50 protein-coding genes (1 of these 50 running past the window's edge) are annotated in these 57,671 nt (G+C 72.5%); 20 read left to right on the top strand and 30 right to left on the bottom strand.

The window, feature by feature from the left end; genetic code table 11:
- On the bottom strand, positions 1–676 hold the 5' portion of the coding sequence (locus ACFYYN_RS06555; protein ID WP_500544907.1) for an ABC transporter ATP-binding protein. 140 nt of this gene lie to the left of the window's left edge; 676 of the gene's 816 nt are visible here — the first part of the coding sequence; the start codon lies at positions 674–676; its stop codon lies off the left edge, out of view.
- Between the two features lie 231 nt (positions 677–907).
- Here ACFYYN_RS06555 and ACFYYN_RS06550 point away from each other — a divergent pair, with 231 nt between their 5' ends.
- Positions 908–2,536, top strand: a complete 1,629-nt coding sequence (locus ACFYYN_RS06550; RefSeq protein ID WP_500544906.1) for a sensor histidine kinase — start codon at positions 908–910, stop codon at positions 2,534–2,536.
- Entirely contained in the window at positions 2,533–3,225 is a 693-nt protein-coding gene (locus ACFYYN_RS06545; RefSeq protein ID WP_500357438.1) for a response regulator, read from the top strand. Before ACFYYN_RS06550 ends, ACFYYN_RS06545 begins: the two co-directional genes overlap by 4 nt.
- Before the next feature lie 29 nt (positions 3,226–3,254).
- Here the strand turns inward: ACFYYN_RS06545 and ACFYYN_RS06540 are convergent, their stop codons facing one another.
- From ACFYYN_RS06540 to ACFYYN_RS06510, 7 genes are all read right to left on the bottom strand, one after another.
- Entirely contained in the window at positions 3,255–3,857 is a 603-nt protein-coding gene (locus ACFYYN_RS06540) for an IclR family transcriptional regulator (protein WP_500544905.1), read from the bottom strand.
- A gap of 17 nt (positions 3,858–3,874) precedes the next feature.
- Entirely contained in the window at positions 3,875–5,512 is a 1,638-nt protein-coding gene (locus ACFYYN_RS06535; RefSeq protein WP_500544904.1) for a thiamine pyrophosphate-binding protein, read from the bottom strand.
- A 14-nt stretch (positions 5,513–5,526) separates the two neighbouring features.
- A complete protein-coding gene (locus ACFYYN_RS06530; protein ID WP_500544903.1) occupies positions 5,527–5,799 on the bottom strand; it encodes an SDR family NAD(P)-dependent oxidoreductase in 273 nt (90 codons plus the stop codon).
- Entirely contained in the window at positions 5,780–6,265 is a 486-nt protein-coding gene (locus ACFYYN_RS06525) for an ABC transporter permease subunit (RefSeq protein WP_500544902.1), read from the bottom strand. Before ACFYYN_RS06525 ends, ACFYYN_RS06530 begins: the two co-directional genes overlap by 20 nt.
- A 66-nt stretch (positions 6,266–6,331) precedes the next feature.
- Positions 6,332–7,939, bottom strand: a complete 1,608-nt coding sequence (locus tag ACFYYN_RS06520) for a monocarboxylic acid transporter (RefSeq protein ID WP_500544901.1) — start codon at positions 7,937–7,939, stop codon at positions 6,332–6,334.
- Complete coding sequence (locus ACFYYN_RS06515) at positions 7,936–8,385, bottom strand: DUF485 domain-containing protein (protein ID WP_500544900.1); 450 nt, start codon at positions 8,383–8,385, stop codon at positions 7,936–7,938. The genes ACFYYN_RS06520 and ACFYYN_RS06515 overlap by 4 nt, the downstream gene beginning before the upstream one ends.
- A 189-nt stretch (positions 8,386–8,574) precedes the next feature.
- Positions 8,575–10,704 (bottom strand): DNA gyrase/topoisomerase IV subunit B, encoded by a 2,130-nt coding sequence (locus ACFYYN_RS06510; protein ID WP_500544899.1) that lies wholly within the window; start codon positions 10,702–10,704, stop codon positions 8,575–8,577.
- Between the two features lie 423 nt (positions 10,705–11,127).
- Between ACFYYN_RS06510 and ACFYYN_RS06505 the strand changes: the two genes are divergently transcribed.
- A complete protein-coding gene (locus ACFYYN_RS06505; protein WP_499514468.1) occupies positions 11,128–11,358 on the top strand; it encodes a DUF7455 domain-containing protein in 231 nt (76 codons plus the stop codon).
- 78 nt (positions 11,359–11,436) lie between these two features.
- Here the strand turns inward: ACFYYN_RS06505 and ACFYYN_RS06500 are convergent, their stop codons facing one another.
- The 6 genes from ACFYYN_RS06500 to ACFYYN_RS06475 form a co-directional block, all read right to left on the bottom strand.
- Positions 11,437–12,297 carry a S1 family serine peptidase gene (locus ACFYYN_RS06500; protein WP_500544898.1) on the bottom strand — a complete coding sequence of 287 codons (861 nt, stop codon included), beginning with the start codon at positions 12,295–12,297 and terminating at the stop codon, positions 11,437–11,439.
- A 142-nt stretch (positions 12,298–12,439) separates the two neighbouring features.
- Complete coding sequence (locus ACFYYN_RS06495) at positions 12,440–14,005, bottom strand: RNA polymerase sigma factor (RefSeq protein ID WP_499514466.1); 1,566 nt, start codon at positions 14,003–14,005, stop codon at positions 12,440–12,442.
- Between the two features lie 322 nt (positions 14,006–14,327).
- Positions 14,328–15,236, bottom strand: coding sequence for a FadR/GntR family transcriptional regulator (locus ACFYYN_RS06490; RefSeq protein ID WP_499514465.1), 909 nt, complete (start codon positions 15,234–15,236; stop codon positions 14,328–14,330).
- A 92-nt stretch (positions 15,237–15,328) separates the two neighbouring features.
- On the bottom strand, positions 15,329–16,963 hold the full coding sequence (locus ACFYYN_RS06485) for an ATP-binding cassette domain-containing protein (protein ID WP_500544897.1): 1,635 nt from the start codon (positions 16,961–16,963) through the stop codon (positions 15,329–15,331).
- Positions 16,964–16,992: 29 nt separating this feature from the next.
- Positions 16,993–17,709 (bottom strand): NUDIX hydrolase, encoded by a 717-nt coding sequence (locus tag ACFYYN_RS06480; protein ID WP_500544896.1) that lies wholly within the window; start codon positions 17,707–17,709, stop codon positions 16,993–16,995.
- A gap of 120 nt (positions 17,710–17,829) precedes the next feature.
- A complete protein-coding gene (locus ACFYYN_RS06475) occupies positions 17,830–19,809 on the bottom strand; it encodes a glycogen debranching N-terminal domain-containing protein (RefSeq protein ID WP_500544895.1) in 1,980 nt (659 codons plus the stop codon).
- Between the two features lie 132 nt (positions 19,810–19,941).
- On the opposite strand from ACFYYN_RS06475, the gene ACFYYN_RS06470 reads away from it, so the two are divergent.
- Positions 19,942–21,252, top strand: coding sequence for an alpha/beta fold hydrolase (locus tag ACFYYN_RS06470; protein WP_500544894.1), 1,311 nt, complete (start codon positions 19,942–19,944; stop codon positions 21,250–21,252).
- Here the strand turns inward: ACFYYN_RS06470 and ACFYYN_RS06465 are convergent.
- Positions 21,164–22,405: a DUF4192 domain-containing protein gene (locus tag ACFYYN_RS06465; protein WP_500544893.1), complete on the bottom strand. Its 1,242-nt coding sequence runs from the start codon at positions 22,403–22,405 to the stop codon at positions 21,164–21,166. The two genes, ACFYYN_RS06470 and ACFYYN_RS06465, sit on opposite strands and share 89 nt — an antisense overlap.
- 154 nt (positions 22,406–22,559) lie before the next feature.
- Here ACFYYN_RS06465 and ACFYYN_RS06460 point away from each other — a divergent pair, with 154 nt between their 5' ends.
- Both ACFYYN_RS06460 and ACFYYN_RS06455 read left to right on the top strand, forming a co-directional pair.
- Complete coding sequence (locus tag ACFYYN_RS06460; protein ID WP_500321970.1) at positions 22,560–24,719, top strand: RecQ family ATP-dependent DNA helicase; 2,160 nt, start codon at positions 22,560–22,562, stop codon at positions 24,717–24,719.
- A gap of 197 nt (positions 24,720–24,916) precedes the next feature.
- Positions 24,917–25,513, top strand: a complete 597-nt coding sequence (locus ACFYYN_RS06455) for a hypothetical protein (protein ID WP_500544892.1) — start codon at positions 24,917–24,919, stop codon at positions 25,511–25,513.
- Here the strand turns inward: ACFYYN_RS06455 and ACFYYN_RS06450 are convergent, their stop codons facing one another.
- From ACFYYN_RS06450 to ACFYYN_RS06440, 3 genes are all read right to left on the bottom strand, one after another.
- The gene (locus ACFYYN_RS06450) at positions 25,514–26,152 is read right to left on the bottom strand and encodes a hypothetical protein (protein WP_500544891.1); all 639 of its coding nucleotides are present in this window, start codon (positions 26,150–26,152) and stop codon (positions 25,514–25,516) included.
- Between the two features lie 59 nt (positions 26,153–26,211).
- Positions 26,212–26,907, bottom strand: coding sequence for a ribonuclease HII (rnhB, locus tag ACFYYN_RS06445; protein ID WP_499514456.1), 696 nt, complete (start codon positions 26,905–26,907; stop codon positions 26,212–26,214).
- Between the two features lie 94 nt (positions 26,908–27,001).
- The gene (locus tag ACFYYN_RS06440; RefSeq protein WP_499514455.1) at positions 27,002–27,595 is read right to left on the bottom strand and encodes a TetR/AcrR family transcriptional regulator; all 594 of its coding nucleotides are present in this window, start codon (positions 27,593–27,595) and stop codon (positions 27,002–27,004) included.
- Positions 27,596–27,705: 110 nt separating this feature from the next.
- Here ACFYYN_RS06440 and ACFYYN_RS06435 point away from each other — a divergent pair, with 110 nt between their 5' ends.
- Positions 27,706–29,253 carry an MFS transporter gene (locus ACFYYN_RS06435; protein ID WP_500544890.1) on the top strand — a complete coding sequence of 516 codons (1,548 nt, stop codon included), beginning with the start codon at positions 27,706–27,708 and terminating at the stop codon, positions 29,251–29,253.
- Positions 29,254–29,312: 59 nt separating this feature from the next.
- On the opposite strand, the gene ACFYYN_RS06430 is transcribed toward ACFYYN_RS06435, so the two are convergent.
- The 3 genes from ACFYYN_RS06430 to ACFYYN_RS06420 all read right to left on the bottom strand — a co-directional run bounded on the left by ACFYYN_RS06430 (position 29,313) and on the right by ACFYYN_RS06420 (position 32,813).
- Entirely contained in the window at positions 29,313–30,974 is a 1,662-nt protein-coding gene (locus tag ACFYYN_RS06430; protein ID WP_500544889.1) for a DUF4153 domain-containing protein, read from the bottom strand.
- Positions 30,975–31,189: 215 nt separating this feature from the next.
- Positions 31,190–32,092: an ADP-ribosylglycohydrolase family protein gene (locus ACFYYN_RS06425; protein WP_500544888.1), complete on the bottom strand. Its 903-nt coding sequence runs from the start codon at positions 32,090–32,092 to the stop codon at positions 31,190–31,192.
- Between the two features lie 55 nt (positions 32,093–32,147).
- The gene (locus tag ACFYYN_RS06420) at positions 32,148–32,813 is read right to left on the bottom strand and encodes a phosphoglycerate mutase family protein (RefSeq protein WP_499514451.1); all 666 of its coding nucleotides are present in this window, start codon (positions 32,811–32,813) and stop codon (positions 32,148–32,150) included.
- Positions 32,814–33,022: 209 nt separating this feature from the next.
- On the opposite strand from ACFYYN_RS06420, the gene ACFYYN_RS06415 reads away from it, so the two are divergent.
- Positions 33,023–33,814 (top strand): VOC family protein, encoded by a 792-nt coding sequence (locus tag ACFYYN_RS06415; RefSeq protein ID WP_500321978.1) that lies wholly within the window; start codon positions 33,023–33,025, stop codon positions 33,812–33,814.
- A 39-nt stretch (positions 33,815–33,853) separates the two neighbouring features.
- On the opposite strand, the gene ACFYYN_RS06410 is transcribed toward ACFYYN_RS06415, so the two are convergent.
- Positions 33,854–34,462: a YdbC family protein gene (locus ACFYYN_RS06410; RefSeq protein ID WP_500321980.1), complete on the bottom strand. Its 609-nt coding sequence runs from the start codon at positions 34,460–34,462 to the stop codon at positions 33,854–33,856.
- Between the two features lie 84 nt (positions 34,463–34,546).
- Here ACFYYN_RS06410 and ACFYYN_RS06405 point away from each other — a divergent pair, with 84 nt between their 5' ends.
- Together ACFYYN_RS06405 and ACFYYN_RS06400 are read left to right on the top strand one after the other, a co-directional pair.
- Positions 34,547–34,951, top strand: coding sequence for a VOC family protein (locus ACFYYN_RS06405; protein WP_500544887.1), 405 nt, complete (start codon positions 34,547–34,549; stop codon positions 34,949–34,951).
- A gap of 90 nt (positions 34,952–35,041) precedes the next feature.
- Complete coding sequence (locus ACFYYN_RS06400) at positions 35,042–36,508, top strand: MFS transporter (protein ID WP_500544886.1); 1,467 nt, start codon at positions 35,042–35,044, stop codon at positions 36,506–36,508.
- Between the two features lie 114 nt (positions 36,509–36,622).
- Here ACFYYN_RS06400 and mctP read toward each other — a convergent pair whose 3' ends face one another.
- The 4 genes from mctP to ACFYYN_RS06380 all read right to left on the bottom strand — a co-directional run bounded on the left by mctP (position 36,623) and on the right by ACFYYN_RS06380 (position 39,922).
- Positions 36,623–38,242 (bottom strand): monocarboxylate uptake permease MctP, encoded by a 1,620-nt coding sequence (mctP, locus tag ACFYYN_RS06395; protein ID WP_500544885.1) that lies wholly within the window; start codon positions 38,240–38,242, stop codon positions 36,623–36,625.
- Positions 38,239–38,499, bottom strand: a complete 261-nt coding sequence (locus tag ACFYYN_RS06390; protein WP_500544884.1) for a DUF3311 domain-containing protein — start codon at positions 38,497–38,499, stop codon at positions 38,239–38,241. The genes mctP and ACFYYN_RS06390 overlap by 4 nt, the downstream gene beginning before the upstream one ends.
- Before the next feature lie 307 nt (positions 38,500–38,806).
- Positions 38,807–39,628, bottom strand: a complete 822-nt coding sequence (locus ACFYYN_RS06385; RefSeq protein WP_500544883.1) for a ricin-type beta-trefoil lectin domain protein — start codon at positions 39,626–39,628, stop codon at positions 38,807–38,809.
- A gap of 108 nt (positions 39,629–39,736) precedes the next feature.
- Positions 39,737–39,922, bottom strand: coding sequence for a hypothetical protein (locus tag ACFYYN_RS06380; protein WP_500544882.1), 186 nt, complete (start codon positions 39,920–39,922; stop codon positions 39,737–39,739).
- A gap of 447 nt (positions 39,923–40,369) precedes the next feature.
- Between ACFYYN_RS06380 and ACFYYN_RS06375 the strand changes: the two genes are divergently transcribed.
- From ACFYYN_RS06375 to ACFYYN_RS06335, 9 genes are all read left to right on the top strand, one after another.
- Positions 40,370–40,960 carry a helix-turn-helix domain-containing protein gene (locus ACFYYN_RS06375; protein WP_500329017.1) on the top strand — a complete coding sequence of 197 codons (591 nt, stop codon included), beginning with the start codon at positions 40,370–40,372 and terminating at the stop codon, positions 40,958–40,960.
- A gap of 25 nt (positions 40,961–40,985) precedes the next feature.
- On the top strand, positions 40,986–42,992 hold the full coding sequence (locus tag ACFYYN_RS06370) for a hydantoinase/oxoprolinase family protein (RefSeq protein ID WP_500359775.1): 2,007 nt from the start codon (positions 40,986–40,988) through the stop codon (positions 42,990–42,992).
- A 2-nt stretch (positions 42,993–42,994) separates the two neighbouring features.
- Positions 42,995–44,581: a hydantoinase B/oxoprolinase family protein gene (locus tag ACFYYN_RS06365; RefSeq protein WP_500544881.1), complete on the top strand. Its 1,587-nt coding sequence runs from the start codon at positions 42,995–42,997 to the stop codon at positions 44,579–44,581.
- A gap of 28 nt (positions 44,582–44,609) precedes the next feature.
- Positions 44,610–45,929 (top strand): MFS transporter, encoded by a 1,320-nt coding sequence (locus tag ACFYYN_RS06360; RefSeq protein WP_500544880.1) that lies wholly within the window; start codon positions 44,610–44,612, stop codon positions 45,927–45,929.
- A gap of 168 nt (positions 45,930–46,097) precedes the next feature.
- Positions 46,098–46,487 (top strand): putative quinol monooxygenase, encoded by a 390-nt coding sequence (locus tag ACFYYN_RS06355; protein WP_500544879.1) that lies wholly within the window; start codon positions 46,098–46,100, stop codon positions 46,485–46,487.
- Positions 46,488–46,720: 233 nt separating this feature from the next.
- Entirely contained in the window at positions 46,721–47,569 is an 849-nt protein-coding gene (locus tag ACFYYN_RS06350; protein WP_500544877.1) for a GNAT family N-acetyltransferase, read from the top strand.
- An 80-nt stretch (positions 47,570–47,649) separates the two neighbouring features.
- Positions 47,650–50,592, top strand: coding sequence for an AfsR/SARP family transcriptional regulator (locus tag ACFYYN_RS06345; RefSeq protein WP_500544876.1), 2,943 nt, complete (start codon positions 47,650–47,652; stop codon positions 50,590–50,592).
- A 137-nt stretch (positions 50,593–50,729) separates the two neighbouring features.
- Positions 50,730–51,320 (top strand): hypothetical protein, encoded by a 591-nt coding sequence (locus ACFYYN_RS06340; protein ID WP_500544875.1) that lies wholly within the window; start codon positions 50,730–50,732, stop codon positions 51,318–51,320.
- A gap of 210 nt (positions 51,321–51,530) precedes the next feature.
- Entirely contained in the window at positions 51,531–52,115 is a 585-nt protein-coding gene (locus ACFYYN_RS06335) for a Pvc16 family protein (RefSeq protein WP_500544874.1), read from the top strand.
- Positions 52,116–52,188: 73 nt separating this feature from the next.
- Here ACFYYN_RS06335 and ACFYYN_RS06330 read toward each other — a convergent pair whose 3' ends face one another.
- From ACFYYN_RS06330 to ACFYYN_RS06320, 3 genes are all read right to left on the bottom strand, one after another.
- Positions 52,189–52,965 carry a GNAT family N-acetyltransferase gene (locus ACFYYN_RS06330; protein WP_500544873.1) on the bottom strand — a complete coding sequence of 259 codons (777 nt, stop codon included), beginning with the start codon at positions 52,963–52,965 and terminating at the stop codon, positions 52,189–52,191.
- Complete coding sequence (locus ACFYYN_RS06325; protein WP_500544872.1) at positions 52,962–53,912, bottom strand: helix-turn-helix domain-containing protein; 951 nt, start codon at positions 53,910–53,912, stop codon at positions 52,962–52,964. Before ACFYYN_RS06325 ends, ACFYYN_RS06330 begins: the two co-directional genes overlap by 4 nt.
- A gap of 608 nt (positions 53,913–54,520) precedes the next feature.
- A complete protein-coding gene (locus ACFYYN_RS06320; RefSeq protein ID WP_500544871.1) occupies positions 54,521–55,174 on the bottom strand; it encodes a DUF4232 domain-containing protein in 654 nt (217 codons plus the stop codon).
- A gap of 649 nt (positions 55,175–55,823) precedes the next feature.
- Here ACFYYN_RS06320 and ACFYYN_RS06315 point away from each other — a divergent pair.
- Positions 55,824–56,804, top strand: a complete 981-nt coding sequence (locus ACFYYN_RS06315; protein WP_500544870.1) for a hypothetical protein — start codon at positions 55,824–55,826, stop codon at positions 56,802–56,804.
- On the opposite strand, the gene ACFYYN_RS06310 is transcribed toward ACFYYN_RS06315, so the two are convergent.
- Positions 56,801–57,671: serine/threonine kinase C-terminal domain-containing protein (locus ACFYYN_RS06310; protein WP_500544869.1), on the bottom strand; the 871-nt coding region annotated here is incomplete at its 5' end. The genes ACFYYN_RS06315 and ACFYYN_RS06310 overlap by 4 nt on opposite strands.

Genomic DNA, 57,671 nt, shown 5'->3' with positions numbered 1-57,671 from the left:
CGAAGACCTCCTTGACCGTGGCCGGCCCGGCGGTCATGACGACGACCTTGTCGGCGAGCGCGATGGACTCCTCCAGGTCGTGGGTGACGAAGACGACCGAGGCGCCCGTGCCGGACCACAGCTCCAGCAGCTCGTCGGACATCAGCGCGCGGGTCTGCACGTCGAGCGCGGAGAAGGGCTCGTCCATGAGCAGGATCTCGGGGTCGTTGACGAAGGTGGCGGCGAGCGCGACGCGCTTGCGCTGGCCGCCGGACAGCTGGTGCGGGTAGCGGTCCTCGAAGGCGGACAGGCCGACGCGGGCGAGCCACTCACGGGCCCGCTCCCTGGCCTCGGCCTTGGGCACGCCGCGGAAGCGGGGGCCGGCCATGACGTTGGACAGCACGGTCCGCCAGGGGAAGACGGCGTCCTGCTGGAAGACGTAGCCGACCTTGTCGCCGATGCCGCGCACCGGCTCGCCGGCGACCAGCACCTCGCCCTCGGTGGGCTCCTCCAGCCCGCTGACCAGGGTCAGGGTCGTGGACTTGCCGCAGCCGGTCGGGCCCACGACGGCCACGAACTCCCCGCGGCCGATGATCAGGTCCAGGTCGCGGACGGCGGTGTGGAGGGCCCCGGACGGGGTCCGGAACGCTTTGCTCGCTCCCCGCAGTTCGATGGCGGGGCCGGTCTGTGTGCTCATGCGCCGGGACGGTAGGCGTGGTCCCGGCCACGGCGGCACCCTTGCGGTCACAACTGCGCCTTGTGCCCACAACCCCCTGTTCTGCTCGTTTTGCTCGCGCTACAACAACGAAAGGGCCACGGGGGCTGGGCAGCGGACCCCGGCCGCGTTTACGTTGCGTTCACAGCCGGGCGAACGGACGGGCGAATTCCGCAAGGGCGCGGAAGACCGGGAAGGACAGGGGTGACGTAGATGCGCATCCGCTGGCCCCGCCGCGTCTTCGCCCAGGTGCTGCTCGTCCAGGTGGTCCTCACCACCGGCGTCATCACCTTGGCCACCGGGCTGTTCCTCGCCCCGCTCAGCTCCCAGCTGGACCAGCAGGCGATGCGGCAGGCGCTGTCGATCGCCCAGACCACCGCCGCGACCCCGGGTCTCGCCCACGACCTGGTCACCACGCGCCCGAGCGTCACCGGTCCGGTGCAGGAGGAGGCCGAGCGGATCCGCCGTGCCACCGGTGCCCTGTACATCGTCGTCATGGACACCCGCGGTGTGCGCTGGTCGCACACGGACGTCGCCCAGATCGGCCGGCACGTCTCCACCGACCCCAGCGTGGCCCTGTCGGGGCGCGAGATCATGCAGATCGACCGGGGCACCCTCGGGCGTTCCGCGCGCGCCAAGGTGCCGCTGCACGGGGCCGGCGGGAGGATCGTGGGCGCCGTGTCGGTGGGCATCGGGTACGACAGCGTGCGGGAGCGGCTGCTGGCCACGGTGCCGGTGCTGCTGCTGTACGCGGGAGCGGCGCTCGCGGTCGGCGTACTCGCGGCGCTGCTGGTGTCGCGGCGGCTGCAGCGCAGGACGCACGGGCTCGCCTTCGCCGACATCTCCGCGCTGCTCGACGAGCGCGAGGCGATGCTGCACGGCATCCGTGAGGGCGTCATCGCCCTGGACGCCCGTGGGCGGGTGCGGCTGCTCAACGACGAGGCGCAACGGCTTCTCGGCCTCGGTCCGGACGCCGCCGGCCGCGCCCTGGACGAGGTGCTGCCCGCCGGGCGGACGACCGACGTGCTGGCCGGCCGGGTCGCGGGCACCGACCTGCTCACCGTCAGCGGGGCGCGGGTGCTGGTCGCCAACCGGATGCCGACCGGGGACGGCGGTGCGGTGGCCACCCTGCGGGACCGCACCGAACTGGAGCGGCTGGGGCGGGAGCTGGACAGCACGCACGGCCTGCTGGACGCGCTGCGCGCCCAGGACCACGAGCACGCCAACCGCCTGCACACCCTGCTCGGGCTGCTCGAACTCGGCCTGTACGACGAGGCGGTGGACTTCGTCGGCGAGGTCGCCGACGCCCAGCGGGCCTCCGCGGAGCAGGTCGCTGAACGGGTCAGGGACCCGCTGGTGTCCGCCCTGCTGGTCGGCAAGTCGGCGATCGCCGCGGAGCGGGGCGTGGCCCTGTCGGTCTCCCCCGTCACCCTGCTCCCGGACCGGGTCGTGGACCCGCGGGACCTCGTCACCGTGCTCGGCAACCTCATCGACAACGCCCTGGACGCGGCGGGTTCGCGGGTCGAGGTGGAGCTGCGCGCCGAGGGCACGACGGTCGTGCTGAGGGTGTCCGACGACGGCCCCGGCGTACCGCCCGAGGCCCGTGAGCAGATCTTCGCCGAGGGCTGGACGACGAAGCGGTCCCCGGCCCACCGCGGCCGCGGGCTCGGCCTCGCGCTCGTGCGGCGGCTCGCCGAACGGTACGGCGGCATGGCCCGGGTGACCGCCCGCGCGGGCGGCGGCGCGGTCTTCACCGTCGTCCTGCCGGAGGCGCTGGCCGGCGCGGAACTCACCTCGGCCGCGTCCGCGGCCTCCGGGGCGTCCGCGAGGGGAGCACGATGATCGACGTCATGGTCGTGGACGACGACTTCCGCGTCGCCGAGATCAACGCGGCCTACGTCGCCAGGGTCCCCGGTTTCCGGGTGACCGCCCGCGCCCACACCGCTGCCCAGGCGCTGGCGACGCTGGAGCGCATGCACGTCGACCTCGTCCTGCTCGACCACTACCTGCCGGACGAGACCGGCCTCACCCTGGTGCGGCGCATGCGGCAGCTCGGCCACAGCGCGGACGTGATCATGGTGACGGCCGCCCGCGACGTGGCGACCGTGCAGGCGGCGATGCGCTTCGGCGCGCTGCAGTACCTGGTCAAGCCGTTCAGCTTCGCCGGGCTGCGGGCCAAGCTGGACGCCTACGCGGCGCTGCGCCGCACGCTCGACGGCGTCGGCGGGCGCGGCGAGGCCGGCCAGGAGCAGGTGGACCGCATCTTCGGCGCGCTGCGCACGGCCGGTGCGGCACCGGCGGACCTGCCCAAGGGGCACTCGGCACCCACCGCCGACCTGGTGCGCAAGGTCCTCACCGAGGCCGCGCAGCCGCTGTCCGCCCACGAGGTCGCGGCACGCGCGGGCATCAGCCGCTCCACCGCGCAGCGCTACCTGAAGTTCCTGGAGCGCGAGGGCCGGATCAGCCTCACCCTCAAGTACGGCGACACCGGCCGCCCCGAGCACCGGTACGCGTGGGCGCGCACCGGCTGACCCGGTTCACCGGCGGGCGAGTTCACGGCTCAGCGCCCGCGCCGCCGCGCACACCACGGGCGCGACGCGGTCCGGCCGCAGCCCCCGCGTGGCGCCGGTGACGGAGACGGCGGCGACGGGGAAGGGACGCGGGCCCAGCCGCGGCCCGTGGACGGGGGCGGCGACGGCGGAGACGCCGACCTCGGCCTCCTCCCAGGCACGGCGTAGCCGCGGGCCCGGGTGCGGACGAGGTCCTGCTGGAGCAGCCGCGGCACGACGATGGTCCGCGGGGTGCGACGGCGCGGCCCGCCGCCGAGCACCGCGGCCAGGCCGGGCGGGGTCCCGTAGGCGAGCAGCGCCTTGCCGGTGGCGGTGCAGTAGGCGGGGAGGCGGCCGCCGACCCGGGAGATGATCCGCAGGGAGCGGCGGCCGGTGAGCTTCTCCAGGAAGACGGTGTCGGCGCCGTCGACGACGGCGAGGTGCACGTTCTCGTGGGTGGCCTCGTACAGCTCCTCCATGAACGGCCGCGCCGCCTCGCGCAGCCGCCGGTGCGGCACCCACTGGCCCAGTTCGAGCGCGATCCCGTCCTCCCCCGCGGCGAAGGCGCCGAGCAGCGCGGCCCTGCGGGCCAGCATCGACCGGCTCTCCGTCACGGTCGCATCCTCGGCGCTCATGAGTGCCCCCGCAAGGGCACCTCGACCAGCAGCGGGCCGTCGAGGCCGCCCACCGCCGCGACCGTCCGCGCCAGTTCCTCCGTCCCGTCCGCACGGACCGCGGGGATGCCGAAGAAGCGTGCGGCCAGCCGCCAGTCGAGCTCGCCCAGGTCGAGGCCGGGGTGCGGGACGGAGGGGTTGCCACCACGGGTGTCGAGGGTGTCCTTCAGGGTGCGGTACTCGCCGTTGGCCATCACGACGAACAGGACCGGCACCCGGTGGTGCGCCGCGCTCCACAGCCCCTGCAGCCCGAACATCGCGCAGCCGTCCCCCAGCACGGCCACCACCGGGCGTCCGGGCGCGCCGAGTCGGTGGCCGACGGCCGCGCCGATGCCCCAGCCGAGGCCCCCGCCGACCGTGTGGACGAAGCCGCCCGGCCGGTCCCGGCGCAGCACACCGCGCAGGTGCACCCCGACGGTGATCGACTCCTCGACGAGCACCGCCTCCTCCGGCAGTGCGGTGGCCAGGGCGTGCGCGGCGGCGAGCGGGTCGACCGGGGCACGGCGCCCCGCGGACCGGGCCCGCAGGTCGAGCCGGTCCCGCGCCTCGGCGTGGCGGGCGCCCGCCTCCCGTATCCGCTCGCGGGCGGTGTCCTCGGGGACCAGCCGGGCCAGGTGGCCGGCGAGCGCGGCCAGTGAGGAGTCCAGCGGCCCGGTGAGGCCGAGGGCGACGGGGAAGTTGCGGCCCGGTTCGGCGGGGTCGGCGTCGATCTGCACGACCGTCAGGTGCGCGGGGACGGGCGGGCCGGGACTGTAGTGGTGCGGGGTGAAGGCCCGGCAGCCGGCGATGAGCAGCGCGTCGTGGCCCTTCAACCGCTCGTGGATGCGGGCGTTGACGGGCGGCAGCGGTCCGGCGTAGAGCGGGTGGGAGCCGGGGAAGTCCAGGTGGTCGTTCATCGGCTGGTGGTAGGTGACCGCGCCGAGCGCCTCGGCGACCCGTACCAGCGCCCCGACCGCCCCGTCCCGGCCGACCCCGTCACCGGCGACGACCGCGGGCCGTCCGGCGGCGGCCAGCAGGGCCGCCGCCCGGTCGAGCCCGCCGGCCGGGCCGGGCGGCGCGAGGGGGGAGCGTCCGGGGACCTCCACGGGTGCGGCGTCCTCGAGGACGTCCATCGGCACGGAGACGAACACCGGGCCCTGAGGCGGCTGCCGGGCCAGCGCGAAGGCGCGGCGCAGCACGAGCGGCAGGTCCTCGGGGCGGTGCACCTCCTCGGCCCGTTTGGCCGCTCCGGAGGCGAGGGCGACCAGGTCCCCGGCGAGCATGGGGTCCTGGAGCAGGTGGCGCCGGTCCTGCTGGCCCGCCATGACGACCAGCGGGGTGCGGGAGCGCCGGGCGTTGAGCATCCCGATCAGGCCGTTGGCGGTGCCGGCGGCGATGTGCAGGCTGGCGAAGGCGGGACGGCGGGTGGCCCGGGCGTAGCCGTCGGCCATGGCGACGACCGAGCCCTCCTGGACGCCGAGGACGTACTCGGGCGAAGGGCCGGGCCCGGACAGCGCCTCGAGGAAGGGGAGTTCGGTGGTGCCCGGGTTGCCGAAGATCCGGTCCACCCCCTCGTCGGCCAGGATCTCCAGCAGGGCCCGCAGGGCGGTCGTCATGGCGGGTACGCCTCTCATACGCTCATGCCGCCGTCGACCGCGACGGTGGCTCCGGTGGTGAAGCTCGCGTCGTCGCCCGCGAGGTGGAGCACGGTGCGGGCGATCTCCTCGGGTGCCGCGTGCCGGCCGAGGGGGACCATCGCGTCGAACGCCCTGGCCGCGTGCTCGGAAGGCTGCCCGGTGGCGGCGGTCTCGATGCGCCGCATGAACGGGGTGTCGGTGGGGCCCGGGTGGATGGTGTTGACGCGGACGCCGCGGGCGGCGCACTCACGTGCCGCGACGCGCATCAGCCCGGCTTGGGCGTGCTTGGCCGCCGTAACCGCTGATGCCGGGGTCGGCGGTGAGTCCGGCGACGCTGGAGTTGATCACCACGGAGGCGAGGGTGACGATGAACGTCGGCAGCCCCACGTACGTCGCCACGAGCGCGTTGCCCGCCCCGGGCAGCGCCGACAGCACCAGCACCGCTGCGGCCGCCGCCCAGGGGGACCAGCCGTCGCGGATGTGGACCGTGCCGACGGTCACGCCGAGCGCGTACACCCCGCCGGCCGGCAGGTCGACCTCGCGCAGGGCGAGGGCGAAGACCATCCCCGCCGCCATCAGCCCCACGTAGCAGGCGTTGTGGGCGGTCCCGGCCAGGTTGGACCGCGTCAGGAAGTCGGGCTCGGCGATGCCCGCGACGAGCACCAGCAGGACCAGTACCGCTGCCACGCCCGTCTCGTCGCGCAGCAGCCGACGCACACGGCTCGATGGCATGGCCGCACAGCGTGGAGGCGCCGCGGGCCTGCGGCAATCAGAGCGTTCCGCCAGGCGGAACGGATATCAAACCGCTCCGGCCCCGGTGAGCGAACGGACCTCGACCTCGGCGAACTTGTCCTCGTCGGCGCGCTCGCGGGACAGGACCGTGCCCAGCCAACCCGCCGCGAAGCCCAGCGGGATGGACACCAGGCCCGGGTTCTCCAGCGGGAAGTACTGGAAGTCCACGCCGGGGAAGAGCGACTGCGGGCTGCCCGACACCACCGGGGACAGCAGCACCAGCACGACCGCCGGGAGGAGGCCCCCGTAGATCGCCCACACCGTGCCGCGGGTCGTGAACCTCCGCCAGAACAGCGTGTACATCAGCGCGGGCAGGTTGGCGGACGCGGCCACCGCGAACGCGAGCCCCACCAGGAAGGCCACGTTCTGGCCCTGCGCGAACAGGCTCAGCGCGATGGCCACCCCGCCGATGCAGACGGCGGCCACCCGGGCCACCCGCACGTCCTGGTTCTCCCTCCGCCTGCCGCCCGGTGCGGTCCTTCGACGGCGCAGCGTCGCGTGGAGGTCGTGGGCGACCGAGGCGGACGAGGCGAGCGTGATACCGGCGACGACGGCCAGGATCGTGGCGAAGGCGACCGCCCCGACGACCGCGAAGAGGACCGTTCCACCGGTGGAGCCCGCTCCCCCGCCCAGGTCGAGGGCGAGCAGCGGCACCGCCGTGTTCCCTGCGGCGTTGGACGCGCGCACGGTGTTCGAGCCGACGAGCGCCGCCGCGCCGAAGCCCAGCACGATCGTCATCAGGTAGAAGCCGCCGATGAGGCCGATCGCCCAGACCACCGAACGCCGCGCCGAGCGTGCCGTGGGCACGGTGTAGAAGCGCGACAGGATGTGCGGCAGCCCGGCGGTGCCCAGCACGAGGGCGAGGCCGAGGCTGATGAAGTCCAGCCGGTCGGTCCGGCTCTGCCCGTACAGCCTGCCGGGGGCCAGGAACTCCCGGCCCTGGCCGCTGCCGTCGGCGGCCGAGCGCAGCAGCGCTCCGAGGTCGCCGTGGAAGCGCACGAGGACCAGGACGGTGAGGGTGATCGTGCCGCCCATGAGGAGCACGGTCTTGACGATCTGGATCCAGGTCGTGGCGCGCATGCCGCCGAAGGCGACGTAGAAGACCATCAGCGCGCCGACGCCGATGACGGTCCAGGTGCGGGCGGCCGATCCCTGACCGCCGAGCAGGAGGGAGACCAGGCTCCCGGCGCCGACCATCTGCGCGACCAGGTAGAGCACGGAGACGGTGACCGCGGAGGTGCCCGCGGCGATCCGGACCGGGCGCTGGCGCATACGGGCGGTGAGGACGTCGGCGAGGGTGTAGCGGCCGCAGTTGCGGACCAGTTCGGCGACGAGCAGCAGCACGAACAGCCAGGCGACGAGGAAGCCGACGGAGTAGAGCATGCCGTCGTAGCCGAAGAGCGCGATGAGCCCCGAGATGCCGAGGAAGGAGGCGGCGGACATGTAGTCGCCGGCGATGGCGAATCCGTTCTCCAGCGGGGAGAAGAGACGGCCTCCGGCGAAGAACTCCACGGACGAGCTGCGCCGTCGGCCGGCCCAGGCGGTGATCGCCAGGGTGACGGAGACGAAGACGGTGAAGAGGACCAGCGCCAGGCCCTGGTGGTTGCCGGTCACCGCATCCGCTCCTGGGTGTCCCAGCGCAGGTCGAGGGCGGCCCGGTCCCGGCGCAGCCGGGCGTGCCGGGCGTAGGCCCAGGTCAGGAGGAAGGTCGTGGCGAACTGGGCGAGGCCCAGGACCATGGCCACGTTGAACTCGCCGATCAGCGGCCGGGCCATCAGCCGCGGCGCGGTCGTCGCCAGGACGAGGTAGAGCAGGTACCAGGCGAGGAAGGCGGCGGCCGCCGGGAAGACGAACCGCCGATACCGGGAACGCACCTCCTGGAAGGGGCCGCTGGCCTGCACCTCGCGGTACACCCGGGCGTGCGCGTCGGCCGGGCGGGCCTGCGTCGGGAGGGAGACCGGCGGTGGCTCGGGGCCCTCCCACTCCCCCGCGGCCAGGACGTCGTACCAGGGGTCGTCCACCCACAGCCCTCCGGTTTCCGCCCGGTCGTGCTCTTTCACGAACTCTCCTCGCCTCACGGGCCGATCGGCCGTGCGCCCAAGCATGGACATTGCGGGAAGATCCGGGAGCCTCCAAGCAGAAACCTTCACCTCATCGGGTGATGGTCCCCCACTCCTGGGGGTGGGCAGGCTCCGGCGCCCTCCACGGGTGGGTGACCGTGGAGGGCGCCGGCACGGGGAACCGGTCCGTCAGGCGTCGATCCGCGAACGGTCGAGCGTGGCGGCGGAGTTGGCGATGAACTCGCGGCGCGGCGCGACCTCGTTGCCCATCAGCAGGTCGAAGGCGAGCTCCGCGCCCTCCAGGTCGCTGATGTTGATCCGGCGCAGGGTGCGGTGGCGCGGGTCCATCGTGGTCTCGGCCAGCTGGTCGGCGTCCATCTCGCCGAGACCCTTGTAGCGCTGGATGGAGTCCTTGTAGCGGATGCCCTTGCGCTCGAACTCCAGCAGCGTCTCGCGCAGCTCCCGGTCGGAGTACGTGTAGACGTACTTGTCCTGCCCCTTGCGGGGGTTGGTCAGCTCGACCCGGTGCAGGGGCGGCACGGCGGCGAAGACCCGGCCGGCCTCGACCATCGGCCGCATGTAGCGCTGGAAGAGCGTCAGCAGCAGACAGCGGATGTGACTGCCGTCGACGTCGGCGTCCGTCATCATGATGATCTTGCCGTAGCGGGCCTGGTCGATGTCGAAGGTGCGGCCCGAGCCTGCTCCTATGACCTGGATGATGGCGCCGCACTCGGCGTTCTTCAGCATGTCCGTGACCGAGGACTTCTGGACGTTGAGGATCTTGCCCCGGATCGGGAGCAGCGCCTGGAACTCGGAGTTGCGCGCGAGCTTGGCCGTGCCCAGGGCCGAGTCACCCTCGACGATGAAGAGTTCGCTGCGGTCCACGTCGTCGCTGCGGCAGTCGGCCAGCTTGGCCGGCAGCGACGAGGACTCCAGCGCGGTCTTCCGGCGCTGCGCGTCCTTGTGCTGCCGGGCGGCGATCCGGGTGCGGGCCGCGGCGACGGCCTTCTCCAGGACGGCGCGGGCCTGCTGCTTGTCGTCCCGCTTGGTGGAGGTGAGGAACGCCTTGAGCTCGCGGGACACGACGTTGGCCACGATGCGGTTGGCCGCCGAGGTGCCCAGCACCTCCTTGGTCTGGCCCTCGAACTGCGGCTCGGCGAGCCGGACCGTGACGACCGCCGTCATGCCCTCCAGGGCGTCGTCCTTGACGATGTCGTCCTCGGCGACGCGCAGCAGCTTGGTGGCGCGCAGGACCTCGTTGAACGTCCTGGTGACGGCGCCCTCGAAGCCGCGCACATGGGTGCCGCCCTTGGGCGTGGCGATGATGTTCACGAAGGAGCGCAGCGTGCTGTCGTAGCCGGTGCCCCAGCGCAGGGCGACGTCGACGCCGAGCTCGCGGGTGACCTCGGTCGGGGTCATGTGGCCGAGCTCGTCGAGGACCGGGACGGTCTCCTTGAAGGTGCCGCTGCCGGTCAGCCGCAGCACGTCGCAGATCGGCTTGTCCGGGGTGAGGTACTCGGCGAACTCGCTGATGCCGCCGTCGAAGTGGAAGGTGTCCTCGACCGGCTTCCCGTCCTCCGAGCCGTTGTCGGGGCGCTCGTCGCGGACGACGATCGTGAGCCCGGGGACCAGGAACGCGGTCTGACGGGCGCGCTGGTGGAGCGTGTCCAGGGAGAGCTTGGCGTCCTTGAGGAAGATCTGACGGTCCGCCCAGTAGCGGACGCGGGTGCCGGTGCGGGCCCGCGGCACCTTCTTGACCTTGTCCAGCCCGTTGCCCGGCTCGAAGGCTGCCTCGGGGCCGACCTTGGCGAAGCTGCCGGGGACGCCGCGGCGGAAGCTGATCGCGTGCGTGTGGCCGCCGCGGTCGACCTCGACGTCCAGCCGGGCGGAGAGCGCGTTGACGACGGAGGCGCCGACACCGTGCAGACCGCCGGAGGCCGCGTAGGAGCCGCCGCCGAACTTGCCGCCGGCGTGCAGCTTGGTCATGACGACCTCGACGCCGGACAGACCGGTCTTGGGCTCGACGTCGACGGGGATGCCGCGGCCGTTGTCCCGTACCTCGACGGAGGCGTCGCCGTGGAGGACGACCTCGATGTGGTCGCAGTGGCCGCCCAGGGCCTCGTCCACCGAGTTGTCGATGATCTCCCACAGGCAGTGCATGAGGCCGCGGCTGTCGGTGGAACCGATGTACATGCCGGGGCGCTTGCGGACCGCTTCGAGGCCCTCGAGCACGAGCAGGTGTCGCGCGGTGTAGTTGGAGCCGTCACGATCTGCACCGGTCAGCAACGCGGTGGACGGCACGGATGTTTCGGCGGTCACGCGAACGTCTCCTCATGAAGTTCTTCAGCCGTATCGGTGAGAGGGTACCGAGGTCACGCACGGCCGTTTCGCCGCGACCCGGTACGGGCATCATGCTAGCCCCTTTTCGAAGGCATGTTCGATCCCTCGTTCGAGTGATACACATGTCACGTTCCCCTGGAGGCATGAACCATTTAGGCTCGGGGCACGTCCTCCTCAACAACCGGCTTCCGGGCCGGGGGGACACAACCGAACAATCTGACCAGTTCTGCCAGAACGACCCGAAGCCGACAGATAAGACGCCAGAGGATCTTTCGCCGCCAATCGGTAGCATCCGGCCGCTACAACGACCGTTTCCAAGGAAAAGACCTGAGCGGGAACACTTTGGGCCTGGTTGGATGTTGACCCTGGTACGACAGCTCGTCGAGCTAGAGAAGAGGCGACGTGACTACAGTTCTGACCCCCGCGAGCCCGCTGACGGCGGCGGACCGCTGCGACCGTTGCGGCGCCCAGGCCTACCTGCGCGTCGTACTCATCAGTGGCGGCGAGCTGCTCTTCTGCGCGCACCACGGGCGTAAGTTCGAGCCCGAATTGAAGAAGATCGCTACGGAGATACAGGACGAGACCGGTCGGCTCACCGCCACCCCGGCCGTCGCGGCCGAAGACGAACGCTGACGCGTAGCACTGCGACGAGCTCTCACGACGGGCGGCCCCCCCTTCCGGGAGGCCGCCCGTCGGCTTGTCCGCCGCACGTCACGAAGAGTGCTGGCCGACCAGTCCCGCCACCGCCGAGACCCGGGTGTACACACCGGGATGCCCCGCCTGGGCGCATCCCGCGCCCCAGGACACCAGCCCTATCAGCCGCCCCTCCGCCACCAGCGGGCCGCCGCTGTCCCCCTGGCACGAGTCGTGCCCGCCGGCCAGGTCGCCGGCGCAGACCATGTCGCTCCTCTGGTACTTGCCTTCCGTACTGCCCGGATACGCCTGCTCACAGACCGAGTCGGCGAGCACCGAGACGTTCGCCGCCATCAGGACGTTCGAGTAGGTCCCCAGGCCCGCCGTGTCCCCCCAGCCGAAGACCTGTGCCTGCGTGCCCGCCTCGTAGGAGTTCACGTCCCCCGGTGCCGCCATGCGTATCGCGCTTCCCGCGGGGAACGGCTCCGCGGTCGTGACGACCGCCACGTCGCCGCTGTTGGTCGTGGGGTCGTACGCGGGGTTGACCCAGACGTTGCGGACCGCCACCTCCCGGCCGTCGGAACCGGCGAGGTCCGTCCGCCCCGCGATGATGCGCAGGTCGGGCACCTGGTCCCAGTCCCCGCCCAGTGCGGTCGGACTGAAGCAGTGCGCCGCGCTGACCACGGTGTTCGGCCCGACGAGCGCTCCGCCGCAGAACTGCCCCGAGCGACCCGTCCCGTAGCGGGACCGGCTCGACAGGACCACCGCCCACGGGTGCTGCTCCGTGGTGACCGGCGTGCCGCCTATGACACCGTTGTCGGCGCCCGGGGCGCCGGGGGCGTACTCCACCGCCGCGGCGGTGGCGGAAGCCGGTAGCGACAGCGCGAGCGCGGACCCGGCTATGAGCCCGCCGATCAGCGTGCTGACCGAGGAACGCATGCATTCTCCTCACCCTCCGGAATGCCCAGGACACCCACAGTGACGTGACGGAACGGGAGTCGCATCCGGAGAGCTGTCCGGAAAAGCCGACGGGCCCGCGGCCGCCGTGGCGGTCGCGGGCCCGTCCGGGCGTCCTGCCGGATCAGTCCAGGTAGTCGCGGAGCACCTGGGAACGCGAGGGATGACGCAGCTTGGACATGGTCTTGGACTCGATCTGGCGGATGCGCTCACGGGTGACCCCGTACACCTTGCCGATCTCGTCCAGCGTCTTCGGCTGGCCGTCGGTGAGGCCGAAGCGCATGGAGACCACGCCCGCCTCGCGCTCACTGAGCGTGTCGAGCACCGAGTGCAGCTGCTCCTGCAGCAGCGTGAAGCTGACCGCGTCGGCCGGCACGACGGCCTCGGAGTCCTCGATGAGGTCACCGAACTCGCTGTCGCCGTCCTCGCCGAGCGGGGTGTGCAGCGAGATGGGCTCGCGGCCGTACTTCTGGACCTCGATGACCTTCTCCGGGGTCATGTCGAGTTCCTTGGCCAGCTCCTCCGGGGTGGGCTCGCGGCCCAGGTCCTGGAGCATCTGGCGCTGGACGCGGGCCAGCTTGTTGATGACCTCGACCATGTGCACCGGGATGCGGATGGTGCGGGCCTGGTCGGCCATCGCGCGGGTGATCGCCTGGCGGATCCACCAGGTCGCGTACGTCGAGAACTTGAAGCCCTTGGTGTAGTCGAACTTCTCGACCGCACGGATCAGACCGAGGTTGCCCTCCTGGATCAGGTCCAGGAAGAGCATGCCGCGGCCGGTGTAACGCTTGGCCAGCGAGACCACCAGGCGGAGGTTGGCCTCCAGGAGGTGGTTCTTGGCCCAGCGGCCGTCCTCGGCGATGATCTCCAGCTCGCGCTTGAGCTTGGGGGCGAGCTTGTCGGCCTGGGCCAGCTTGTCCTCGGCGAACAGACCGGCCTCGATGCGCTTGGCGAGCTCCACCTCCTGCTCGGCGTTGAGCAGCGGGACCTTGCCGATCTGCTTGAGGTAGTCCTTCACCGGGTCGGCGGTGGCGCCGGCCGCGGCGACCTGCTGCGCGGGCGCGTCGTCCTCGTCCTCGTCGGACAGCACGAAGCTCTCCGCCTCGGCCTCGGCCGGGACGTCCTCGTCCTTGCCGGGGGCGGCGTCCTCGATGAGCTCCTCGCCCTCGACGAGCTCGTCGTCCTTCTTGGTCTTGGTCGCGGTGGTCTTCTTCGCCGCGGTCTTCTTGGCGGTCGCGGTGGTCTTCTTCGCCGCAGTCTTCTTGGCGACGGCCTTCTTCGCGGATGCCACGGCATCGTCCTCCGGCTCCGCCACGGGCTCCGCCGCCATGGTGGGGGCGGGGGCCGCGGTGGTCTTGGCAGCGACGGTCTTCTTGACCGGGGCGGCCTTGGTGGCGACGGTCTTGGTGGCAGTACGCTTCGCCGGGCTCTTGGCTGCGACGCTCTTACGGGTGCGCTTGGGCGCCTCGGCGGCACTCACCATCAGCGTCACACCCTCCTCGTCGAGGACCTGGTTGAGGCTGCGCAGAACGTTCTTCCACTGGGTTGCCGGGATCTGGTCCGCTTCGAAGGCTCGGCGCACGTCGTCGCCGGCGATCTGACCCTGAGCCTTACCCCGCTCGATGAGCGCCATCAGAGACTCGGACTCGGCGATCTCCGGCGGGAGCGTACGGGATGTGCTGGCCGACACGAACAACCTCTCGGAACGATGGAAAACGACTACGGTGGGAACCGCTCAGCAACTCAGCGTCATGTTCGTCGCGGATATTCCTCGCACGGCCGCCACCTCTAAGCTCATCGCGCTGCCGCCGAGAGCGTTACGCCCGGCCGTACGTGGGCCGGGTCACACCCCGGATCGGCACCAACCCGTCGATAGCGGGACACTCCCCTGCACGCCACGACCATGCCCGGTCGGATGCGGGCGTCAAACATGGCGGACGGCTCCGCCGCCGGGCCCGGAGGGCGTGGGCCGGCGGCGGAAGTCGGTGCCGTCTCGTGCTGCGCGGGAGCGGTCAGTGCTCCCGGGGGGCGGGGACGACGTGGTCCGTCGAGCCACCGGCACCCGGGTCGGGGTGGGCGGCGAGCAGCTGGCGCATGGCGGTCTCCGCCTCGGCACCGTCGGAGGCGGCCAGCGCCTCGACGACCCGCGTGTGCAGGGCCACCGAGTGTTCACCGGGGCGCTCGCAGCCGGTGACGGGGCCGCCGGAGACCTGCAGGGCGGAGGAGACGATGCCGGAGAGGTGCTCCAGCATCCGGTTGCCCGCGACCTGCAGCAGCAGGGCGTGGAACTCGGCGTCCGCCCGGGAGAAGGTGAGGCCGTCACCCTGTCCCACGGCGTGGGACATGATGTCGGTCATGTCGACGAGGCGCTGCTGGACGTCCTCCCGGCCGTGACCCGCCGCGAGGCGCGCGGCGAGGGGCTCGATCGTCCAGCGCAGTTCGAACAGCTCCCGACGCTGGTCGTCGCGCTGCGGGCCGAAGGCCCGCCATTCGATGATGTCGGGGTCGAGCAGGTTCCAGTCGCTGACCGGGCGGACCCGGGTGCCGACGTTGGGCCGGGCGCTGACGAGGCCCTTGGCCTCCAGCACCCGCAGCGACTCGCGGACGACGGTACGGGAGACCTCGAAGCGCTGGCCGATCTCCTCGGGGACGAGCGGGCGGTCGGCCCCGAGATCGCCGGAGACGATCATCTGGCCGAGTTGCTGGACGAGTTGGCCGTGCAGCCCGCGGCCACGGCTCCCGGCGGCGCGGCGGCCGACCCGGCCCATGTCGGTGTCACCGCCGTCCCAGGAGGGTGCGGGGCCGGGGCGGTCGAGGCCGACGGGGGCGTCGGCGTACGGATAGCGGTCGATGTCCCCGCCGCCGAGACTCGGGTCGGCGGGGCGGGCCGCGGTCATCATGGTGTGCGCAAGGGTACTCACGCATCATTTGTCGGCGATGGCACGGGAGGCCTTGAGGGCTTTCCTGAAAAGCACACGAAAGGGTGAGCACTCATCACCTGATAATTGACGCTTTATCGGAAGGAAATGGGGTTTCTCCGACGCAAGACCATTGCCGCATAGGCACACAAGAGAGCGAAGAGCGACAAAACGAAGGAATAGCGCACCGGTTGGGTCGCCATGCGGACCACGTCGATCGCCGGGGCGGACGCCGCCCGCTTCACCACCGGCGCCACCAGCAGCGGAACCGCGAGGACACCGGCCAGCCCGAGCGCGGTGGTGCGGAACACCCCGGCCGCCAGCACCCCGGCCCAACAGCAGACGAGCACGAGGGCGACCGAGGCCGCAGTGGTGGAGGCCAGCACGAACGGCGCGGGCAGTCCGCCCGCCCCGAACTCCAGGCGCATCACGACCAGGCCGAGCCCCGCCCCCAGGAGCGCGATCAGCGCCGCCGCCGACCCGTTGACGACGAGTTTGGCGAGCAGCAGACGGAGTTGACGGGGCACGGGCGCGTGCGCGGGCACCAGCGCGGGATAGCGGAACTCCTGGCCGTAGGCGAGCGCGCCGAGGAGCCCGCCGCCCAATGCCGCGGGCGGCAGGGGCAGGGAGTGCGACCAGCCGGTCAGCAGGCGCAGGGAGAAGGCGTCGTGCCCGGTGCGCAGCAGCGCCAGGGTGGCCAGTCCCGAGGCGAGGACGGAGACCAGCGCGACGAGCCAGGGGCCGCGGACGCCGGTCAGGCGGCGCAGTTCGTAGCGGACCGGCCGGGCGGGACCGGCGGGCGGCACCGCGGCGCGCGCGGCCGCCAGGGGCACGGCAGGCCGGTCGCGGTCGTCGTGCGGACCCTCCGGAACACCGGTGTCGGCCACCTCGTCCGCGAGGCGGTGCAGCAGGATGCCGTTGCGGAAGGCGGTTTCGCCGACCTGGGCGGTGGTCGCGCCGTGCACGCGGATGCGGCTGCCGCTCTCGTGGGTGATCTCGGTCCCGTCGTCGGTCAGCAGCAGGCCCAGGCGTTCGGCCTGGGGCGAGTGAACGGCTACGTACGGGCGCAGCCGGCGGCGGCCGAACTCGTGGGCGGACTGGTCGGCGACGAGCCGGCCCTTGTCGAGGGTGACGACGCGGTCGCCGAGCCGGCCCGCCGCCTTGGGGTCGGCGCAGGTGACCACGACGGCGCCGCCGCGCGCCGCGTACGCCTTGAGCAGGCCGTACAACCACGCGGTGTCGTGCGGGGAGAGCCCTTGGGCGGGATCGTCCAGGAGCAGCGCGGGAGGGTCTCCGAGGAGCGCCGCGGCCACGCCCAGGCGGCGGTCCATCCCGAGGGAGAAGGTCGACAGGCGGCGTCCGGCCGTTTCGCGCAGGCCCACGATCTCCAGGACCTGGTCGGCGCGTTCAGCGGGGGCCCCGGCCGCGGCTGCGAGCATGCGCAGGTGGCCGCGCGCGGTCCGGGAGGGGTGGCCGGGGACCTCGCCGAGCAGCACGCCCACCGCGTTGGCCGGATGGGTGTGGCGGTGCAAGGGGCGCCCGCCGAACAGCGTGATCCCGCGGCCCGGTTCGAGTTCGAGCATCAGCCGCAGGACGGTGGACTTGCCGGCGCCGCCGTCGCCGAGCAGGACGGTGATCTCGCCGGGACGGGCGTCGAAGCTGAGGTCGTCGACGGCGGGGGGCTCTTCGCCCCGGGACGCGCTGGTCAATCCGATGGCCTGGATCACCATTGCACCATAACGCGCAAATGGCCCGGAATTTACACCTCTGGTCGCAACATAGGCGGATTGAGGATGGTTGCACCACCCGCGCGGAACAACTGCGCGGGGCGGCCGCCCTGACGGGTCGTGGTGCCGCCGCTGGGGACCAGGAAGCCGACCGTCCCCGTCACCTTGCGGTGGAAGTTGCGCGGGTCGAGGGCGACGCCCCACACCGCCTCGTAGACCCGGCGCAGCTCGCCGACGGTGAACTCGGGCGGGCAGAAGGCGGTGGCCAGAGCCGAGTACTCGAGCTTGGAGCGGGCGCGCTCCACGCCGTCGGCCAGGATGCGCGTGTGGTCGAAGGCGAGGGCACCCTCCTCGCCGTTGCGCAGCAGTTCCTCGACCGGGGCCCACCGGGCGCTGCGGGCGTCGCCGCCGGCGCGTGGCGCGGGCAGGTCCGGGGCGAGCACGAGGTGGGCGACGCTCACCACGCGCATGCGCGGGTCGCGCTTGGGATCGCCGTAGGTGGCCAGCTGCTCGAGGTGGACCCCGCTGCCCGCGCGCAGTCCGGTCTCCTCCTCCAGTTCGCGGGCGGCCGCCCCGGACAGGTCCTCGTCGCTGCGTACGAAGCCGCCGGGCAGCGCCCACCGGCCCTGGTAGGGCGGTTCACCGCGGCGGACCGCGAGGGCGCACAGGGCGTGGCTGCGCACTGTGAGCACGACGAGATCGACAGTGACGGCGAAGGGCGGGAAAGCTGACGGGTCGTAGGGCGCCATGCCCGCGATCATAGTCGTCTGCCTGACGATAAACAGCAGGTTGGCGGGATGACGCGAGCTGCTTTCGGCCTGTTGTTCGACGTCACGGCGCCGGTCCGGCGTCCGGTGCCGCCGACGGGTTCAGGCACCGAGCTGAAGTCCCGGAGCCGCCTCCTCGATCACGGCCGTACCGGACGCGCCGATCCGCAGCGCGAAGGGCTCCTCGGCCACCCGCAATCCGGCGAGGCCGAGGTCGCCGAGTGGGGAGGTGACCAGAGGGCGTACGGCCACCATGCGTTCGGGGGCGTCGGGGCGGATCCCGGCGAGGGCCATCAGCATGTGGACGGCCCCGGCCGCGGCCACCGCGGCGGGCCGCGAGGCCGTCGGGTGCGGGGCGGGACGGCGGGAGTCGTCTCGCTGCTCCCCCGCGTACATCTCGGGCAGCCGGTGGCCGAAGGCACCGGCTGCGTCCAGCACGCCCAGGAGGAGCGCCGAGGCCTCTCGCTCGTGGCCGGCGGCCGCCAGCCCGGCGACCGCGACGGCCGTCTCGTGGACGCGTACCGCTCCGCCGCGGTGGCCGAAGGGGTTGTAGCCGGGGGCCTTGGCGGACAGTGTGCGCAGCCCCCATCCCGAGTCGAGCTCCGGGGCCGCCAGGAGGCGGGCGAGCTGCTCCGTCTGCACCTTGTCCAGCAGACCGGGGGCGAGCTCGCAGCCTCCCAGCAGACCGGTGTCGAGCAGATGGGCGGCTGCCGAACCCAGGTGGGGCACGGGTCTGCCGTCAGGGGTGAGCGCGGCGGCCGGGCTCCCGCCGGCCAGGTCGTCAAGCCAGAAGTCCTCCCGGAACCTCCGGCGCAGCGCCTCGGCCCGCTCCCGCCATTCCTCGGCGCCCGGGCGTCCGTGGGCCTGGAGCAGATCGGCGCCGTGCAGCATAGCCCGGTGGGCGTGCGCCTGCACGTCGCAGCGCAGCGGGCCGCCCGGCGCGGGGTCGGGGACGTATCCGCCCTCACCCGCGACGGACCGCAGCCACCACAGACTGCGCTCGGCGGCCGGCAGCAGCTGTTCGGTGTCCCGCTCCGGAAGTCCCCACCGTCGTGCCTCCGCGAGCAGCGTGACAAAGAGCAGCCCCGCCTCCACTCCGGAACAGGTGGGCGGCAGATGCGGACCGGCATGGCGCAACGGCCCCGGCAGGCCGCCGGTCTCCGGGTCCTGACGGCGGGCGAACGCCCGCAGGGTGCCGGCCGCCAGGCGGGTGCCGAGCGGCAGCAGCATGCGGGCCGCCCACAGGGCGTCGGCCGGGGCGGGACCGAGCCGCCACGGGGCGCCCGCCGCCACATGGACGTCCAGCGGGTGCTCCGGGTCGCGCAGCAGCAGCGCCCGCAGGTCGTCGAGGGCGGCGCGCAGCAGTGTCTCCGCCCTGCCGCCGGCGCCGCGGATCTCCGGGGCCGACCAGGGCACGGGGACCGCCGGGGCGGATCCGCCGTTCACGCCGGCCGCCGCGGGCTCCAGCGTCACGCGCAGCTCGATGGTGCGGGACGCCCCGGCGGGCAGCGCCAGTTCCCAGCACAGCAGCCCGGCGGAGGCCATGGCGCTCTCGGGTGCCGGCACGGCGGTCACCCGGGCCCGCAGGCCCTCCGCCGACCACAGCAGCCCTGCGTCGCAGACGCTGGGCTGCAGCTCGGGTCCGGAGGATCCGGCCGCGATCGCCGCCAGCTCGGCGAGGTCGGTCGCCAGGGCCACCTCGAACGGGATGCGCAGGGCACGGGAACCGGTGTTGTGGACCGTGATGCGCTCGGTGCCCCCGGCCGTGCGGAGCCTCTCGACGGTGAGGGCCGGGTCGGGTGCGGTGTCGCCGGGAACGCGGGCGACGGAGGTGAACCGCGCCCGACCCGCCGTGACGAGCCCGCCCTGTACGGGGACCGGTGGCGCCCCTGCGATGCGCAGCTCACAGCGGGCCAGGACCCGGCGGCCGCCCTGGTAGAAGCCGGCGAGGCCGCTTCCGTCCAGTTGTCCGTGCTCCGGCGAGACCGCGAGGGCCGGGGCCGCGACGCACATCACGGCGTCGTGCACCGGCTGCGGCCCCCGGTCCTGCCGGGGCGGCCGGTTGACCGGCTGCGGGCTCATGCCACCTCCTCGTCGAATCGGTCGCTCGGGCGCTGCCGCCACTACCCACGAGAACGGCCGTGTGGGCACTCGGGTCACGCGCCGTCTACCGTTCCTGATCGGGAAGCCGTCCGTATCACCGGAAAGAGAGCCATGGCCGTCTACCGTCAGCCGGGAACCGTCATCACCGACCACACCTTCCAGGTGCCGCTCGACCACGCGGACCCCGGCGGTGAACGGATCGAGGTGTACGCACGGGAGGTCGTGGCCGCCGGGAAGGAACGAGATCCGCTGCCCTGGCTGCTGTTCCTGCAGGGCGGGCCGGGCGGCCGGTCGCCGCGGCCGCTGGGCCGCGACGGCTGGCTCACCCGGGCGCTGGACGACTACCGGGTGCTGCTGCTCGACCAGCGGGGCACCGGCCGTTCCACCCCGGCGAACCGGCAGACCCTGCCGCTGCGCGGGGACGCCTCGGCACAGGCCCGTTATCTGGAGCACTTCCGGGCCGACTCGATCGTCCGCGACTGCGAGCTGATCCGCCGTGAGCTGCTCGGCGAGGACGGCCAGTGGAGCCTGCTCGGCCAGAGTTACGGCGGCTTCTGCACGCTCACCTACCTGTCCTTCGCCCCCGAGGGCGTCCGCGAGGCCTTCGTGACCGGCGGGCTGGCCGGCCTGCGCAGCACGGCCGAGGACGTCTACCGGGCGGCCTACCCCCGTGTGGAGCGGAAGGCCGCGGCGCACTACGCGCGTTACCCGGAGGACGTCGAGGCGGTCCGCGCGATCGTGCGGCACCTGCGCGAGCGCGAGGTCAGGCTCCCGGGCGGCGGACTGCTGACCGCGGAGGCCTTCCAGGCCACCGGGATGCTGCTCGGCACGGGCACCGGCTCGCACACGCTGCACTACCTGCTCGAGGACGCCTTCGTGACCGGAGGGTCCGGCCTCCAGCTCTCCGACTCCTTCCTCGCCGAGGTCCAGGGCCATCTGTCGTTCGCGGGCAATCCGCTCTACGCGGTGCTGCACGAGTCGATCTACGGCCAGCGTTCGGTCTCGCCGCGGGCCACCGGCTGGGCCGCCGAGTCGGTCCGCGCCGAGTTCCCCCAGTTCGACGTCGACAAGCCGCTGGCGGACGACGCGCCGGTGCTGCTGACCGGCGAGATGATCTACCCCTGGATGTTCGCCACGGACCCGGCACTGGCGCCGCTGCGCGAGACGGCGCACCACCTGGCGCAGCACGAGGAGTGGCCCGACCTGTACGACCCGGATCAGCTCGCGCGGAACGAGGTGCCGGTGGCGGCGGCCGTCTACCACGACGACATGTACGTGGACACGGCCGACTCGCTCGCCACCGCACGCTCGGTCCGCGGCCTGCGCACCTGGGTCACCGACGAGTACGAGCACGACGCGCTCCGGGTGAGCGGCGGCCGGGTCCTCGACCGGCTGATCCGGCTGGCCCACGGCGAGCTGTGAGGAGCGCTGCCCGGCGGGCCCGTCCGATGCTCTGCCGCCGCAGGTAACGGCGGAGCGGCTCCGGAGAGAGGCCGTTGTTGACCGCGGCGTGGAGCAGCCGGGCGAAGGTGTAGTCGGGGGCGAGGTGCAGGGCGCGGCCGAAGGCCACGCGCGCCGCCGCCTCGTCCCCGGCGGACCAGGCCACCCAGCCGGCGAGGGTCAGGGGCGCGGCGGCGTGCTCGTGGTACGGCTCGACGCAGCGCCGGGCGAGCGCCCGCCACAGGCGCACCGCGGGGTCGGTGTGCGGCGGGTCCATCCACTCGGCGGCCTCGTCGCGGGTGGTGCGGTCCTGCAGGCCGAGGATCATCGTGGCGGCCTCGTCGTCGTCCAGCAGAGCGTCGTCGCCGCGGTCGGCCTCCGGTCCGTCCCCCACCGGGGTGGCGGCCCGGAAGCGCTCGAGCGCCTCCCGCAGCAGCCGCAGGGTGGTACGCCGCACCTCTTCGGAGTCGTCGCGCTCCAGCATGCGGGGGACGAGTGCGGCGGCCGCCGCGTCCAGGGCGTCCCCGCGGGCCGCGGAGGCCGGTGCGCCGGGCGGCGGCGGGGTGAGGCGCTCCTCCATCTCCTTGAGGGAGCCGTTGATCCGCAGGCCCGCGTAGGCGGCCGCCGCGGCCATCACGGAATCGCCGGACCGCGTGATCCCGATGCCCTCACGCGGGAACCGCTCCGTGTCCGGGCAGCAGTACGACCACCAGCGGCCGGCGGAGACGCACAGCGCCTCGACGACGGGGATGTCGAGCGTGCCGCAGGCGATCCTCAGCCGCTGCGCCAGCGGACGCAGCCGTTCCATGACCTGGTGGGGGTCCTCGCCGGGAGCGGGCTCCTGGACGAGGAAGAGCACGATCGCGTCCGGCCGCGCGCCGCGCTGCTCGCTGCCGTTCACGAGGCACTCGGCCAACTGCTGGGCGGCGCCGTGCCACTCGGCGGCGTCCCGTGGGATGCCGAGCCGGGCCCGGCCGCCGAAACGGCCGTGCTCGCCGTGCAGGGCGATCATCAGAATGCTGTCGTCGGGGTGGAAACCGCACAGGTAGGGGAGCGCGGCGGCGAGTTCGGCCGGGCTGCGCAGCGTGACCTTCGGGTCGTCCGAGGGACGGGGGGATTCGGTGTGCTGAGTCATGATCCGAAGGTCCCGTACGCCGTGGATCTCCGCCAGACCCCTCCAAAACCTGTGGATAACTCGCGCATATCATCACAATTATCTGGGGCGGGTTGTCCACAGGCCGCCTCCCCACGGTTGGCGCGGTGTCGGTGCCATCGGGTTGCATGGGGGCATGACCACCGCACTGCGCACCGCCGCCGACACGATCCTCAGCCGGCTCGTCGGGGACCCGACGGGCACCGCCCGCCTGCGCGAGGACCAGTGGCGTGCCGTCGAGGCGCTGGTCGCGCACGGCCGCCGCGCCTTGGTGGTCCAGCGCACGGGCTGGGGCAAGTCGGCCGTGTACTTCGTGGCCACCGCGCTGCTCCGCGAGCGGGGCAGCGGTCCCACGGTGATCGTCTCCCCGCTGCTGGCGCTGATGCGGAACCAGATCGAGGCCGCCGACCGGGCCGGGATCCGCGCCCGCACGATCAACTCGGCCAACCCCGAGGAATGGGACACGGTGCAGGCCGAGGTCGCCTCGGGGGAGATCGACGTCCTGCTGGTGAGCCCGGAGCGGCTCAACAACCCCGATTTCCGGGACCAGGTGCTGCCCAAGCTGGCCTCCACCACCGGCCTGCTCGTGGTCGACGAGGCCCACTGCATCTCCGACTGGGGCCATGACTTCCGGCCCGACTACCGCCGGCTGCGGACGATGCTCGCCGATCTCACTCCGGGCGTTCCGGTGCTGGCCACGACGGCCACCGCCAACGCACGCGTGACGGCCGACGTCGCCGAGCAGTTGGGGACCGGCGACCACGAGGGTGCCCTCGTGCTGCGCGGGCCGCTGGACCGCGAGAGCCTCTCGCTCGGGGTGCTGCGCATGCCCGACGCCGCCCACCGGCTCGCCTGGCTCGCCGACCACATCGGCGACCTCCCGGGCTCGGGCATCGTCTACACCCTGACCGTGGCGGCCGCGGAGGAGGTCACCGCCTTCCTCCGGCAGCGCGGTCACCGGGTCGCCGCCTACTCGGGGCGCACCGAGGACGCCGACCGCCGGGCCGCCGAGTCCGCGCTGCTGAACAACGAGGTCAAGGCGCTGATCGCCACCTCGGCGCTCGGCATGGGCTTCGACAAGCCGGACCTGGGCTTCGTGGTGCACCTGGGCTCGCCCTCCTCCCCCATCGCCTACTACCAGCAGGTGGGACGCGCCGGACGCGGTGTGGACCACGCGGAGGTCCTGCTGCTCCCCGGGCCGGAGGACGAGGCGATCTGGCGCTACTTCGCCTCGCTCGCCTTCCCCCGTGAGGAACAGGTGCGGCGCACCCTGGAGACGCTGGCCGCCTCCGGGGGCCCGATGTCGGTGCCCGCGCTCGAGACCCGGGTGGACCTGCGCCGCAACCGGCTGGAGACCATGCTCAAGGTCCTCGACGTGGACGGCGCGGTGCACCGGGTACGCGGCGGCTGGACGGCCACGGGCCTGCCCTGGACGTACGACACCGAGCGGTACGCGTGGGTCGACCGGCAGCGCAAGACCGAGCAGCAGGCGATGCGTGAGTACGCCACGACCTCGGTGTGCCGCATGGAGTACCTGCGCCGTCAGCTCGACGACGAGGAGGCCGCCCCCTGCGGCCGCTGCGACAACTGCGCCGGGCCCCGGTTCACCGCGGAGGTCTCCCGCGAGGCCCTGGAGGCGGCACGGGCCGCCCTCGGGCGCCCGGGGGTCGAGGTCGAGCCCCGCCGGATGTGGCCGACGGGTCTGCCCGCGATCGGCATCGACCTCAAGGGGAAGATCCCGCCGGGCGAACAGGCGGCGCCCGGACGGGCACTGGGACGGCTCTCCGACATCGGCTGGGGCAACCGGCTCCGCCCGCTGTTCGCCGAGAACGCGACGGACGGCCCCGTTCCGGACGACGTGGCGCAGGCCGTGGTGCAGGTGCTCGCGGACTGGGCGAAGGGCCCGGGCGGCTGGGCGAGCGGTGAGCCCGACGCCCCTCAGCGGCCGGTCGGCGTCGTCACCGTCGCCTCGCACACCCGGCCGCAGCTCATCGCGTCGCTCGGTGCGCGCATCGCCGAGATCGGCCGCATGCCGCTGCTCGGGGAGGTGGCGCACAGCGGTGACCTGGAGCCCTCGCGGGTGCCGCGCAGCAACAGCGCACAGCGACTGCGGGCGCTGCACGGGGCGTTCACCGTTCCACCCGCCCTCTCCGAGGCCCTCGCTGCGGCCGCGGGACCGGTTCTGCTGGTCGACGACTTCACCGATACGGGGTGGACCGTGGCCGTCGCCGCGCGGTTGCTGCGCCGATCCGGTGTTACGGCGGTGTTTCCCCTGGTCCTGGCCTTGCAGGGCTGACCGGTAGTCACCATGTGAGACGGAGACGGGATCTAAGCGGCGGAGGGTCAGATAACAGACAGGTCGACAAAATGACCGTTGCCGCCTGCGTGTGCGACAGGAACAATTGAGTCTGGATCCCCGCATCGGCTCTTGGAGCCCCACGACCGGCATGCCCTCGCACGCCCGGTCGCGGACGCATACCCGAAGGGAGGACCGTGGCCATCGGCTTCGCTCCGGAAACCGCTTCCGTGAATTCCTCCCGCCGTGCCGGACGCCATCGCACCCTGGAGCCGGCCGAATGGACGGCCGCGGGCATCCCCCTGCTGATCAACCCGCGCGAAGTGGTCACGGACCTCCACACACGCCACCTCCCGGCCCCGGGAACCGCCGTGGTCGCGGTCTACTCCCCGGACGAACGGCTGACGGCCAGCGCGTCCTTCGCGCAGCGCCCCGGCGTCACCGACGGCTGGGAACGGCGCAACGCGATCCTCGTCCACCTGCGCCGGATCACCGCGGACGACCTGCGGCGGCGCAGGCCCGTGCGCACCGCGGTCCTGCTCGTCTGCCGCGACGGCGGAGCGGGGTGGACCGAGGTGGACGGTGCGTGGATGTGGGGACTGCGCGACGCCTGCTCGCTGTACGGGCTGCGCCCCGGTTCGTACATCACGCTGACCGAAGACGGCTGGCGGGTGCAGGGCGAGGACCGTTCGGGTCGTTCCCCGAACGCGACGTCCTGGTCGGCCACTAGCCGCGGCGCAGCGAGCCTGCGTCCCAGTGGGACGCCGCCCCTGCGCCGCGCGGCGGCGCGCTGATCAGGCGTTGACGCCGAGCAGCGCGTTGATCCGCTGCGGGTCGCCGCAGACGACCAGCAGGGTTCCGGCCCGCGCCATCGCGGAGGGCAGGACACGCGCCACGGTCTCGTCGGAGCCGCCGTTGACGGCCACGACCACCACGGGCCGGCCCTTGGCGCGGTCGGCGTCGTGAGCGGCGTAGAACACGTCGTCGCCGGCGTCGTGCTGGGCCCAGTAGGACGTCTCGCCGAAGCTCATCTCGTGGGCGGCCCAGGGGTGCTGCTCGCCGGTGGTGAGCACCAGGACCTCACCCGGAGCGCGCCCGCTGTCCAGCAGCAGGTCGACGGCCTCGTCGGCGGCGTCGAGGGCGCCGTCCACCGAAGCGGGGATGAGCTGGATCTGCGCCGACGGGCCGGACGGGACGGAGGCCACAACCTCGGTGTCCCGCGGCGAACGCTGCTGCGGGGGTACGACGGGTCCGCGGGCCGGACCGGGACGGCCGGGCCGGGCGTTGGCCGCCGGGGCGCCACGCGGCGGCGCGGGGCGGGGGCCGGGGCCCGGTACGGGACGGGGGGTCGGCGCGGGCCGGCCGGCGGCCGGGGCTACGCGGGGACCCGGGACACTCTCGTGAATCTGAGGCTCCTCGGGGGTGAGAGGCATGTGCTGATGTCTATCAAATGCACCGGAACAACGCAGCGGCGGGTAGGTCACAACTCGGCTCAGAAGTCGAACCCGAGTTGCTCACCCGTCTCCCCCGCCTCCACGGTCTCCCGGACCTTCTTCAAGTGCTGCCAACGCGGCAGCGTATCGAGATATGCCCAGGACAGCCGATGGAGGGGGGTGGGCCCCAGCTCCTCCAGTGCCGCCCGGTGCACCGGCGAAGGGTACCCGGCATTGTCCTCGAAGCCGAACGGAGCATAGTCCACGCCCAGTTCCGCCATCATCGCGTCCCGCCGCACCTTGGCGATCACGGACGCGGCCGCCACGGCCACGCACGAGCGGTCGCCCTTGATGACCGTGCGCACCCGCCAGGGACCCCCGAGGTAGTCGTGCTTGCCGTCGAGTATCACCGCGTCCGGACGCACGGGCAGGGCGTCCAGGGCGCGCGTGGCGGCGAGCCGCAGCGCGGCGGTCATCCCCAGTGCGTCGATCTCCTCCGGGGAGGCGTCGCCGAGCGCGAAGGAGTTCACCCATCCGGTGAGCGCACCGGCGAGCGCGGTACGGCGCTTGACGGTGAGCAGCTTGGAGTCGGTGAGGCCGTCGGGGGGCCGTCGCAGCCCGGTGACGGCCGCGCACACGGTGACGGGACCGGCCCAGGCGCCCCGTCCGACCTCGTCGACGCCCGCGATGACCTTGGCGCCGAGGGTCGCGCGCAGCGAGCGCTCGACGGTGTGGGTGGGGGGTTCGTGGACCATGGCAAGGCTTAGCCTACGCTCCCGCGTTGGACCGGCCGGGAGCAGGTCTCGGGAGCACGGCCGCAGGCCGCGAGCGTCCGGCCCGGCGACCGCGTCAGGGGCGCAGCAGGGGCAGCATCACCTGGTCGACGACCTCGATCAGGTCCTCCTCGGTGATCTCCCGGCCGCCGATCTTCGACCGGTACATCATCAGCGCGGGCACCACGTCGGCGACGATGTCACCGGTGGCGTCGGGCCTCACCTCCCCGCGCTCGATGCCGCGCCGGACCACGTCCAGGATGCGGTGCTTGGTGGGTTCGACGACCCCTTCCATGATCAGCCGCACGAAGCAGTGGGCGGCTTCCTGGTCGCACTCGTCGATCACCGAGCGCAGGGCGAGCCCGCCGCGCGAGTACATCGCCTCGCGCATCCGCAGCACGAGGAAGACCAGGTCCTCCCGCAGGCCGCCCAGGTCCGGGACGTCGGGGACCTCCGGGAAGGCCGTCTGCAGGGCGTCGGCGACGAGGGCCTGCTTGGACGGCCAGCGGCGGTAGACGGCCGCCTTGCCGGTCTGGGCGCCGGCTGCGACGCCCTCCATGGTCAGCCCTCGCCAGCCCACCGTGCTGAGCTGCTCCAGAGCGGCTCCGAGGATCGCCCGCTCCAGAACGGGCCCGCGACGGCGGGTCCCCGCTCCCTGCGACATGGTCATGCCACCTTCTCATTCACTCTCTAGTGAACGCTTGCGTTCACTACCACCATCACCCTAGTGTCGTACACAGTGAACGCGACCGTTCACTAAGTCACCGACTGGGGGACCTCGTGACGACTGGGCAACTCACCTCACCACGAAAGCCCGGAGCCGCGCGACGCGACGGCAGGCCGGGCATCGCACTCGCGGTGATCGCGGCCTGCCAGCTCATGGTCGTGCTGGACGCCACCATTGTGAACATCGCGCTCCCGCACATCCAGGACGCGCTCTCCTTCTCCACCACCGACCTGTCCTGGGTGCTCAACGCCTACACGCTCACCTTCGGCGGCCTGCTGCTCCTCGGCGGGCGCGCGGGCGACATCCTCGGACGGCGCAGGGTGTTCGTCTTCGGCATCCTGCTGTTCTCCCTCGCCTCCCTCCTCGGAGGCTTCGCCCAGGAGCCGTGGCAGCTGCTCGCCGCACGCTCCCTTCAAGGCGTCGGCGGCGCGATAGCCTCGCCGACCTCGCTCGCCCTCATCACCACCAACTTCCCCGAGGGCCCGGAGCGCAACCGGGCCTTCGGCGTGTTCGCCGCGGTCTCCGCGGGCGGCGGCGCCGTGGGCCTGCTGGCCGGCGGCATGCTCACCGACTGGCTCGACTGGCGCTGGGTGTTCTTCGTCAACGTGCCGATCGGCCTGCTGATCGCCTTCCTGGCACCGCGCTTCATCAGCGAGTCGCAGCGGCACCCCGGGCGGTTCGACGTCGCCGGAGCCGTCACCTCGACGCTCGGCATGGCCTCGCTGGTCTACGGCTTCATCCGCGCCGCCCACTCGGGCTGGCGGGACACCCTGACCGTGTCCTCGTTCGCGGCCGCCGTCGTGCTGCTCGGCGCCTTCGTGGTCATCGAACGGCGGGCCCGGGAACCGATCACCCCGCTGCGGATGTTCGCCGACCGCAACCGCTCCGGCACCTACCTGATGATGCTGAGCCTGGCCGCGGCCATGTTCGGGATGTTCTTCTTCATCGTCATCTTCGTGCAGAACGTGCTCGGCTACAGCCCCATCGCGGCGGGCTTCGCCTTCCTCCCGGTCACCGCGGCGATCGTGACCGGGGCAGGGCTGTCCACCCGCTTCCTGCCGGTGCTCGGGCCGAAGCCGTTCCTCGTGGCCGGCTCGGCGCTGACCGGTTCCGGGATGGCGTGGCTGACCCTGATCGACCCCGGCAGCAGCTACGTGGGCGGGGTGCTCGGCCCCATGCTGCTCTTCGGCTTCGGCATGGGCCTGAACTTCGTCACGCTGACGCTGACGGCCGTCTCCGGCGTCGCCCAGCACGAGGCGGGGGCCGCCTCCGGGCTCCTGAACGCCATGCAGCAGGTGGGCGGTTCGCTCGGGCTGTCCATCCTGGTGACGGTGTTCGGCACCGCGAGCCGCGACAAGGCCACCGGTCTCGTCCCGGACTTCCTGGCGAACGCCACCCGGGAGCAGCAGGCCGCCTTCCAGCGGACGCACGAACTGCCGCCGCCGTGGGGCCACGAGGTCCTCGCGCACGGCATCTCGACCGCGTTCTACGCGGCCGTGGGGCTCGTCGCGCTCGCCCTGGTCACGGCGTTGTTCGTGATCCGGGTCCGCAAGAGCGACCTGGAGGCGCTCAGCGGCGGCGCGGGCATGCCCTCGGCCTGACGCCGGCGCCGCCGCCCGGCCCGAGGGGAGGCCGGGGCGGCGGCACACGGCGTTCCACCTCACGGGAAGACCGGGTCGCCCCACTCGTCGTAGAAGCCCGGCAGCCCCGCCGCGTCGCACGGCCGGCCGCCGGTCTGCGCCGGCCGCCCGTCGAGCAGCGACCGCGCCCGGACCTCACCCAGACTGGTGGTGAACCAGGCCTCGGTGCCGTCCTCGTAGAGGTGCTCGACGATCTTCTCCAGGGCGCAGGAGCGCTGCGGCTCCGGCAGCCGGTCCAGCTCCGGGACGGCGTCCGCGGAGAGGTGCCGCAGGTACTCCAGGTCGATCTTGCCGGTGCTCTCGTAGCGGCTCACCTGCTGGTCGGCGATGAGGGCGTCGGGCGACACCAGCCCGAAGGCGAGGACGGAGGCCGCGGCGCTCACCGCCACGGCGCGCGGCAGCCAGCGCGCGCCGAACACCCCGGCCGCCATGACCAGGACGATCAGCAGCCCGAGCCACAGCTCCACCCCCGCCACCGAGATCCGCAGCCGGGTCAGCCCGTACGCGTCGACGTACAGGTCCATGCGACGCAGCGCGGAGGCGACCACGACCAGGGTCAGCACGCAGATCGTGCCGAGGACGGAGCGCACGAGCACGCGGTCGCGGTCGGTGCCGCGCGGCGCCCAGCGCTGCGCGAGGGCGATGACCACCACGGTGAGCAGGGTGACGACGAGCAGTTGCCAAAAGCCCTGCCGGGCGTACTGCGCGTAGGTCAGGCCGGTCTTGGCCAGCACCTTCTCGTAGCCGCCGAACAGCACCGCCAACTGGACGGCGTTGAAGGCCGCGAACAGTGCGGCGAGGACGACCAAGGGCAGTGCCCACTCGGCGCGCCGGCGCGCGCGTCCCGGTTTCACCTCGATCCGGTCCCAGCGGCGCGGCGCCGCGGCGGTCCACGCGGCGCTGAGGGCGAACAGCGTCCCGACGAGGAGGAGCAGGACGCGCAGGGGGAGGTCGGTGACGGTCACATCGGGCATGAGGTCGCCCAGCAGGTCGGCGAACGCCGCGTCGGCCCCCGCGAAGAGCGCGCCGAAGACGACGAGGAGCACGACGGTCACGCCGACGGTCTTCAGCATCGGCAGCAGCCGGCTCCGGTCGTGGGCGGACCGCTCGCGCAGCCCGCGCAGCGCCCAGCCGATCGCGGGCGCCGGAGCGAACCACAGCCCGGCGCCGCCGAGCAGGACGCCCGGCCAGCGGCGGCCGCCGTGCAGGGCCAGCGAGCCCAGGAAGACGGCGGCGGCGACGGCCAGGAGCGACGGCCACCAGGCGTCCCGCAGTGCCGGAATGAGCAGAAGCATCAGGCCTGCCACCGCCCACAGGGCCGACCAGGGCCGCAGCCGCCGTCCGTGGTCGAGGGCGGCGACCGCGGCCGCGGCCGCGGCGGGCACGCTGACCAGCAACAGGTTGATCCCCAGGCCGCCGCGCACCAGGGCCGCGGCCAGCACACCGGTGAGCAGCGCCGTCCACAGCACGGCGGGACGTGCGGCGCGTGGGGTCCGCGACCGGCTCGCGATCACCCACGCGGGCGGCGGGGGCGGTGGCGGGGGCGTCCAGGGACGCGGGTACGGCGGCGCCGGATGGACGGGTGGACCTTGCTTCTGCAGCGGTGCCTGCGGATGTGCCTGCGCGGGCGCCTGCGCGGGCGCCTGCGCCGTCGGCGCGGCGTCGGACGGCGTGTCGGACATGAGAACCCCTCCCCGCCGGTCGCACGGCGCCCGGGGGCTGCGCGCGGGACCGGTGCTCGACTGCGCGTCCGGCGAAGATCGGCCGGACGGCGTGGCCGACAGGCTAGGCGCGCCGACGAGCTGCGCAAGCGCGGTACGGGCCCGAGGGCGCAGTCTGTGACAGGGCCGTGACAATGCAGAGGGTTGGGAGGCCCTCAGGCGGGCCGGGGTGCGGCTCAGCCGGCGGGCAGCCATTCCGGCAGGGGCTCGCACCGCTCCTGCCACTCCCGCGGGGGCTCGCCACCGGCGCCGGCGGCGATGATCCCGCCGACGATGGCGCAGGTGGTGTCCACGTCGCCGCCCGCGCGGGCGGTGGTCCAGAAGGCGCCCTCGTAGTCGCCCAGGCCCCGGGCGGCGGACCACAGGGCGAAGGGGACGGTGTCGTGCGCACTGGTGCGGCGGCCGTTGCCGAGCACGGCCGCGACGGTGGCCACGTCGTCGTAGTCGAGCATGTCGACGGCACGGCGCAGCCCGGCGTGCACGGCGCTGCGCGGCAGCAGCGCCACGACGCGGGTGATGAGGTCCACTGGGTCGCCGGGGCCGGCCGGGTCCGCGGCGAGCGAGGCGGCGGCCGCGACGGCCATCGCGCCGACGACGGCCTCGCGGTGCTGGTGGGTGGTGTACGCCGACAGTTCGGCCTGCTCGGCGGCCTTCTCCGGCTCGCCCGCGTACCAGGCGCCCAGGGGCGCCACGCGCATGGCGGCGCCGTTGCCCCAGGAACCCTGGCCGTTGAACATCTCGGCGGCGAGCGTGCGCCAGTCGGCGCCTTCCTGCCGGATCAGCCGCAGCATCCGGTTCACGCCGGGGCCGTAGCCGCGGTCGAAGTCGTGGTGCGCCGCGAAGGAGGCGGCCAGGGTGTCCTGGTCGACGGCGCCGTGCGAGTCCAGGACCGCGACGACCGAGCACGCCATCTCGGTGTCGTCCGTCCACTGCCAGGTTCCCGGCGGCAGCCTGCGGCCCTGCAGCGCCGGGTAGTGCGCCGGCACGAAGAACTGGGAGCCGAGGGCGTCGCCCAGGGCGAGACCGCGCAGGCTGGACAGCGCGCGGCGGCGTGGGAGGTCATGGGGGTCAGCGGTCATGGCGGGAGAACTCTGACATCCGGTGCCACCCGGGTCAATCGTCCTGTGCGCAATCTCACCCGTGATATCGCGCCAGGTCGGAGTCGGTGGTCCGCCAGCGGGCGAAGGGCCGGTCGAGCCGGTACCGGCCGTCGGGCTCGGCCAGCAGCATCCGCGTCTCGCCGTTGTCGGGGTTCGACAGGCACTCGAACTCGTCGACGGTCCAGTGGAACCACCGCATGCAGAATAGCCGCATGGTGAGCCCGTGCGTGACGAGCAGGACGTTCGGCGGGAACTCCGGCTTGTCGAAGGCGCGGTAGAGCGTCTCCAGGAAGGACCCGACCCGGTCGTAGACGTCCGCCCCGGACTCGCCCTGGGCGAAGCGGTAGAAGAAGTGACCGTAGGCGTCCCTGGCCTTGCGCTGCCGCTGCACGTCCTCGGCGTCCTGGTAGTTCCCCCAGTCCTGCTCGCGCAGCCGGGGCTCCTCCTTGGCGCGGGTACGGCACGGCTCGAGGCCGAGCAGGTGGAAGGTCTGATGCGTCCGGCGGTATGGCGAGACGAAGGCCTGCACCCGCTCCTCGCCGAACAGCTCCCGAAGCTCCCGGCCCGCCGCGCGGGCCTGCTCCTCACCTCTCGTGGTGAGGGTCAGCGCGTGGTCGGGCACCCGCTCGTAGATCGTGTCGTCGGCATTGCCCTGGGACTCTCCGTGCCTGATGAGCACTATGCGACGCGGTCGGGCCATGGCCTCACTGTAATTCGTACGCGCGAGCAAGGTCGCGGCGGTCCCCGGCGCGGCCCGTGGGCAGCCCCGCCGCAGGCCTGCCGCGGTCCCCGGGCGACGGTCGCCGGCTCCGTCCACAGGCCGGGCGTCCCGCCCCCGATTGTCAGTGGCGTACCTCAGACTCAGCATGAAGAGGGGGGCGCGTTCGCGCGCCACGGTTGGAGGCCGCCATGAAGACCACGTCGTTCGTTCCCGGCACACCCTGCTGGACCGATCTGAGCAGTCCCGACATCGAGGCCTCCCGTGCGTTCTACGGCGGCCTGTTCGGCTGGGACTCCCAGGCGGGCCCTCCGGAGGCCGGGGGGTACACCTTCTTCAGCCTGCGCGGCGAGCACGTGGCGGCCGTCGGTCCCGTGATGGCCGAGGGCGACCGGCCGCGGTGGATCACCTACATGGCCACGAGCGACGTGACCGACACGGCCAAGGCGGTCGAGGCGGCCGGCGGCTCGGTGTGCGTACCGCCGATGGCGGTCTTCGACCAGGGCAGCTTCGCGCAGTTCACGGACCCGCACGGGGCGGAGTTCGCCGCGTGGCAGCCGGGCCGGTTCAGCGGCGCGGGCCTGCTCGACGAGCCGGGCGCGCTGTGCTGGATCGAGCTCAACACCCGGGACGTGGAGGGCTCCCGCGCCTTCTACCGCAACGTCTTCGGCTGGACGGGCGAGACCCACCCGTTCGCCGGGGACAGCTCGTACACCGAGCTCGAAGTGGAGGGAACCGACCGGAAGTTCGGCGGCATCCTGCTCATGAACGACGCCTGGCCGCAGGAGATACCCCAGCACTGGATGCACTACTTCTCCGTCACCGACACCGACGCGGCCGCCGCGCGGGCCACCGAGCTCGGGGGCAGCGTCTCCGTGCCGCCGTTCGACCTCGAGCACGTCGGGCGGGTCGCCGTGCTCGACGACCCGCACGGCGCGTACTTCTCGGTGATCACCCGCCCCGCGCAGGGCGGGAAGGGCTGACCGCGGCGGCTCCCGGGGCGGTCCCCGGTCGCCGTGCCGTCATATCGACCAGGCCTGTTCCAGGTCGACGACGTCACCGGCGACGGTGAGCACGTCGGCGTCGAGATCGGCGCGTTCGGACAGTCGCAGGATGGAGCCGTCCCGGTACTTGGCGTGCTCGGACGCCGAGTCCCACATGGACAGCACCAGGAAGTCGGACGCGGGTCCCTGCGCGAAGACCCCGCGCAGCATCCCCGGGGAGCCGGCCATGGCCGGGTTCCAGACCTTCTCCTGCATCAGCACGAAGTGCTCGACGCGGTCCGGCCGCACCTTGCAGTGCGCCAGCCGCAGCAGGTCGCTGTCGGCGAATCGGGGGCGGAAGCCGACCTTGACGTCCAGACGGTGCTCGAAGAGCTTGACGCCGAGGCTCTCGTAGGTGCCGGCCTGGGCGGCCGCGAGGCGGTCGTGCGCGCCGGCCATGAAGGCGTCGTAGTACTCGCGGTCCTCCCAGAACGCGAAGAGGTGCGCGACGCCCGGCTGGCTGCGGCTCCAGCCACCGCCCTGCCCCCGGAACCCCGGCTCCCCCATGAGCCCGTTGGCCCATTTCCGCTGCCCGCGCTCGAATCCGGCGCGATCGACGATTCCGCAGCGAATCCACTTCACCAGCACCGCGCCATCCTATGGCCCGCCGGTGGCCCTTCCGCCCCATCGAAGGACCAACTCCCCTGAACGGGAGAGGAATACGATCACGCCATGGACGCCCTGTACCCGCGCCTCCTCGTCGAGGACTTCGGCACCGCCGCCCGCTTCTGGACCGCAGCCCTGCGCGACCTGCTCGGCATAGAGCCCGTCAAGGTGATCCCGCAGGCCGGATACGCCAACTGGGACCTGGGCGGCGAGGCCGCCCTCACCCTCTTCTCCCGCGCCGCGCTCGCCCGCGCGATCGGCACCGAGGCGCTGCCCGCGCACGCCCCCGCACAGGACGCGGCCATGCTCGTCCTGCGGGTGGACGACGTCGAGGCGGCCGCGGGGAAGCTGACCGCGCACGGTGCGAGCGTCGTCACCGGACCCCGGGACCGGCCCGAGTGGGGCCCCGGGCTGCGGACCGCGCATCTGCGCACACCGGACGGCAGCCTCGTGGAGCTCCAGTCGTACTGACCGGGCCTCAGAAGGCCCGAAACAAATAGTCTTCAACAAAACCATCTGCTAGCGTCTTACCTGGGTCCCCGACAACCAGGAGACGACGCCATGCCCTTACGCGCACAGCTCTCGCCCGCGGCGGCGACCACGGGAGCCATCCCCGACCACCGATCCCGCGGACTGGCCCTCGCGGTCCTGTGCGCCGGGATGCTGATGATCATCCTGGACGGCAGCATCGTCACCGTGGCACTGCCCGCCATCCAGCGTGACCTGCACTTCTCCTCCGCCGACCTGACCTGGGCCGTCAACGGCTACATGATCGCCTTCGGCGGGCTGCTCCTGCTGTCCGGCCGGCTCGGCGACCTCCTCGGACGCAAGCGGATGTTCATCGCCGGGCTGGCCGTCTTCACCGGGGCCTCCCTCCTGTGCGGCCTCGCCACCGGGCAGGCCGTGCTCATCGGCGCCCGCTTCCTCCAGGGCGTCGGCGGCGCGATGACCTCAGCCGTCAGCCTCGGCCTGCTCGTCACGCTCTTCCCCGGACCCCGTGAACGCGGCCGGGCCATCGGCGCGTTCAGCTTCGTCGGCGCCGCCGGGGCGTCGATCGGCCAGGTGCTCGGCGGTGTGCTCACCCAGGCCGCCGGCTGGCACTGGATCTTCTTCATCAACCTGCCCATCGGGCTGGCGGCCGCGCTGTTGGCGGTGCGCGTGCTGGAGCCCGACCCGGCACGTCCCCCCGCCCGGGGCGCCGACGCCCTCGGCGCACTCCTGGTCACGACGGGACTGATGACCGGCGTCTACACGATCGTCCAGACCGGCGGTCACGGCTGGGCCTCCGCACGCACCCTCGGCCTCGCCGCCCTGGCCGTGGCGCTCCTGGGAACCTTCGTGGTCCGCCAGTCGACGGCCGCGTCCCCGCTGCTGCCGCTGCGCATGTTCCGCTCGCGCGAGGTCTCGGGGGCCAACCTCGTCCAAGTGCTGATGATCTCCGCCCTCTTCGGCTTCCAGATCCTCATGGCGCTCTACCTGCAGAACGTCAAGGGGTACGGTGCCGCCGCCACGGGGCTTGCCATGCTGCCCGCCGCGCTGTCCATCGGCACCGTCTCGCTGCTGCTCTCCGCCCGGCTGAGCGCACGCTTCGGCGAGCGCCGCGTCCTGCTCACCGGGCTCGCCCTGCTCGTGGTGGCACTCGGTCTGCTCACCCGGCTGCCGGTCCACGCCGGTTACGCCGCCGACCTGCTGCCCACGATGCTGCTGGCGGCCGGCTTCGGCCTCGCCGTCTCCGCGCTGACGGTGCTCGGCATGTCCGGCGCGGGGCCGGCGGACGCGGGGGTCGCCTCGGGCCTGTTCAACACCACCCAGCAGGTGGGCGGTGCCCTCGGCGTCGCCGTCCTGTCCACCCTTGCCGGCTCCCGGACGCACGCCCTCGTCGCCGACGGGCACGGCGCCGCGTCCGCCCTCACCGCGGGCTTCCGCCTCGCCTTCGGCACCGGCGCGGCCCTGCTGGCCGCGGCGTTCGTGCTCGCGCTGGTGATACTGCGGCCGCGGCGCGAACGGGACGCCCCTCCGCCGGCCTGACGGCGAGCGGCCCGCAGCCGCTCCTGCCCACGACGGCGGCATCCGGAGCCGCCACGATCACGGGCCGCCGCCCCGTCCCAGGGCGGCGGCCCGTGATCGTGGCCGGAGCGGCGGTCAGTGACCGGCGCCCACCGGCAGGTCCTTCTGCACGCCGGGGTCGCCGGCGTCGGCCGTGAAGTCGGCCTTGCTGGTCTCGTCCACGCCCTCGGGGGCCTTCAGGGCCCGCAGGACGAAGGTGGCGACGACGGTGACCACCAGGTTGAGCACGAAGGCGGTCAGGCCGATGTAGCCGATCTGGCCGATGACGGGGATGGTGTCGGAGGAGCCGCCGAAGTGCTTCTGGGTGGGGCTGGCGACGCCGTAGGCCACCCAGGTGCCGTAGACCATGCCGACGGCCCAGCCCGCCAGCAGTGCCCAGCGGTGGAACCAGCGGGTGAACAGGCCGCCGACCAGGGCCGGGAAGGTCTGCAGGATCCAGATGCCGCCCAGCAGCTGGAAGTTGATCGCCGCCGTCTTGTCCATGGTGAGGACGAAGACCAGGGCACCGACCTTGACCAGCAGCGAGACCACCTTGGAGACCTGGGTCTCCTGCGCGGGGGTGGCGTCCGGTTTGAGGAAGTCCTTGTAGATGTTGCGGGTGAACAGGTTCGCCGCGGCGATGGACATGATCGCCGCCGGCACCAGCGCGCCGATGCCGATCGCGGCGAAGGCCACGCCCGCGAACCAGGACGGGAACATGTTCTCGAACAGCTGTGGGATCGCCAGCTGGGTGTTGCCGACCTGCACGCCTGCGGCGATGGCCATGAAGCCGAGGGCTGCGAGGAGACCCAGCATCAAGGTGTAGAGCGGCAGGACGGTGGTGTTGCGGCGGATGACGTCGCGGCTGCGGCTGGAGAGCACGGCGGTGATGGAGTGCGGGTACATGAACAGCGCGAGCGCCGAGCCCAGTGCGAGGGTGCCGTAGGCCCATTGGGCGGTGTCGCCGGGTGCCAGGGATCCGCGCGGCTTGCCGGTGGCGGGGTTGACCTGGGAGTAGGCGTCGCCGGCCTTGGCGAAGATGTCGTCGAAGCCGCCCAGCTTGATCGGGATGTAGATGATCGCCACCGCGATGACGATGTAGATCAGCGTGTCCTTCACGAACGCGATCAGCGCCGGTGCCCGCAGGCCGGAGGAGTAGGTGTAGGCCGCCAGGACACCGAAGGCGATCAGCAGCGGCAGGTCCTTGACGAACCAGTTGGACGACCCGCCACCGCCCACGCCCATCACGTCCAGCACGGCCTGGATGCCCACCAGCTGCAGCGCGATGTAGGGCATCGTGGCCAGGATGCCGGTGACCGCCACCGCCAGAGACAGGCCCTTGGAGCCGAACCGCCCGCGCACGAAGTCGGAGGTGGTGACGTAGCCGTGCTTGTGCGACACCGACCACAGCCGCGGCAGGAAGGTGAAGATCAGCGGGTAGACCAGGATCGTGTACGGCACGGCGAAGAAGCCGGACGCACCCGCCGCGTAGACCGCCGCCGGCACCGCCACGAACGTGTAAGCCGTATAGACGTCACCGCCGAGCAGGAACCACGTGATCCAGCCGCCGAAGCTGCGGCCCCCCAGGCCCCACTCGTCCAGGTGCAGCGCGTTCTCCGCCCTGCGCCAGCGCGCCGCCAGGAAGCCCAGGACCGTGACGGCCACGAAGAAGAAGATGAAGACGCCGAGCGCGACGCCGTTGACCCCGTCCTTCACTTCGCGGCCTCCTTCCGTGCCCGCTCCTCACGACGGACCATGACGTACGCGGCGTACGTCAGCCCGGAGGACAGGAACACCCACAGCACCTGGTACCAGTAGAAGAAGGGGATGCCGACGAACTCCGGCGTCAGCCTCGCGTACGAGCCGACCCAGAGCATGGCGACGAAGGGGATGACGAGGCAGACACCGGCGATCACACGTGTGGTGGTCACCACCGGCGGCCGTGCCGGGCCGTCGGTCCGCTGTTCGGACACTGCATTCTCCTCAGACTTTCAGCACGTCAGGAATACGCGCGGGGGACGAAAAGCACCCGGTCGTCATGCGATGCGGCACGGGAGCGGAATTTCACGCGTCCCCCGGACACCTGCGGCGGCTTCGTCGCCACGAAGAATGCCGGGGGCCGACGGCCGTACGAGGGGCCGGACACGTGGAAGCGGCACGCGGGGTGTCACTTTCAAACGTAGTGCCTCCCACCTGGACTTCATTGAACGAGGGAGACAATTCCATTGATCATGCGTGCCGCCGCCCCCTCCCCCTCGGCGTGACCCGCGGGCCGAGGGATCAGCCCGAACTCCACTTCTGGTTGTCCGCGCCCGTGCAGGTCCACAGCCGCAGCGCCGTGCCGTTGCCTCCGTACGGGTCCGTGGCCTCGACACACTTGTGGGCCTGGAGGTTGACCAGGTCGTGGGCGGGGTTGAGCCGGAACCTCTGGGATGCGGCGCCGCTGCAGTCGGCCAGTCGGACGGCCGCACCGTCGGCCGTTGATCCGCCCGCGACGTCCATGCACGTGCCCGAGATCCTGATGCTCCTGTCCTCCGGCACGATCCGCCATGACTGTCCGGCGCTGACCGTGCAGTCCCGGAGCCTCAGCGGCGCGCCCTCCACGGAGCCGCCGTCGATGCACCTTCGGGAAGCGTGACTGCGTATCGCCACACCGGGAGCCACCTCGGAGGAGGAGGGTCTCGCGGAGTCGGGAACCTCGCCGCTCTCCGCCCCGGGAGCGGCCTCACCGGGTTCGGGATCCCGAGGGGACGGCGGGAGTTCGCTCTCGGCATCGCCCGCGGCATCGCCCGCGGACGACTGCCCCGGAGCCCGTCCCGGGGACGGCCGCGTCACGACGAGCGGGCTCGCCGGGACGGTGCCGACCGAGGAGGACCCGGTGCCCGGCACGGAGCCGGGGCGGGGAGCGGCCGCCGAACCGCCCTCGCCGGGGTCCGAACCCCGCAACAGGAAGGGGACGCACAGCAGCAGGCCGGCCACCAGGCAGGCGCCCGCCAGCAGCAGCTGCCGGGGCCCGCGGGTACGGGGGGCCGCGAGCGCGGTCCCCTCCCGGCCGGCGTCCCCGTGCGGTTCGGCTCCGGGCGTCGGACCGCCCTCGGCCACAGGCACCTCGGGGTACGAGGCGAAGGCGAGCCCGGCCGCGAATCCGTCCGCATAGCCGGACGGCGACCCTCCGGACGTGTCCTCGGGTTCGACCGGAAGGGCGGCGGCCTACCTGGCGCGCAGCGTCTCGGTCCTGTGCGTGGTCCAGTCCGGGGGGTCCTGGCTCCGGGTGGCGTCGGCCTCGGCGATCGCGTTCGTCCTCCGCGTCCGCCGGGGCAACGGCGACGGGCCGCGGCGGCGCACGGCCCCCGCCTCGTCGTCCGCAGCCGTCGGCTCGTCAGGAGAGGCTGCCATCGAATCCTTCCAACATCCGGGGGGTGAGAGGGCTTCACCGCGCGATCCGGAAGCGGAGGCCGCGGCCGGCCGCACGCGCGGCAGGCGACGACGAGGCGCACCGGACCGAGGTGCCGGCGCCCGCACGGCCTTTCCCCGCCGGCGCCCGTCCCGACCCGGGAATCCACCCCGGCCGAACGGCCGCACCACGTCCGGGGCAGGGCAGGGCCGACCCGTCGGCGACAGCCGCTCCCACTATCCCCGAGCGCACCGTCGGTCGATAGAACCCGCGTGCCATCCTGGCGTCGCCGTGGATCAACGACCGACTCGTCGGCGAAACCGCTGACCAGCGCCAACCTCGCGGCGGTGGGCGCACCTTGAGCTCACCTCAGAGATCTGAGGCAATTCCACAAGGCTCTTGTGCACGGGCTCAGCCGTATGTAATTTCACCTCAACGATCGGAGGGTCATGGTCAAGTCCCCGGAGTCATCGACCGCCAAGCAGGACATGGAGGCCGATCACATCGGTGCTCGGCTCAGGCAACGGCGGCTGGCTCTCCGGCTGACGCTGCGGAACGTGGCGGAAGCGGCCGGCCTGTCGGAAGGCTTCGTGTCACAGCTCGAGCGGGGCGTCCACTCGGGAAGCATCGCGACCTTGCAGAAGATCGCGAAGGTGCTGGGGCTCGAGGTGGGTGATCTCTTCACCGCTTCCTGGGACAACAGGCCGGCGGTCACCAGATTCACCGATCAGCAGGGATTCTCCTTCGGGGTCGACGGGCGCAAGCTCCGGCTCACCCCGAAGCACTTCAACCACCTCGAAGCCTTCATCGGGGTATTCGAGGCGGGCGGCTCGACAGGCGTCGAACCGTACAGCCACGGCGACTCGGAGGAACTGCTGCTCGTGATCTCCGGCGAAGTCGAGGTGACGGTCGCCGAGGCCGTCCACCGGTTGTCCGCACTCGATTCGATCACCTACTCGAGCAGCGAACCCCATCGCGTCCGAGAGGTCGGAAACGCAACAGCCACGGTCTTGTGGGCGATAGCACCGCCCAGTTACTGACCTCAACCATCAGCGAGGACACAACATGCGCATCGGCGTCGAATGCGGCGGCACATTTACCGATCTCGTGGTGCTGGACGACAACGGGGTCCTCCGCGCGACCGACAAGGTCTTCTCCACCCCCTCCCATCCTGACCGGGCGGTGACCACCGGTCTGCGGAACCTCGATCCCGCCCTGCGAGACCACGCGGTGCTCCTCCACGGATCGACCGTCGCGACCAACGCGCTGATCGAACGGAAGGGCGCACGGGTCGGGCTCATCGTGACCCGGGGCTTCCGCGACCTGCTGGAGCTGCAGCGCCAGGACCGTTCCAGCATGTACGACCTCGCCTACCGCAAGCCGGCCCCGCTGGTGCCCCGCGAACTGGTCGCGGAGGTGTCGGAGCGCCTCGACCGCTCCGGTGCCGTTCTCCAGCCGCTCGACGAGGACAGCGTGCGTGCCGCGCTCGCGGACCTCACGGAACGCGGGGCCGACGCGGTCGCGGTCAGCCTGCTGCACTCCTACGCCGAACCGGCGCACGAGGAGCGGATCGCGGAGCTGGCCGCGGCGGAGTTCCCCGGCCTGGTGGTGTCCCTCTCCAGCTCCTGCGCACGTGAGTTCCGGGAGTACGAGCGCACCACGACCACGACGATCGACGCGTTCCTGCGCCCCCGCATCCAGCGCTACCTGGCGGATCTGGAAGCTTCGGCCCACGAAGGCGGCGTCGCCGAGCTGCACGTCATGCAGTCGAACGGCGGCATGGTCCCGGCCCGCGCGGCGGCGTCGGCCCCGCTGAGCATGCTGCGGTCCGGGCCGGCGGCCGGCGTGGCCGGCGCCATAGCCGTCGCCGAGAACGCCGGCGTCCGCAACATCGTGACCATGGACATGGGCGGCACCAGCACGGACGTCGCCGTCGTCCACGAGGGACGGACGGAACTCACCACCGAGGTGCTCGCCGACGGGCTTCCGGTCAGGGTGCCGATGGTCGACATCACAGCCGTCGGAGCGGGCGGCGGCAGCCTGGTGGACGTCGACAGCGGTGGTCTGCTGACGGTCGGCCCCCGATCGGCCGGTGCCGACCCGGGACCGGTGTGCTACGGCAGGGGTGGCACCCGGCCCACCGTCACCGACGCCAACGCGGTGCGGGGGCTGCTCCGCCCCGAGACCTTCCTCGGCGGACGCCACACCCTGCACACCTCGGCCGCCCGGGAGGCCCTCGCTCCCCTGGCGGAGCGGCTGGGCCGGACGGTGGAGCAGATCGCCGAGGACGTCTACCTGCTGACGAGCGTGGCAATGGCCGGAGCCATCCGGGTCACCACGACCGAGCGCGGTCACGACGTCAAGTCCTACACCCTTGTCGCCTACGGCGGTGCGGGACCGCTGCACGCCGCAACCGTGGCCGAGGACCTGGGGATGACCCGGGTGATCGTTCCGCCGCACGCCGGCCTGGCGTCGGCCTACGGCCTGCTGACGGCGGGATTCCGCAGGGAGTTCTCCCAGACGTACCTGAGCGACGCGGCCGCACTGGGGGAGGAATGCCTGCGGCCGGTGATGGACGGTCTGCGCGCCACGGCCGAGGAGCAACTCGGGGCCCAGGGTGTCGCCCTGGACGACGCGGGCTTCTCCTTCGCCGCCGACATGCGGTACGGCGGGCAGGGCTTCGAGGTACCGGTCGACCTGCCCGACGGGCCGTCGACGACGGTCGACGGGCTGGTGGGGCACTTCCACAAGGTGCACGCCCGCCGGTACGGCCACGCGGAGAGCGACCGTCCCGTCCAGGTGGTCACGGTGCGGCTCACCGTGACCCGACCGCGGCCGCCACTGGTGCTGCCCCGGGTGGACATCGACGCGGAGCTGCCCGTCAGCACCCACCCGGTCACCGAGAACGGCGCCGTCGTGGACGCCGTCTTCCGCTCCCGGCGCAGCCTGCCGGTCGGCGGCAGGCAGATCGGCCCTGCCGTCATCGAGGACGGCACCTCCACGACGTTCGTCCCGACGGGCTGGTCGGCATCCGTGGACGCCCACACCAACCTCCTCCTGGAACGGAACTGACCATGCATCTCCCCCCCCCCAGCCAGCTGAGCGTCATCAAGACCGGTCTGGATGCCATCGGCCGCGAGATGGCGGTCAACCTGCGCCGATCGGCCATCTCGTCCATCGTCCGTGAGGCACGTGACTTCTCCGTGGCCCTGACCGACGCCAAGGGCGAGGTCGTGGCCCAGGCCGAGTGCATACCGATCATGACCGCGGGCATCGCGCTCGCCCTGCAGGGAATCTCCCGGCGCATCGACCTCGCAGACCTGACGGAGGACGACGCGCTGCTGATGAACGATCCGTACCACGGCGGCCAGCACCTCCAGGACATCTACCTGCTGACCCCCGTCTTCGTCGACGGGGAACTCATCGGCTTCGGTGCCTCGACCGCGCATCACGTCGACATCGGAGGCTCGCACGCCGGACTCTCGGCGCACGCCACGGAGCTGTACCAGGAGGGGCTGCGGCTGCCGCTCTCCCGCTTCTCAATCTCGCGGGACTTCGACGATCCGAACGGCTTCGTCCGCCAGATCATCGCGGCCAACGTACGGGTCCCCGATGCGGTGATCGGGGACCTTCAGGCGCAGTTCGCCGCGAGCGGCACGGCGGCCCGGCGGCTGACCGATCTCGTTCGACGGCACGGCCGGGACGAGGTGCTCCAGGCGATGACGGACGTCAAGGACTACGCGGAGAAGCGGGTCCGTGCGGCCATCGGCCTCATCCCGGACGGCGTCTACCGCGCCGTGGAGACGTTCGACGCCACCCCGTGGGGAGCCGGCCAGGCCCGGGTGGAGGCCGAGGTCACCGTCTCGGGCACCGAGATCTCCGTCGACTTCGGCGGCAGTTCCGAACAGATCCTCGGCAACGTCAACTGCCCGATGGCGTCGACCGTCTCAGCCGTCCAGTCGGCCGTCCGATGCATGCTGGACTCGCCCGACATCGGCTTCAACGAGGGCTGCAACCGTCCGATCACCGTGTCGGCCCCCTACGGCTCCGTACTCAATCCGCGGCCACCGGCCGCCGTACGCGCGCGGCTGACGCCGGCCTCCCGGGTCTTCAACGCGGTCGTCCGGGCGCTCGGACAGGCCTTGCCCGAGCGTGCCGTGGCGACCGGATTCGACACCACCACGGCGATCGCGGTCAGCAAGCGTGGCACCGACGGCTACCAGGTGTCACTGGAGATCCTCGGCGGCGGCTGGGGCGCGTGCGCCGATCACGACGGGCCCGACGCTCTGGACAACCCCATCTCCAACTGCGCCAACGCTCCCGTCGAGGCCCTGGAGACGGACTTCGACCACTTCCGGATCGAGGAGTACGCGCTGGTGGACGACTCCGGTGGGGCCGGCGCCCACAGCGGCGGACGCGGCATCAGCCGCACCTACGTGGCGACCACCGACGGAGTCTCGGTCGCCGGGTACGCGGACCGGCACACGGTCGGAGCCGCCGGGATCAAGGGCGGCGACCAGGGCGGCACGGGCAACTTCACGATCGAGCGGGCCGACGGCAGCGTCGAGGTCCTCGACTGCACGTACCAGGAGATCCTCAACCGCGGAGACAGGATCACCGTCCGCACCGGCGGTGGCGGCGGCTACGGATCGGCTCACTGACGATGGCGCCACCGACGAGAGGTGACTCATGAGCACCAGCGCGACCCACTCGACCACGTCCCCGCTCCGCATAGCCGCCGCCTCGTTCGTGGGCACGGCCATCGAGTGGTACGACTACTTCATCTACGGCACCGCGACGGCACTGGTCTTCAACGACGTGTTCTTCCCCTCGGAAGACCCCCTGGTCGGAAAACTCCTGTCGTTCATGACGCTGGCGGTCGGCTTCTTCGTACGTCCCCTGGGGGCCGTCGTGTTCGGCCACTTCGGTGACCGCTTCGGCAGGAAGAGCACGCTGGTGGTGACGCTCCTGGCGATGGGGAGCGCGACCTTCCTCATCGGCCTGCTGCCCACCTACGCCGCCATCGGCGTGGCGGCCCCGATCCTCCTCATCGTCCTCCGGCTCATGCAGGGCCTCGCGGTCGGCGGCGAATGGGCGGGGGCCGTGCTCATCGCCACGGAGAACGCCCCCGAGCGGAAGAAGACGCTCTACGGTTCCTTCGCACAGCTGGGAAGCCCCGGCGGTCTGCTGCTCGCGACGACCGTCTTCACCGTGCTGAGCACCTCCGTCGGGACGGCGCAACTCCGGGACTGGGCATGGCGCATACCCTTCCTGGCGTCGGCGCTGCTCGTCCCGGTCGGCCTGTACATCCGTGTGAAGGTGTCCGAGACCCGCGAGTACGCCACGGCGGCGGAGCGGCAGGAGCGGGCCCGGGTGCCGTTCTTCCAGGTCCTCAGGAGCGGGTCCCGGCAGGTCCTCATCGGCACGCTCGCCTTCTCCGGGGTCTTCCTCACCTACTACCTGCTCACCTCGTTCGTCCTCAGCTACGCCACGACGACGCTGTCCATGCCGGCCTCGATCGCGCTCCCCGCGAACCTGATCGCGGCCGTCGTCCAGGGAGCCTTCATCTACGGGGGCGTCCTCGCGGCCCGTCGCATCACGGCTCGCCGGGTGGCCGTCATCTCGACGTCCGCGCTGCTCGTCTGGGCGTTCCCGGCCTTCGCGCTGATGCAGACGCGTGAGCCGGCCCTGCTCTACGTGGCGGTGGGCGGGGCGATGGTCTTCATCGGGTCCGGGTACGGCGTACTCGCCGGCGAGGTGGCGGAGTTGTTCGCGCGGGAGGTCCGCTACACGGGAAGCAGCCTCTGCTACCACCTGGCCGCCGCGGTCGGTGGCGGCTTCGGCCCGATGGTCGCCACCTACCTCCTGTCACTGGGCGGTTCCTCCTGGCCCGTCGCGCTCTTCACCGCGGCGGTCTCGCTGCTGACCGCGCTGGCCTGCGTCGCCCTGCCCAAGCGTGAGAGCGCACTGCGTGAGTCCCCCCGGCAGCCGGCCGGGGCCGCCGTCTGAGGCAGCCGGGTCCGGGGCCGGCCCGCTTCGGGCGGGCCGGCCCCGGCGTGCCGGGTCGGGTCCGAGGTTGGCCGGACTCGAATAGCCGTCCGGCCTCCGGGCGAAGGGGAGGGGACACGCCCCCCAGCGCACCGGCCTCCCCGTGGACGGGTGCCACCATGCCCCTGGGTGGCCGGTGTGCGCGCCACCGACGCCGCGGACGACGGGAGCACCGAGCCGATGAACGACACCCCCGAGGCGACGTGGCCGCTGACCGACGCCCAGCCGGGCCAGGTCGTCGTGATCGCCCGGTGGAGCCCCGGGCCCGGCAGCCGCGACACCGTCCTCGCCACGCTCACGGCACTGGTACGGGCCTCCCGGGACGAACCGGGCTGCCTGGGTTACCAGGTCTTCCACCCGGACGGGACCGACGACGGGGACATCGTGCTGGTCGAGCGCTACGAGGACCGGGCGGCCCTCCAGGCCCACCGCGACAGCCCCCACTTCCGCGACCTCGCCCTGGAGCGCGTCATCCCGCTCCTGAGGGACCGTCACGCGGTCGTCACCACCGTCGTGTGAGGCGGCCGAGGAGCTCCCCACGCCAAAAGGTGTGCACGGCGAGGCGAACATGGCACGTCCGTTCTATTCATCACCGCGACGGCCGGGAAAACTGGGGCCTGAAGACTTCGCCCAGGTCGCGGACACCTCGGCCTGCCCTCGGACACGCCCTCGCCGGGCGGCCCCGCGCACCGCGGGACGGTCCGGGCGGGCGCGGGGGCGGCACGGGGCGAGCGGCGCATCACGGGGGTTCCATGAGGTTTCCGAGCGACGTCCTTCCCCTCCTGGAGTCGGCGGAGGCGGAGGAGGTGTTCGAGTTCGAGGGTCTGGTGTCCGGCCAGGACCGCGTCGACCTGGCCATGGCGGCGGCACGGCTCCACGGAGGCGTCTGCCTGTCGGTCGGTGACGACCCCGACAGGTTCTGGAGCAGGGCGCTCGGGTTCGGCTTCGGGACACCGGTCACCGCGGGCCTCGTCGCCGACGTGCTCGACTTCTACACGGCTCACCGGCCCGGCCTGGCCGTTCTCCAGTTCGCGCCCTCCGTGCTGCCGGCGGACTGGGACCGGATCGCCGAGAAGTTCGCGCTGCAGGGCGGCGCGGGAGTGGTCAAGTTCGCCGCTCCGGTGGAGGACGTCATCGCCGCCGGCCGCTCCCTCCGCCTGGGTGACGGCCTGTCCGTGGAGGTCGTACGACCGCAGCACGCCGCGGAGTGGGCACGTACGGTCGCCACCGCGATGGGGATCGGCGGACGGTGCTTCCCGACCGCGGCCGTCGCCACGGCAGGGCATCCCTCATGGCGTCCCTTCGGTGTGAGGGACGGCGAGGGGAAGATCGTCGCGGGAGGCAACCTCCGCATCCACGGCCGGGTGGCCTCCCTCTTCGCGGGAGGGACCCTGCCGCAGGCGCGCAACCTCGGGGCGCAGGGGGCCCTCATCCACGCCCGGGCCCTGGCGGCCCGCGAGGCGGGCTGCGAGTGGCTCGTCGTGGAGACCGGGCCCTCGACCCCGGAAGACCCGAACCCCTCCTACCGGAACATGCTGCGGTACGGCTTCGGGATCGCCTACCAGCGGCCGAGCTGGACCTGGCGACCGACCGGCGCGTAAGGCGGTTCGCGCGGGCCGGCCACGGCGCGGGCGGCCCGCCGCACACGGCGTGGCATCAGGGATGCCCAGAAGGAAGACCATTGAAGGACCAGTTGCGTTATGCCGTCCTGGGGCCGGTCAGGGCATGGCGGGGTGCGGACGAGGTCGACCTGGGACCGCCCCAGCAGCGGGCGGTGCTGGCCGCGCTCCTGCTGGCCGACGGTGCCCAGGTCTCGGCCGGCGAACTGATCGACGCGGTGTGGGGCACGCGGGCGCCCGCTTCGGCGCTGGGCACGTTGCGCACCTACGTGCACCGGCTGCGCCGGGCACTGGACCCCGGCGGGGAGGGCGCGTCCTCCACGATCCAGTCCGTGGGGCGCGGCTACCAGCTCCGCATGCCACAGGACGGACTCGACCTCGGGATCTTCCAGGAGCTGCTCACCCGGACGGAGCGCGCCCTCGACGCGGGGAGCCCGAAGGAGGCGGCCGGGCACGCACGTGCGGCCCTGGCGCTGTGGCAGGGATCCGCCCTGTCGGGAGTCCGGGGCGCGTACGCGGACTCCCAGCGGCACAGGCTCGGTGAGCAACGGCTGTCGGGCGAGGCGATGCTCATGCGGGCCGAGATCGACCTCGGTTCGCACGTGCAGGCGGTCGGCAAGCTCACCGGCCTCGTGAGCGAGCACCCGCTCGACGAGCGGTTCCGGGAGATGCTGATGCTCGCCCTCTACCGGTCGGGACGGCAGGCGGCGGCCCTGGCCACCTACCGGGAGGGACAGGAACTGCTGGCGGAGGAGCTCGGCGTCGACCCCGGCCCGGGCCTCCAGCGGATGTTCCAGCGCGTGCTGCGTGCGGACGGCGACCTCGTCGCCCCGGCGGCCCGGACGGGTACGGCCCAGGCCCGCACGGAACAGGCCCGTACGGAGCAGACCCGTACGGATCAGGTGGACACCGCCCGCGGGCAGGTTCCCACCGCGGCGGCCACGCCGGCCCAATTGCCCGCGGGCCCCGCGACGTTCGTCGGCCGGGAGGCCGAACTGTCGGCCGCGACGGGCCTGCCGGCGGAAAGCGGGGCGGCGGCGGTGAGCGTCGTCACCGGCATGGCGGGCGTCGGGAAGACGGCCTTCGCCGTCCACTGGGCCCGGCAGGTCGCCGACGGCTTCCCCGACGGGCAGATCTACCTCAATCTGCGGGGCTTCGACCACGCGGGTCCTCCGCTCGGCCCGGAACAGGCCCTGCGCACGGTGCTGGACGCCCTGGGTGCCACCGTCGGGAGCGAGCCGCAGGATGTCGACGCGCTGGCGGCCCTGCACCGCACCTGGCTCGCCGGCAAGCGCGTGCTGCTGCTCCTGGACAACGCGCGCGACGCCGCCCAGGTCCGGCCCCTGCTGCCGGGGGCGCCCGGATGCCTGGTGATCGTGACCAGCCGCGACCAGATGGCCGGCCTGGTGGCCGTCGACGGTGCCCGGCCGATCCCCCTGGACGTGCTGTCGGCGTCGGAGGGGCACAGCCTCCTGACACGTCGTCTCGGAGGTACCAGGACGGCGGCCGAGCCCGAGGCGGTCGCGGACATCGTCGCGATGTGCTGCCGACTGCCGCTGGCGCTGGCGATCACCGCCGGCCGTGCGGTGACCCGCCCGGCCATGCCGCTGTCGGTCATCGCGGCGGAACTGCACGGCAGCGCCGGTGACCTCGACGCCTTCCGCAGCGGCGACGCCGCGGCCGACGTCCGCGCCGCCTTCGCCTGCTCCTACCGCGCCCTCGGCGCCGATGCCGCGCGGCTGTTCCGGATGCTCGCGCTCCATCCCGGCCCCGACGCCGGGGCGGGTGCCGCGGCGAGCCTCGGCGGGTTCTCCATGGCGCACACGCGCCGGTTGCTGGACGAACTGCTCCAGGCCCACCTCGTGGACGAGCGCAGCCCCGGCCGGTTCGTCTCGCACGACCTGTTGGGCGCGTACGCATCCGAACTGCTCGACTCGACGGAGACGGAGGACGAGCAGGACGCGGGGCGCCGCAGGCTGCTGGACCACTACCTGCACAGCGCCGGCCACGCGAGGCGGCTCTTCACCTCGGGCCGGGACGACATCGGCATACCCCCGGCGTCGCCGGGCGCGTACGTCGAGGAGTTCGCCCGCGGGGGCGGCGGCGAAGCGGCACGACGATGGTTCGACGCCGAGCACGCCGCGCTGGTCGCCTGCGTCGGCCTGGCCTCCGACCGGTCCTTCGACACGCACGCGTGGCGACTCGCCTGGGCCGTCAGGCCCTACCTGGACCGCCGGTTCGGATGGCACGAGATAGAGGAGACCCACCGGGCGGCCCTGGGCGCCACGCGCCGCCTGGGGGACCTGCTCGCCGAGGCGCACACCCTCCTGGGGCTCGCCCGGGCGACGGCGACGCTCGGCCGCATGGAGGAGGCCCGTGCGCACATGGCGCGCTCGGTGGAGCTGTTCGTCCGCACCGGGGACGCCGCCACCGCCGGGAACGCCTACCGCCAGGCCGGATGGCTGGCCGAGCGCCTGGGCGACGTACGCGGCGCGCTGGACCACGCCTCACGGGCGCTGGAATTGAGCCGAGGAAGCGGCGACGCCGTGACGACGGCACGCTCGCTCAACGCGGTCGGCTGGTACCACGCCCTGCTCGGACAGTACGACCAGGCCCTGGTCCACTGCCGGGAGGCCGTGCCCCTGCACGACGCGGTCGGTGACGTGTGCGGCTCGGCGGACACCCACGACAGCATCGGCTACGCCCACCATCGACTGGGCCAGCACGAGAAGGCCGTGTCCGCCTACCGGGAAGCCCTCTCCCGCTACCGCGCGATCGGCGTCCTGTACGGCAGTGCCGACACCCTCGGCCGGCTCGGCGACACCTACCTGAGCATGGGCCGGCCGGCGGACGCGCGGGACGCCTGGTGCGACGCCCTGGACGTCTTCGACGCGATGGGCCACGGGCGGGGCGACGACATCCGGACCAGGATCAAGGAGTTGGACGGGGGCGGTGAGGTCCCGCCTCCCCGGCCGCCCCCGGGAGCCGCGCCGGGTCGCCCGTGAACGGATCGTCAACGCGACGTCCATGGAACGTGGATGCCCGTTCGGTTGTCTGTCGGTGGCACGGCAGCGCCCCGTGGGCGGTGCGCCCCCGCGTGCCGTGTGCACCTGCTCGTACGAACACAGCAAGGGAAGAAGCAATGTCGCGTTCCTACGCATCGCTCGGCATGGCCGCAGCACTCGGAGGTGTCCTGCTGCTCGCCGGATGCGGTGACCCCGACGGCGGATCCGCGTCCCAGGCTCCCGCCGCACCCGCCGCCGCCTCGCAGGACGCCGGATCCGGCGGTGCCGCGAACGGCGGTACCGGGAACGGCGCCTCCGGCGGCCAGGGGGCCGGGGCGACCAACCCGTCGGGGGGCTACTGGCCCGCCACCGTGCAGCTCGGCCACAACGACGGTCTCGGCAGCACCGTGGTGGACGGTGAGGGCAGGACGCTCTACCGCTTCGACCCGGACTCCGCCCATCCCTCGAAGGCGACCTGCGTCGACGCCTGCGCGGTCACCTGGCCGCCCGTCCTCGTCAACGACGAGATCACCTTCAAGGGGCTGGACAGCACCACGATCTCCGCGGTCACCAGGCCCGACGGCACGCATCAGCTGACCATCGGGGGCTGGCCGGTCTACAAGTTCTCCAAGGACACGGCGGCCGGGGACACCAAGGGCGAGGGCGTCGGCGGCACCTGGTTCGCCGTCGCCCCCGACGGCACGAAGGCCAAGGACAGCAAGGACTGACGGCCGGTCGGGCGCCGGGCCGGACCCCCACCGGCCCGGCGCCCGGAACGCGTGGGACAGGACGGTAACGACGATGACGGCACACGCGACAGGTACGACAGGTATGACAAGTGCGGCAGCTACGGCAGGAAGGGCGGCCGGGGTGATCACCCGGCGGCCACGGCCCCGCCTCACGGCGGGCGCACGCGCCGGCACCCCGGAAGCCCACCGGTGATCCACGAGGTCGACGAGGCGCTGCGGCGCCTGCTGTCCGCGCGGGCGCTGCCCGGCGGGACCGCGGACATCGTCTTCGACGCTCCCACCCGCGCCTGGGCGACCCGGCGCGAGGCTCCCACCGTGAACGCGCACCTCCACGACGTGCGGGAGGAGACGGCCGCTCGGGTGCACGGTGCGGCGGCACTGCGCGATCCCGCCGGCACGTTCACCGCGCATCGGCGACCGCCCCGCTGGTTCCGGCTGTCGTACCTGCTCACGGCGTGGGCCGACCGCGCCGAGGACGAGCACCGGCTCCTTTCCGCTGTCCTGTCCTGCCTGCTCCCCCACGAGTCACTGCCGGCCGGGTACCTCGAAGGAGCTCTGGCGGACCTCGGCCTGACCGTTCCCCTCGTGATCGGTACCCGGCAGGGCGAGCCCCGATCCAGCGCGGACACCCGGTCCGCCCTCGGCGGGGAGCTCAAACCCTCGCTGGAGGTCGTGGTGACCATGCCGGTGGCGGTCCACACGGACCACACGGTGCCGCGGCAGGTCCTGGAGCCGAGGGTGGCGATGGTGCACGACTTCCCCCGGCGGCCGTGAAGGGCGGGGACTCCAGGTGCCCCGGCCCGGCGCGGCGGCGCGGGACGCCGTCCGGGCCGGGCCGCACCGGTCGTCACGCCTGCGGCGGGGCCGAGATCATGGTCAGCTGCTCCTCGGTGCGGAAGCCGGCCGAGGCGTACACGGATTCGCCCATGCTGCTCGCGTAGAGGTACGCGGTGGTGGCACCCGCGGCATGGCCCGCACGCACGATCTCCATGGTGACGGCCCTCCCGTAGCCGCGGCGCCGGTACTCCGGGAGCGTGGAGATGTTGAAGATCCCCGTCAGACCGCCGGACACGGCTCCCAGCCCCGTCCCCACCGGAACGCCGTCCACCTCGGCCAGGTAGCAGGTGAACCCCTCGATGCGGGCTACGGCCGGATCGGCGAACATGCCGAAGAACTCGTACGGTGCCTCGAAGCCTTCCGCCATCACCTCGGCGTACAGGCCGAGTTCGCCGCCGCCCAGCGCGCGGACGGTCAGGGACCCGTCGACGGGCTCCGGCGGCATTCCCTCGGCTGCGTTCCTGATCATGAGCGGTGTGCGGTCGAACCGGGTCAGCCCGTGCCGTGCCGCCACCTCGGTGACCTCGGCTCCGGGTACCCCGCGCACGTAGATGCTCCAGGGGACGTCCCACGGCTCGGAGGCCGCCAGCGCGGCCATCTCTTCCGCGTCCGGTTCCAGCGCCGGGGCGAGGATGCCGTTCAGCGAGGCGACCGGCGCCCCGGTGACGGCCAGCAGGGTGCCGCCCGCACCCCTGCGGGTGCGTCCGGTGGCCGCGCCGGCCAGTCCCTCCACGACGTCGGTGTAGGCGGATGCGACCGGCGCGAGCGGGTCCTGGACTCGGGTCATGACGGACCGACCTTTCTCTGGTCTCTCAAGTAGGCGGCCGGAGTGGCCCCGTAGAACGATTTGAAGTGCCTGATGAAGTGACTGGCGTCCGAGAAGTGCCAACGCGCCGCGATCTCCGACATCCCGGCCGCGCCGCCCACGTTCATGAGCTCGTCGTGCGCCCTCTGCAGCCGCCTCCGCCGGGCGAACGCCATGACGGAGTCGTCCGACGCCGAGAAGCACCGGTGCAGCGTCCGCAGGGACACCCCGACGCTCCGGGCGACCATCGGAGGGGACAGGTCACCGCTCTCCAGGTGCTTCTCTATGACGTTCTTGGCGGCGACCACGACGGCCCTGGGGTGGTCGTCCAGCCCAGGACCGGGGCGCTCCGAGATGATCCGGGAGAACAGGGTGGCCAGGGCGTCCCTGGCCATCCGCTGCGCGGCGACCGAACCCTCCAGTTCGCCGCTGCTCCTCTTGATCGTTTCAAGGAAGTTGACGAAGAACCGGACCTCGGGGACGTCGACGTCCGACACGTACGCGTCGCCGAGCGCCTTGAGCGATCCGAGGCGCGGAACGACGAGGTGCCGCGGGATCGATATGACGTGCGCGGTCGTCGCCGGCGAGCAGGAGAACTCCCAGGAGGACTTGGTGTCGCGTATGCAGATCTGCCCGGGCCTGACCGCATGCCTTTTCTTCCCGCCCAGGAACTCGATCCATCCCGAGGTCACCAGATCGGCCACGATCGGATCACGGTCGTGGTTGTTGCCCGATACCCCGGTCAGCGAATCGCAGTACACCTGCGCGGAGAGCAGGCCGTCGATGAGGTGCCCGTTCGCGGCGAATCGAAAACCGCGGTGAACGGCGGGACGAGGAACGGCCAGGCGTATGAGGTGGGAGAACGGACCCCGCTCCCATTGCGTGAAATGGCGCTCAGAAACTTGTGCCTGTTCGGCCGTGAGGCTCATTCTCTCCCGGTACTTTATCGCGCTGTCGTGAACCGGCCATGGGTTCACCGAGCCCGCCGTCCGCTGACCTTCCACCCGTATCCTCCCGCGATCGCCCCGTCACCCGCCGCAGAACGCGTTGAGCGATCGACGTGAAACCTGAATTGATGTTGTTCACCCCCGATCGGCCACCCGGTCGGCACACCCGCAAAGGGATGCCGAGCACCTCAGCCGATTCCCGAACGATGCGGACGCCGCACCAGGGCGCCCCGTGCCCAAGAGGGCCACAGCGCGCTCCGGCACCTCTGACAAGGTTGTCACCGAGACGGGCCTCATTGCCCGCGAGGTCGTTCACGTCCGGGTGCGCCCGGCGCCGGGAGTGCGCGTCAGCCGACGGCAACACCGCACGGCGGGGGCGGGCACAGCTCGTACGACACGCCACGGGCGCGTCGACGGCTGCTCGTCGGCATTATTTCCGACGGCACCGCTCACCGAATAGCACGACCGTGCCAGATCGGCGTCCGTGTGGAGCGTGGGACCGGCGCTCCGCTTCCATGCGTCACGGCCCCGGACCGCCTGGGGGAGTCCGGCCGCCGGCCCGGTGGCCGGACTCCCCCGGGACGCGCGGGTCAGCGGGCGGGCCGGACCGGGCCGACCTTCAACCCGCCCGCGCCCCGGCCGCTGCACTGCGAGGCCTTCCACGCCACGTTGATCTGGTCCTTCGAACCGGGCGGGAACACGCCGAGGTAGTTGACGCTCCGCAGCGCGCACGCGTCGTCGGAGTACCCGGCCTGCCCGTTCGGCGCCTGCGCGTCGACGACGGCGCGGGCGTCCGGGTCCAGGGTCACCGTGGCGACCGGCGTCCCCGTGGTGCGTTCCGCGGCATTGCCCACCTGCCCGCCGTCACGCCCATGGAAGGACACCCCGGGGAAGCCCGTGAGCGTGCACGCCACCCTGCCCGTGTTCCGGAAGACCAGCTGGAAATGCGTCGTGCCGGCGCCGGAGTCCTTGTCCCCGATGGAAACCGAGAGCTGCGAGGACGCGCACCGCTGTGCTCCGCCCTCACGCCCCGAGCCGGAATCGGCGACGGAATCCTGTCCCGCGGAACGGTCGGACGACCCGGCCTCGGAATCCCGGTCCTCCCCGTCCGAACCGGCGTCGCCCGAATTTCCGCGGGCCGGTGACGTGATCCCGGAGGGCGCCGCCGCGGAGGACGGGGAGGAGCCGGCTCCGGAAGCGTCCTTCGTATCCGGTCCGCACGCCGTCACGGCGAAACCGGCCACGACCAGAGCGAGAACGGGAACGGCTCGGCGGACAGTCGAAACCTGCATCGGAATAACCCCAATTTCTTGACGCCGGCGAGGTCCCTCCCCGCCATGTCCCTCACTCTGACCGTTCACCCGGCACCGGACCAGGCACGCGGGGGCCCTGTGACGACCTCATCCGTGATCGGTTACCGACCGATGACACCGCAGAAATTCCCGGCACCCAAATAGATGCGCATGCACTCAGCCGGTGCCGCCGGCGCGCGGGAAATAGATCCGCCTGCCGGCGCTTCCACGGCGTGCTCGGAAGTCCTTGACGTCCACCATGTGTCCGTTCCGTCGTCTTCGTTCGTGGTGTGCTGTCGCTCTCATCAGTCAACCCGGTGGGTGTTCACACCTCGTCGACTGTGCGTTGACGAATCGTCCTTGGCCGGTTGACGCGGGTCCCGCCCGACCGGGCTTCCCGGCACGGCCGAATGGAAGATCCGCGCCCGGCGATGGAAGGGATGTGCCGAAATCTCAGGGGTGTTGGCCATCGCGTCTGACGCTTTGTCATGCTGATGGCCCGCCGCCCCCTGTGCCTCGCGCATCGCCGTGCCGCGCGGTCCCTGGTGCGTCAACCGCCGTCCGAGGTCGAAGGAGACCGCACACCGTGAACCATCCGCGCGTGTCGTTCCATCAGGTGCGCGTCACCATGGCCGTGCTGAGCCTCGCGCTGTTCGCCCAGACGGCGATCTGGCTCGTGCGCGACGTCGTCGTGCGCGGCCTGCCGGGTGCATGGGCGCTGTGGACGGCCGGTGACGCGCCCGGCCTGTCGGCGACGTCCTCGTTGGACCTCGGCCTGGCGGCGCTGCAACTGGGCGCCGGGCTGGCGACGTTCCATCAGACCCGGGGCGCCGGCGGTCTGCTGGTGACCGCGTGCGCGGTGACGCTCGGCTTCCGGCTGCCCGCGGTCTGGTACTTCCTGCTCGACTCGCCCTCCGACCCGTGGTTCGGCACGCTCAAGGGCGCGTCGGTGAGCGCCGTCGGCGGCACCGCCGCCGTCGCCGTGGTGCTGGCCCTCGTCCTCGGCGGGCTCCTGGTCCTGGCGCGGCAGATGGAGTACGGGGCCTCCGCCGCGGACGCGGTCTCCGGTGGCGGGATCCGCCCGGTGAAGGTCACGGCCACGACCTCCGGCCTGCTGCTGGCGGTGCTCAACGTCTTCTACATCGGCCGGAACGCGGTGACGGCCTTCGAGGTGGGCCCCGGCACGCTCGGCGAATTGCTCGTCGGCAAGGGCACCGGGCGGGCGGTCCTCGGCGTTTCCGCCCCGTACCAGTGGGCCTGCCTGACGGTGCTGTGCGGGGCCGGCATGTTCCTCGCCGCCCGGCGCCGCCCCGTCGCGACCGGCTTCTCCGTGGGTCTGTCGCTGTTCATGATGCCGTCGGCGCTCACGGAGTTGTGGGCGCACGCGGCGGGCACGGTGCCGCAGTCCCTCGTGGACACGTCCCAGAGCCTGCTGGAGTTCGTGGGTTCCGCGGCGGTCGTCGCCCTCGTCGCCGGGGACCTCCGCCGCGACCGCCGGCCGCACCTGCGCACCCTCGCGGACACCGCCCCCTCGGTACCGGCCGGGGCGGCCGAAGCCGGCGACCCCGCACAGCGCACCTAGTCGTCGAGGCGGAGTCCGGCGACCGCGTTGTCGAAGACCGCCCGGTAGGAGCCCCAACGGTCCGACGGAGCGGAGAGGTAGACGGTGAACTCCTTTTCCCCGGGCTGCCCGAAGCCGAGGTCGACGGCCCGGAAGTCCCGGGCCGTCCCCTTGAAGGTGAACTCCCATACGGCGGCGGGCCTCCCGCGCCACCGGGTGCTCTGCATCCGCAGCCGCTCGTAGCCCTCCAGGTCGGGGACCATCTGCTCCTCGACGTCCTCGAAGTGCTGCAGCGGGCTGGGGCCCGCGAAGTCGAGCGCGGCGACCCGCAGGCCCACCAGCCCCGTGGGGTCGACGTAGACGAACTGCCGCCCGCCGTCGCTCACCTGGCGCTTCCAGCCGTCCGGCACGGGGACGGAGAAGCCGCGGTCCCGCTCCTCGACGAGGTGGTAACCGTCCGAAACGGGGGGCGGTGCGTACGAGGGTGCCGCCGACGCGGAAGGGCCGGCCGCGGCGGAGGCGGAGGGCGTGCCCGGCGTGGTCACCGCGGGCGGGGACGAGGGCGAGGTCGCCGTGCCGTGGTGCCGGTCGCCGAAGTGCGGCACGGCGTACACGACCCCGCCCGCGAGGACGGGCACCAGGGCGGCGGAGGTCCACAACGGGGCGCGGCGGCGCCGGGGGCGCGGCAAGCGGACGGGCGCGGTCGTGGTGCCGTTGCTCCGGGGGCGCACGCCAGGGGCCTGCCCGACCGGGGATGCGAGGCCGTCCCGCGACACGTTCGCGGTCTCGGTCTCGGTCTCGGTCTCGGCGGCGCCCGCCCGCAGCATCCGCTCGGCCTCCGCCGCCGACAGACGCCGCTCCGGCTCCCGCACCAGCAACCCCGCGATG

The sequence above is a fragment of the Streptomyces sp. NPDC001902 genome (assembly GCF_042891295.1).
Classification (GTDB): domain Bacteria; phylum Actinomycetota; class Actinomycetes; order Streptomycetales; family Streptomycetaceae; genus Actinacidiphila.
This window is presented reverse-complemented; position numbering and strand designations above follow the sequence as displayed.

Bases quoted from the DNA above. Each gene is read 5' to 3' on its own strand.
- ACFYYN_RS06420 (WP_499514451.1), bottom strand. From the start codon at position 32,813: ATGGCCCGACCGCGTCGCATAGTGCTCATCAGGCACGGAGAGTCCCAG.
- ACFYYN_RS06530 (WP_500544903.1), bottom strand. From the start codon at position 5,799: ATGCGCGTCGCGGCACGTGAGTGCGCCGCCCGCGGCGTCCGCGTCAAC.
- ACFYYN_RS06380 (WP_500544882.1), bottom strand. From the start codon at position 39,922: ATGGCAGCCTCTCCTGACGAGCCGACGGCTGCGGACGACGAGGCGGGG.
- ACFYYN_RS06485 (WP_500544897.1), bottom strand. From the start codon at position 16,963: ATGGTGATCCAGGCCATCGGATTGACCAGCGCGTCCCGGGGCGAAGAG.
- ACFYYN_RS06350 (WP_500544877.1), top strand. From the start codon at position 46,721: ATGAGGTTTCCGAGCGACGTCCTTCCCCTCCTGGAGTCGGCGGAGGCG.
- ACFYYN_RS06370 (WP_500359775.1), top strand. From the start codon at position 40,986: ATGCGCATCGGCGTCGAATGCGGCGGCACATTTACCGATCTCGTGGTG.
- ACFYYN_RS06545 (WP_500357438.1), top strand. From the start codon at position 2,533: ATGATCGACGTCATGGTCGTGGACGACGACTTCCGCGTCGCCGAGATC.
- ACFYYN_RS06425 (WP_500544888.1), bottom strand. From the start codon at position 32,092: ATGACCGCTGACCCCCATGACCTCCCACGCCGCCGCGCGCTGTCCAGC.
- ACFYYN_RS06340 (WP_500544875.1), top strand. From the start codon at position 50,730: ATGTCGCGTTCCTACGCATCGCTCGGCATGGCCGCAGCACTCGGAGGT.
- ACFYYN_RS06365 (WP_500544881.1), top strand. From the start codon at position 42,995: ATGCATCTCCCCCCCCCCAGCCAGCTGAGCGTCATCAAGACCGGTCTG.
- ACFYYN_RS06480 (WP_500544896.1), bottom strand. From the start codon at position 17,709: ATGGCGCCCTACGACCCGTCAGCTTTCCCGCCCTTCGCCGTCACTGTC.
- ACFYYN_RS06450 (WP_500544891.1), bottom strand. From the start codon at position 26,152: ATGCCTCTCACCCCCGAGGAGCCTCAGATTCACGAGAGTGTCCCGGGT.
- ACFYYN_RS06360 (WP_500544880.1), top strand. From the start codon at position 44,610: ATGAGCACCAGCGCGACCCACTCGACCACGTCCCCGCTCCGCATAGCC.
- ACFYYN_RS06415 (WP_500321978.1), top strand. From the start codon at position 33,023: ATGAAGACCACGTCGTTCGTTCCCGGCACACCCTGCTGGACCGATCTG.
- ACFYYN_RS06400 (WP_500544886.1), top strand. From the start codon at position 35,042: ATGCCCTTACGCGCACAGCTCTCGCCCGCGGCGGCGACCACGGGAGCC.
- ACFYYN_RS06460 (WP_500321970.1), top strand. From the start codon at position 22,560: ATGACCACCGCACTGCGCACCGCCGCCGACACGATCCTCAGCCGGCTC.
- ACFYYN_RS06525 (WP_500544902.1), bottom strand. From the start codon at position 6,265: ATGCCATCGAGCCGTGTGCGTCGGCTGCTGCGCGACGAGACGGGCGTG.
- ACFYYN_RS06430 (WP_500544889.1), bottom strand. From the start codon at position 30,974: ATGTCCGACACGCCGTCCGACGCCGCGCCGACGGCGCAGGCGCCCGCG.
- ACFYYN_RS06535 (WP_500544904.1), bottom strand. From the start codon at position 5,512: ATGACGACCGCCCTGCGGGCCCTGCTGGAGATCCTGGCCGACGAGGGG.
- ACFYYN_RS06500 (WP_500544898.1), bottom strand. From the start codon at position 12,297: ATGCGTTCCTCGGTCAGCACGCTGATCGGCGGGCTCATAGCCGGGTCC.
- ACFYYN_RS06470 (WP_500544894.1), top strand. From the start codon at position 19,942: ATGGCCGTCTACCGTCAGCCGGGAACCGTCATCACCGACCACACCTTC.
- ACFYYN_RS06330 (WP_500544873.1), bottom strand. From the start codon at position 52,965: ATGACCCGAGTCCAGGACCCGCTCGCGCCGGTCGCATCCGCCTACACC.
- ACFYYN_RS06375 (WP_500329017.1), top strand. From the start codon at position 40,370: ATGGTCAAGTCCCCGGAGTCATCGACCGCCAAGCAGGACATGGAGGCC.
- ACFYYN_RS06465 (WP_500544893.1), bottom strand. From the start codon at position 22,405: ATGACTCAGCACACCGAATCCCCCCGTCCCTCGGACGACCCGAAGGTC.
- ACFYYN_RS06325 (WP_500544872.1), bottom strand. From the start codon at position 53,912: ATGAGCCTCACGGCCGAACAGGCACAAGTTTCTGAGCGCCATTTCACG.
- ACFYYN_RS06550 (WP_500544906.1), top strand. From the start codon at position 908: ATGCGCATCCGCTGGCCCCGCCGCGTCTTCGCCCAGGTGCTGCTCGTC.
- ACFYYN_RS06405 (WP_500544887.1), top strand. From the start codon at position 34,547: ATGGACGCCCTGTACCCGCGCCTCCTCGTCGAGGACTTCGGCACCGCC.
- rnhB (WP_499514456.1), bottom strand. From the start codon at position 26,907: ATGGTCCACGAACCCCCCACCCACACCGTCGAGCGCTCGCTGCGCGCG.
- ACFYYN_RS06440 (WP_499514455.1), bottom strand. From the start codon at position 27,595: ATGACCATGTCGCAGGGAGCGGGGACCCGCCGTCGCGGGCCCGTTCTG.
- ACFYYN_RS06475 (WP_500544895.1), bottom strand. From the start codon at position 19,809: ATGAGCCCGCAGCCGGTCAACCGGCCGCCCCGGCAGGACCGGGGGCCG.